We start from the raw sequence: 57671 nt of genomic DNA on the forward strand, positions 1-57671 counted from the left end.
GCAGGACAAGGCAAAGGTGATCGAATGGTATACCAAAGCGGCTGAGGCAGGGAACGGAAAAGCGCAGTTCAACCTTGCGCTGATGTACGACGAAGGAGAGGGCGTGCCGCAGGACAAGGCAAAGGCGATCGAATGGTATACCAAAGCGGCTGAGGCAGGGAACGGAAAAGCGCAGTTCAACCTTGCGGTGATGTACGACGACGGCGAGGGCGTGCCGGAGGATAAGGCCCAAGCGGTTAAGTGGTACACCGCAGCGGCCGAAAGCGGGCTCTTTTCGGCTCAGTATAACTTGGCGATCATGCACAAAAACGGCGAGGGAACGGACAAAGACCTCGCCAAAGCGTACTACTGGGCTTGCCGGGCCGTGTTGGCGAGCAGAGATGACGGCGAAAAGAACGGCAAGGCGGAGGAACTCAAAAAGGACTTAGCGAAAGACTTGGACGCTGAAAAGGCCAGCGAGCAGGAAGAGCAGGCCGCGGCAGATCACGATAAAGCACAGGAGAAGTAGGTAAGTACTGACTTAGGGGCCGAAAGAGAGCGGAACGGCGACTCCTTTCGGCCCATTTTTAAGGCGTGTAAGGGTTGAATATTCCAACAAAGGAGAGCTCATCGTGAAAAAAAACTGGGGTCCTGTGCGGTCTCGTTTGGGCGGCCTTTTCCGCTGCCTCTTGGGCGGCTGATTTGCCCGACTGGTTTAAGGGAAAAGAAAACGATTCCGCGAGCCAGTACCGGTTGGCTCAAGCGTATGACGAAGGCAAAGATGGGGTCGCTGAAGACAAGGCCCAAGCGGCCAAATGGTTCACCAAATCTGCCGAAGGCGGTTATACTAACGCCCAGTTCAGCCTCGCCCGCATGTACCATACCGGCAACGGCGTGCCGGTGGACTTGGCTAAAGCGGTCAAGTGGTACACGAAAGCGGCCCAAGCTGGCGACGAGGTCGCGCAGAACAACCTCGCGGTCATGTACGACACCGGCGAAGGGGTTCCGATCGACAAGACAAAGGCGTTCGAGTGGTACACCAAAGCGGCCCAAGCCGGCTACGCCCCGGCGCAGCATAATCTTGCGCTCATGCACTACAGCAGCCGAAGTTCAGCGGCCGATCAGGCGAAAGCAATCGAGTGGTGCACAAAGGCCGCCGAAGCCGGCGAGACCGAAGCCCAGTACAATCTCGCTCTCACGTACGTCTCCGGCGAGGGAGTCCCCCAAGACGTTGTCAAGGCGGCCGAATGGTTCACGAAAGCTGCTGAAAGCGGTCACGCGGACGCTCAGTTGAATTTAGCGCTGCTGAATTGGAACGGCGTCGGCGTGGAACGCGACAAAGTAAGAGCGTACTACTGGGCCTGCCGGGCGGACCTCGCCGGAGCGGACAAGGCGGTCGGACTGAGAAGCGAAATTGTGGGAAGCTTAGATAAAGAAACGAAACGGGCGCAGGAAGAGCGAGCGCGGGCCCATGACGCTAAAGTGCGGCGGAAATAGCGCTTTTTGCCTGAGGCTCGCAGAGGAACAGCAGACGACGTGCCGGGGGCAGCGCGGGCTGTCTCCGGCACCTTTTTTGCCTGATCAGGGACGTTAACGCAAAGCGCCGCGCCTTTGTCCAGAAAACGGTCCCAACTTTCGGCCGCGCGGGGGAAACTTTAGAGTATGATAGGTTGGTGTTGAGTTTGTCGTTTTGTGGCGCCTCGTTGTTTATGGAAATCTGCGCGGCGAATAATTGGAGGAGATGACGGCGTGAGACGTTTTTTGTCAGTGGCTTGTGCGTGGTTCGTTCTGTCCTGTAATGCCTTCGGCGCGGAACCGGCGTGGTTTGCCGGTCACGAGACCGACCCGGCGGCTCAGGGGCGTCTCGGCTGGGCCTATATGATCGGCGACGGCGTGGAGAAGGACCAGCAGAAAGGGCTGACGTGGCTGAACCGGGCTTCGGCTGCCGGAGACCCGGAGGCTCAGTTCATGCTGGGGTGTTGTTATCATTTCGGCATGGCCGTGCCGATTGACCGCGCGAAGGCGCAGGAGCTGTACCGTTCGGCCGCCGGCAGCGGACACGCCGGCGCGGCGTTCAACTTGGGCAACATGTACTATTTCGGCGACGGGGTGGCGGAAAACCGCGCTGAGGCGGTCAAGTGGTTTGAGGAGGCCGCGTCCCGCGGCCATGCCCGGGCGATGTTCAGCTTGGCGCTGTGCTGCGCGTCCGGCGACGGCGTGGCGCCGGACAAGGCGAAGGCCGCCGAGTGGTACGCCAAAGCGGCGGAAGCCGGCGATCCCAGAGCGCAGTTTCACCTCGGCTCGGCCTATGAGACCGGCGACGGAGTTCCCCGCGACCGGGTGAAGGCGCTGAGCTGGTATAAAGCGGCCGCCGAGGGCGGCGACCCTCGGGCGCAGGAGACGCTGGCCCGGCTTTTTGTGGAAACGCAGGACGGGACGGCTGATCCGCAGCAGGCGTATTATTGGGCCTGTCGGTGCCTTTTGAACGGGGTAAAAGACTCCGAGCGGACGATGGAAAAAATACGGCGGGAAAACGGAATAGCCCCGTCAGACGCGAAGCGGCTGGAGGCGAACGCCGCAGCCGATACGGCGGCACTCCTTCAGAAAAAAAGAAGCCAGCCGATGAAATAAACAAACGGCGCCCAGCTTTCAAAAGAAAGCTGGGCGCCGTTCTTGTTAAAAGTCTATCGGTTCGTGTCGCCTCGGCGGTAGCAGATTTCGCCGCCGATCATGGTGAAGTCAACGGAAGACAGGCTGTCCAGCGGGTCGCCGTTCCACAGGACGAGGTCGGCGTCCTTGCCTTCGGTGATGGAGCCGAGTCGATCTTGTAAATCCAAGTGCTCGGCGCCCGAAAGAGTGACGGCTCGGAGGGCTTCCGCCTTGGTGAGCCCGGCGTTGGCGGCCAGCGACGCGTTAAGGATCAGCGAGTAGAGTGGAATCACCGGGTGGTCGGTGATAATGCAGAAGTGCACGCCCGCGTCCCGAAGGACCGACATGTTCCTCCACGTCTGGTTGTCCAGCTCCGGCTTGGTTCGGGTGCTGAGCGCCGGACCGCAGGCGGCCTTCACGCCGCAGGCGGCCAAGTAGGGCGCGATCATGTGGCCCTCGGTGCAGTGCTCGATCGTCAGCTTCAGGTCGAACTCTTTGGCAATCCGCACCGCGGTGCAGATGTCGTCGGCCCGGTGAGCGTGGACGGAGAAATTAATCCGCCGCTCGAGGACGAGCGCCAGCTCTTCCATGTCCAGCTTGACTTCCCAAGCGTCCCGGTCGCTCTCTTCCTTGGCGGCGTTGCGCTTTTTGCCGTCCATGTAGTTTTTGGCGTCTTGAAGGGCTGTTCTCATGACCGCCGCGTTCCCCATGCGGGTGCTGGGTATGGCGTGACGCTCTTTGTACACGCCGATCGGGTTTTCGCCCAAGGCGGCTTTCATGCAGCTTTCAGCCTTGACGGCCATCTGGTCGACGACCGTGCCGACCGTCTTGAGCACCGCGCCGCGGCCGCCGATGACGTTGCCGCTGCCCGGCAGAGTCTGCACGGTGGTCACGCCGCCGCTGCGGGCCTCGACGAACGCCCGGTCGAACGGGTAGACCGAGTCAATAATGCGGACCTGCGGTGTGACCGGCGACGTCATCTCGTTCTCGTCAGTCATCGAGTAGTGCATTCCCTCCGGGCAGGAGCCAATGTGAGTGTGGGCGTCGACCAGCCCGGGCGTGAGTATGCCGCCGTGACCGTCGATTCGCTCCGTTCCTTCCGGCGCTGAGACGTTTTGCCCCACGCTTAAAATTTTCCCGTCCCGGACGAGCACCATGCCGTCCTTGATCGTCGGCCTGTCCACCGGTTCCACTGTGACGTTATAAATCAGTTTAAGCATCGTTTCCCCTCCTCCAAGATCCGACGGGACGAACCGTCGGGTTGTTCCCCTGTCCTTTGATGAACTCTTTCAGGCCTCTGATGCTGTTGCGCATGAAAAAGCGCTCCCTGCCTTGGACGTCCGGCTTCAGGTCGCCCCATGTGCCCAGCTCGCCGTCGGCGGCTAACAGCCGGTCGACCGTCTCATCGTCGTCCCAGCCTTCCCGAACGACCTGATCGGCGAAAGCGCCCCACAGGCGGAGTTGGGCCAACGCCCGGTCGGGCAGCCGCCTGTCCCGCGACGCGGCGAAGTGGGCGGCGCAGTACAGGGACCAGCGGGCGTTTTTTACCGAGCCGATCGACGCGGCAGTGACCGAAGGCTTTTGTTTCGGCGGGGTGGCCGGCCTCAGCCAAGGAAGTGGCGCCGAGTCGATAAACCACGACGGGTGCCCCAGCGTCCCGAGCGCTTCGCCGCCAAAACACGCCCGCTCGCCCTCCGGCAGGTCGCAGAAAAACGACAGGTGATGAAACGCGTGTCCCGGCGTCCGCAAGGCTTCCCAGCCCGGCGGCAACATCTCCGGGCCGAAAAGCTGGCCCGGCCGGACGGGCGTCATCGGTCCATAAGCGTTGGCCAGCTCCGACCCCAGCGCCGCGCGGGTGTCCTCAGTCAGCTTCTCCGGGGCGGCTAAGTGGGCGAGGGCCTTTTCATGGGCGACTACCTTGAGGCGAGGCCAGCGGCGGGCCAGTTCCCCCGCGCCGCCGGCGTGGTCCATGTGAATGTGGGTGAGCAGCAAATACTCAGGCGTCAGGCCCAGCCCTTCCAGCTGGGCAATCAACGCGCCGGCTGTGCTGGGAGCGCCGCAGTCCACGAGAGTTGTCGGTTCCCCCGTGACGACCCAGCAGGAGAGAAACGTCTCAAAGCCCGCCGGCCCCAGAGGCAGAGGCAGCAGCCGCAGTCCGAGGCGCAGAAGTTCGGTGTCGGTCATGGCGTCTCCTTTCGGCGTTGAAGCTCGCTCAGGCGGTTGATACAATACTGTTACCGCCGGATAGCTGAACTCTATTCTAAACCGTCTCGGCGGTTTTGTGCCGGGAATTTTCAGGTCAAACGCTGTCGGCCGAGAGGAGCGGGGAACGTGAGCGTATCGGGAATTTGCCGAATCGAAACGACGCTCAGTCTTGGCGGGGAAGAAGTACCCGGCCGACTGTACCTGCTGTCCTGCGACTGCGGGGACCTGCTCGACGTGACCTACCTGTTCGAGCGGGACGAAAACCCGCTTAAACCTCGGCGCGGGGTGATCTGTTGGATGCAGACGGCGTTCGTCTTCGTTCACCCCGTCCAGCCGCTTCAAAGGCTTTTTCGCCTCAGATGGCCCAAACGGGGATGGCGTGAACTGGTTCGTCGCGTCCTCGCCGCCCTCGACTTCCTGCCTGGGGTGGTCGCGCGGGCAGCCTTTCTGGCGTGTCGGCGGCCGATGAAAGCCGAGCTCGTCACGCTTTTTTCGCCGCCGGCGGCCGAGCTGGCCGTGGCGGCTCTGCGCCGAATGAAGCTGAACCCGCTCTGTCGGGTCGACGCTGATGGCTCGGTGACCCTGTGCGAGATGGCTCTGCCTTCTGTGCGACTGCCCGCTTGGCGGGCTTTTGAGTGGGGCATGACAGGCTTCGTCCGAGTGCCAGCAGAGCTTTTGGGGTACGCCGACGGATCTTCGTCGATCTGCATGAATTAATACCTAGAGAACGAGCGGCCGCAAAGTGCGGCCGCTCGTTTTTTTGAATGCCTAGCCGATGGTTCGGGCCAAGAAGGACATCAGGTTCTCCCCGAGGACGCCTTGAAGCTCGCCGTCGGTGAAGCCTTCGTCGATGAGACAGACGGTGAACTCAGGCGTCGCCGTGTGGCCGCCCAGCGCGTCATGTCCCTGACCAGCGGGGGCGAACCGGTCGCAGAAGTCGAAGCCAAAGCACAGGTGCTCCGAGCCGATCAGCTCCTTCACGTGTCTGGCGTGGAGCGCCAGCTCGTGCGGCGTCGCGTTTCGCCAGTCCGGATCTGTCGGCCGGCGGAGCCGATCCGGCGACGGAATGACAAAGCCTGAAGAGCAGTTTGTCCCCATCACGCCGCCTGCCGACGCCAGACGGGTCATCTGCGCGTCCGTCAGGTTGCGCATGGTAAACGTCAGGGCCCGGCAGTTGGAGTGGGACGCGAGGAACGGAACGCCCAAGGCGGCCAAATCGTCGAAGCCTTCGTCGTTCAGGTGGCTGACGTCCAAGTACATGCCCAGACGCTGAGTTTCCTTCACCAGCTGAACGCCCCAATCGGTCAGGCCGCCCTTTTTTCCTTCCGGACGGGGAGCGAAAAACGCCCCGTCGGCGGCGGCGTTGCGGCGGCTCCACACCAGCCCGACGCCGCGGACGCCCAGCTCGTAAAAGACCCGGAGCAGGTTCAAATCCGTTCCCAGCGGGTCGACCCCTTCAAAGGACAGCAGGACAGCGACCTGGCCGGCCGCACGGGCCCGGCGAATCTCATCGGTCGAACGGCACAGCGCGACCGAGCCGCCGCACTCGTCTAGCTCCTCGTGAAAGCAGGCGATCTGATCTAAGGCGTGACGCAGAGCCATCTCGGGAATGTAACGGTTTTCGACGAAAATCGACGACACAATCAGGTCGACGCCGCCGGCACGGAACTCCGGCAGAAAATCGTCCCGTAGGACGTGAGAGCGGCCTTTCTCGAGCCGTTCTATCGCCAACAGGGCGAGCAGGTCAAAATGAGCGTCAGCCACAAGAAACTCCCGGTGAAGCGACCGGGCTCGGTCGAGAGAAGAAGTCAATTAAACGTCCTTTCTTGCCTGCACGGCAGGCCAGCGCAATTCAAACCGCTCCACAACGGCGGTCATATCCTTTGGAAGAGAAGCTAGGACCGGAAGGGCCAAAGAAGACGGAACGGGAAAGCGGGCCTCGGCCAGAGCCCCGGCCATCGCGTCGATCGTGTCCGCGTCGCCGCCAAAACGGCAGGCTCGAAGCAGCGCGTCCTCAAAGCTCGCTGCGCCGAAAAAGGCGGAAAACGCCAGCGGCAGGGTGCCGGCGCAGGACGCGTCCCAGCCCCGGTTGGCCAGAGAAATATCCCACTCGGGAACGGCCCAGCCGAACGTATCGGTGAACCAGCGCTTTATTTCCCCGTCGCTTTGGCCGTGTCGGGCGAGAAAAACGCCGCCGGCTACAGCCTGAGCGCCTCGAATCCCGTCCGGGTGGCCGTGAGTGACCGAGGCGGACTCGTTGGCGAGGGCTAAGCACTCGGAGAGGGAAGACGCCACCCAGCCGATCGGCCCAGCGCGCATCCCGCTCCCGTTCCCCCAACTGGCGCGCCGTTGCGTCGGATCTCCGACCGCCAGCCAGCCAGCGAAACCCGGGCCGTACCCAGCCAGCGGATAACGATTTCCCCAGCTCATATAGTACTCGGCAAAGCCGGCCGCGTCTGTCCGTCCGTCGAGCAGGGCTTCTGCCGTGGCAACCGACAGAACCGTATCGTCGGACCAGCGGCAGGCCGGCGACAGAAGTTGAGTTAAGTTTTTCGGTGCCGGCCGCCCCTCGTAGGGCGAGCCGCAAAAGTCGCCGATGATTGGCCCAATCATAACGTTCCTCCTTCAGCCGTCAGGAGGGCGGCGGAAATCGTCTCAGGCTCCCTATTATATGACGCCATGACGGGAACGAAGAACCGCGAAAGACGCAAAGCCGGCCTGCTGTTCAAAAACGGACAGCAGGCCGGCTCGACGTGGAACAGGTGCAACACGCGCGGGTAAGGGCTTGAAATTGTCGCGCCCGTGAAGGCGCGACTCTACCTTGGAAGTATCAAACTCGACGGATTGATTGTTTCAATTCACGCGCCCGTGTAGGGCGCGACAGCTGTCGGATGTCTTTGCTGCTCGGAAGGTACGGGTTTCAATTTGCGCGCCCGTGTAGGGCGCGACCCCCCAAGAGGTCGTTGGTCGTTGGTAAACTATCTGTTTCAATTCGCGCGCCCGTGTAGGGCGCGACCCCCAAGAGGTCGTTGGTCGTTGGTAAACTATCTGTTTCAATTCGCGCGCCCGTGTAGGGCGCGACAGACGTGGATCGATAGGCAAGGTGTATGCCCCTTGTTTCAATTCGCGCGCCCGTGTAGGGCGCGACCGGTCACCAGCCACGGCGCGGGACCTGTGAGCGAGTTTCAATTCACGCGCCCGTGTAGGGCGCGACCGCCGGGCATAACTGGAGCATGAGCGGGTACGTTGTTTCAATTCGCGCGCCCGTGTAGGGCGCGACCATAGGTTTAAAACGCCCTGAGCGAAGGTCGCCAGTTTCAATTCGCGCGCCCGTGTAGGGCGCGACGACCGCCGCTCGACAGCCCGCCGATCATGGTCAAAAAAGGCGTCTGGTAGTTGCCCACAAGAAAAAGTTCGCCCACATAGTTGGGAAGATTAAAAGTAGTTGCTGCTCCGTTTACGTTAGGCATGGTGTTTTAACCTCCTATTTTTTCAAAAAGTTGTTTTTTGTAGATCATTGCTTCTTCGATATTCCCGCTTTTCAGCGCGTTCGCGTACAACATCTGCAGGTCGTCGGACGCTTTCGCGCCTGCCGCGGGAGTTCCCGCACCGCCGGCACTCTTTGCCGGGATGATTTTTTTCAAGGCCTCGATATCGGCCTTGATGGCTTCCTCGTCCTCACCGCGAACGCGGTCCGCCAGCTCGGACGGCAAGCCTGCCGCCGCCGCAAGGCGAGCTTTTAGCGCCGAGAGCTCCATAGCCTTGATCTTAGCCTCGAGCTCCGTCACCTTCGCCTGCGCCGCGCCAAGGCCCTGCTTCGCTTTGTCATGCTCGCTCATCTGTCCTTCTTTGAGCTTGTCGAGCTCGGCTTTTGCGGCTTTCAGCGCGTCATAATCCGCGTACTTCTTCCGTTCGCGCTCGAGGCGATCCGCGACCACGCGGTCGACGTCCGCCTGCGTGAACGTCTTTTCTCCGGCACTTGCCGCCGTATTGGTGGTGCTGATGTTCTGGTTCTGATTATTAGTGCTTTCTGCCATTGTCGTTTCCTCCTGATTTTTCCGTCTCAGTGACGTAATTTAAGGTACGAAAAAAGCCGCCCTCCTGCGAGGTGCGGCTTCTGTGTTGCCTTTATTGTTTGGGGCGCTTGTCCGGGTGGTGCTTGTAGTACAGATCGTCTTCGTTGTGATCCCAATTAGGGCTATCAGGAGTGAGGGGCGTCGTTATCCCAGTAGCCGTATCAAGCATAAACTGTTCGCCGGTCTTGCCGTCCGTGCGGAAAAAAATATGATCCTGCGCCCAGCGAGTTGCCAATGACATAAACCTCACTCCCTTCATTGTTTTTCTTGTTTATATCTTACCACAAAAACCAAAGATTTTCCCTTGTCTTCCTTAAAAATCCGTCGTTCTTCTTTGCGTACAATTTCGAAAACAGCGTTTTTGTTCACCAACACCTCATACTCATCGATATTTTCCGAGCAGCCTCGAATAGATGCGCCGTAAGGAAGTCCGCCTTGGATAACAACCACTACAGAACGTTCGTTTGCCTTTTGTTTCGAGAACTCGTTTGCGACGTGCAACTTGCTTGAAGCGCTGGATAACGCGCCTTCTTGATAATTATCGCCCACTTGGAGCTGATTCATGATTTTATAAGCCGCGTCCCCGGAGACGCCTCTATACAGATCCTTGTGCGGAGGATAGACAGGGGCGACATGCAGCCACTCTTCAATGCGTTCGCCTTTCTGGTAGTAGGGCGATTTTGTGTCGTCCAGCTGTTGCGCGGCACGGATTTTGCCGTACCCCCCGCCCTCAGTCGTGTAGTCGTAGATATCCTGGCGTATCTGCTTGGCTTCGGCGTCGCTGATCGTCTGACCAGCGCGTTTGAAGTCGGCTTTGATGATGTCTGCCGTCAGCTCGCCCGGCTCCAGATGACCGCGCGCTTTGTCGGCCGCGCCGCCGCGCATCCACTCCGGCAGCGCTTGCTCCTTGGAATCTACCCCCTCGAGGAAAAGAGAACTTGCGTGCCGGCAGTTCGGGTGAAACAGCCCCGCTCCTTCCGCCTCTGTCAGCGTCGGATAGCCCGGAGTCTTGCCCGTCAGGCTCAGCACTTTGCCGTTCCACGGCGCGCACATCTCGCAGGTCGGCGTATGGTAGCTGATCTGGATCAGATCTTCGCCGTGTTCGGCAAACTCGTTCCACGTGGCGGCGTTGTGCACCTGCATCAGCGTCGTTCGGCTCAGCATCTCCGCATAGCTGCCCATGTTCCAACTGCGTCCGGCGCTGTCGGTTTCAATTCGCGCGCCCGTGTAGGGCGCGACACGATAGAGACGTAACGGCTGCAGGTGAACCGAAGTTTCAATTCGCGCGCCCGTGTAGGGCGCGACGCAACGGCTACAGTCAGGTCGCGCCGGACGGGCTGTTTCAATTCGCGCGCCCGTGTAGGGCGCGACAGCTGTCGGATGTCTTTGCTGCTCGGAAGGTACGGGTTTCAATTTGCGCGCCCGTGTAGGGCGCGACTTCAGGTGGTTCTTTGCGCTGGACGCAGTCCCAGTTTCAATTCACGCGCCGGTCGAGCAGGGGGTCGCCTGTGGCAACTGAGGGAGCGTCGGAGCAGCGGGTTGGCGGCAGAGTCGCGCGAAGTTTTTAGAGCGCCGACCGTCCCTCGGGGGACGAGCCGCAAAAGTCGCCAATGATCAGGCTAACCGTGACCGCTTTCCTTCAAACGCTGGCGTTTTTCTAATTATAAGACGTCGACCGAGAACTGAGAACTGTGGAAAAGCAAAGTCGGCCTGCTGTTCAAAAACGGACAGCAGGCCGGCTCAACGTGGAACAGGTGCAGTACGCGCGGCTGGGTAAAGACTTGAAATTCACGCGCCCGTGAGGGCGCGACGTAATAGTTTAATAAACTAAATAATATGGTTTCAATTCACACGTCAAACTGCAGAAGAGGACGGAACGCTAGGTCTGTTTGTGATAGACGTTTTTACCGCGCGTTGCAAAGAGTATAGCATGACAGTGTTCGGTTATTGTACAAGTGCACGAAGATGAGGCATGGCTATCGGCGCCAGAGTGGCGATACACAGCGTTAGTATGGGCATAAATGAAAGAAGATCATAAGTTGCTAGGTCGAATAACTTCGTCGTGATGAATTGATCACTTGACAAAGATAAAGAAAAGACGGATACTCATTACAATGAAATTTTAAAATAAATTATATGGAACATTTCATATGTTGGGGCCAAAGGAGGTCGCAAACCTTGAAAGCAATCGCTCACACTCGACGCGAGGAAGACCATCTTATCGAACAGACAGTAGAAGAGCACGTTCGCGGCACTGCCGCGCTGGCGGAGTCTTTTGCTAATCAATGGGGAGATGGTTTTTGGGGGCGGCTCGCTGGGATGTACCATGATTTAGGTAAAAGTACGTGTCAGTGGCAAGAATACTTGCGCGTTCAAGACTATGACGAGAGCGCTTCCTCAGAAAGTTCCGAAGATGAAGACAAGGACGACGACAAGAAGAAAAATCCTATTCATAAAGTATCACACAGCGAAGCCGGAGCGGCCGCCGTACTGGAAGGCTTTTGGGACAACTGGGACGAGCCGAACGTTTCAGGACCTTTGACTGGGTTGGCCTACGCCATTGCCGGCCATCACGCTGGGCTGGCTGATTGGCGCACGGGCGGCCGCGGGGCGCTCATCAACCGGCTGGCGACGAAAAACGGCGATCTGGACGTCAGCCGCCTTCTGAATCCCCTTCGGCAGGCGCTCGGGACAGGTGCGCGGCAGGTGGACTACCCGGCCGAGCTGACGCGTCTCGATTCAGTAGCGTTGAACTTGAATGAGGAAATCCGCCAGTGGCTTGAAAAATGGTTTGCCGATGACGGTTCGGAGGATGTCCCGAGAGAATATCTCAATCTATGGGTTCGAATGCTTTACTCGGCTCTGGTTGACGCGGACTCGCTAGACACCGAACGATTCTGCCGCCCCGACCAGGCCGCACAACGGTCCCGCCAGTTCGACATGCAGGACCTGAAGCACCGGTTCGACTCTTATATGGACGAAAAGGAACGGCTGGCGGAAAAAAGCCCGGTCAACGAAGTCAGATCGAAGGTACTCGGCTGGTGCCGACAGGCCGGTCACTGCGAGCCCGGCTTCTTTCAGCTGACCGTGCCGACCGGCGGCGGAAAAACGCTTGCGTCTCTGGCTTTTGCTTTGGAACACTGCTTGACAAATGGTAGGCGCCGAATCATCTATGCAATACCATATGTTTCGATAATCGAACAAACAGCGGACGTGCTGCGCGGCATCTTCGGTGACACTGGGGCAGTTCTGGAGCACCACTCCAATATCCTGCCGGAGCGCGAAACGCTTCAGAACAAACTAGCGGCTGAAAACTGGGGTGCGCCGATTGTGGTCACCACAAACGTTCAGCTTTTCGAGTCCCTGCTGTCCGACCGTCGAGTGCTCTGCCGAAAGATACATAATATTTCCCGCAGCGTCATCATTCTCGACGAGGCCCAGATGCTCCCGCTGCAGCATATGCGCGGCGTGCTGTCCGTCCTGAAAGGACTGGTTAAGCATTTCGGCGTGACCGTCCTTCTGTGCACCGCAACCCAACCGGCTTTAACGCGGACTTTTAGCGACGGTCAGAACGTTTCGTTTCCCGGTCTGCCGGAGCCTCGCCAAATTGTTCCGGCGGGCGCGGACCTTTATCAAAAGCTGTTGCGGGCCGAATGGGTACGGGATTACAACCCGACCCAGCCGCGAACGTGGGACGAGCTGGCCGACGACTTGCTGAAACACCAGCGAGTCCTCGCCGTCGTCAACCGGCGGGGCGACTGTCGGGAGCTGTACGAAGTGATAAAAAGCCGCTCCGGCGAGAATTTATTCCACCTGTCGGCGGACATGTGCCCTCAGCACCGGAGCGATCGAATCGGCGAGATAAAAGCACTCCTGAAAGACGAGAGCAGGACCGTTCGCGTGATCAGCACCCAGCTCATTGAAGCGGGAGTCGATATCGATTTTCCGGTGGTCTTTCGGGCGCTCTGCGGGCTTGACTCGGCGGTTCAGGCCGCTGGCCGGGCGAACCGGGAAGGGCAACTGAACAAGCTGGGCAAATTGGGGCAGCTGTACCTTTTCTCGCCGATGAAGCCGTCTCCCGTGGGACTGCTGCTCAAAGGCGAGCAGACCTTCAAGGCCATGCTGGGCCAAAAGACGGAGTTTGATTTGTTTTGCCCGTCAGTCATAAAGGAATACTTCAACAGGCTGTATCGGGACGTCGGGACGTTTGACCAGTCAAAATACTACGAACTGCTTGTGGAAAACGCTGAGTGTTTTGAATTTCAGTTCCGCACGTTTGGAAGAGATTTTCACATGATTGACGACGAAGGACGTCAGAGCGTTTTTGTGGCCTACGGGGCCGGAGCAGAACTGATTGGGGAGCTCAAACGCAATGGGGCGAATCCCCAGCTGCTGCGGGCGCTTCAGCGGTATTCGGTGAGCATTCCGGAAAGCAAACTGAAAGAACTCCGGTATTCTGGAGCTGTTGACGAGACGGATGAAGGATATTTTGTCCAGTCCGAGGCGTTCGTGTACGACTTGGAAACCGGAGCCATCGGCCAACCGTCAGTAGGATTTTTTATCCGATAAAAATTTCAACGTGAAAGGAGGGAAGCAAATGGATTTTTTTAACAAAAGTTTTTGTCTGGAGGTGGCGGGAGACTTCGCGTGTTTCACCCGGCCGGAAATGAAGGTTGAGCGGGTGAGCTACGACGTCATCACGCCGTCGGCGGCACGGGGAATTTTTACGGCCATCTTCTGGAAACCGGCGATTCGGTGGATTATCAGAGAAATTCACGTGCTTGAGCCGATTCGCTGGCTGTCGTTCAGGCGGAACGAAGTTGGCGCCCTGATGAAGCTCAGTTCCGGCGGGCTGTGCATCGAAGACCACAGGCAGCAGAAAGCGTCGATTCTCCTTCGGGACGTGCGGTACCGATTGGTCGCCGAGCTGGAGTACATCCCGCCTCACAAGCGTCCGAGGACATTCTTGCAGGTGCCGGACTGCTTGGGGGACGAGAACGAGCGGGAAATTATTCGGTCAGGGGAAAACCCCGGAAAGTACTACGGGATTTTTGAGCGCCGAGCCCGAAAGGGGCAGCACTTTATGGCGCCATATTTGGGGTGCAGAGAATTTTCCTGCAGCGAGGTGCGGTTGATAGACCACCCGGAAACGGAGAAACGCCAGCCGATCGACGAAACGAGAGACTTGGGAATTATGCTGTACGACCTTGATTTTTCGCGGCCGGAGGACCCGCAGCCGGCGTTTTTCAGGGCCAAGATGGACCGGGGAATTATTAAAGTCCCCGACTGGGAAAGCGAGGCGGTATTGCGATGATTCTGCAGGCGCTGTACGAATACGAGCAACGCCGCCAGAAAGTGGGAACAGGCATTCCCACCGGCTGCGGCGACGTGGAGTTCAAGTTTTTGGTGGAAATTGATTCAACCGGCCGATTTCACCAGTTTTATGACATGCAGGAAGAGCAAGTCGGGCCGAAAGGGAAATCGTTCCTCAAAGGCAAACGGTATTTTGTGCCGGATACGGTCAGTCGCACGAGCGGAGTGAAGGCAAAAGTTCTGTGGGACAACGCCAAATACCTGTTGGGTGCGGAAATCGACAAGGAGAAAAAAATCCACACGGCGCAGGACGATCAAGGCCTTCGCCAGCGGCTGGACGCGTTTATTCAAGAAACGAAGGACTGCCTAAAACGGTCGAAAGACCGGACCCTTTCTAAGGAAATTCAGGCGATCATCAATTTTTACGAAAATCCAGAGGGCTTAGACGCCGCCCTAAAAGACCTAACGCTGGGAAACGTCCTTGAAGCGGGCGGGAACTTGACGTTCCGTTTAATTGACGGTGACCTGCCCGTTCCGGCCCAAGAGGCGGCCAGAAATCTGGCAGCCTTTGAGCCCAGCGAGGAAGGCGTCTGCCTGATTACTGGCCAAAGGGCGCCGCTGGCCCGAATTCACTCGGACTTCTTGATTCGCGGGGGAAAACAAACCGGCGCGTCGTTGGTGAGCTGCCAGAAAGACTCGGGATACGACTCATATTACAAAGAACAGGGCTACAACGCGCCGGTTTCCCAAGCAGCGGCTTTCGATTACGCCTCAGGGCTAAAACAGCTCCTCGCCTCGGAGAAGAACAAGGCCATCATCGGAAAAGACACCTATGTGTTTTGGTCGGTTCCGAAGGACGCGCCGATCGGCGGCGAAAATCCGGCGTCAGAAGGGAACTTTCGGGCCGTGTTGCAGGGAGACCCGGACAAGCAGGTCGGCCGATTAAAAGTCGTTTTTGACCATATCCGTCAGGGAACCGATCTGGTCGTCGAAAAAGGGCGCTTCTGCCTCTTGGGACTGACCGCAAACTCGGCAAGAATTGCCGTCAGGCTTTGGCGGGTGGACAGCACGGAACACTTTGCGGCGAACCTGCGCCGTCACTTGGAGGATACGGCCATCGACGCCTACGGCGGCCAAGTCGTGAACTTCCCGCTGGACCGAATCCTCTGGGCAATGGCGTTGGACGGAAAAATCGAATCGCTGCCGCCCAACATTCCCAGCGGATTATTGTCCAGCGTGGTGGACGGCGTGCCGTACCCGTTGGCTGGCTTCCAGCGGGCAATCGTACGGATTCGGGCAGAACAGGAAGTGAGGCCGGAACTGGCATCACTCCTTCGAGGGACGCTGAACCGGTGGCGAACTTCAGCGGGCGAACAAAAGGAGGTCTTTGGCGTGAAACTGGACGACGCGAGTCAAGATCCCAGTTACGTTCTGGGCAGGGTATTTTCTATCTTAGAGTCAATTCAACGGATCGCTCAGGGGGAATTGAACAAGAGCATTACAAGTCGGTTTTTGGGCGCTGCGGCGTCCACGCCCGGAATCGTGTTCCCAAAGCTTTTTAAGTTATCAGTTCACCATCTGCAGAAAATATCGCAAGATCGTCTTCCACGCGCCGTATGGTGGAAAAATAAGCTCGCCAGCGTTATGGAAGGGGTCGGCGAATTTCCCAGACAGCTAAACCTCTACGAGCAGGGGAAATTTTTCCTCGGCTACTATCACCAGAATCAGGACGTGTCAGCAAAAAAAGAGGATCTTCAGCTGAATAACGATGAAGAAAGGAAGGAACAGCAGAGATGACGACTTTAACGAACCGATACGACTTCGCGTTTTATTTTGACGTGCAGGACGGCAACCCGAACGGCGACCCCGACATGGACAACCAGCCGCGGATCGATTTGGAGACAGGTCACGGTCTTGTCAGCGACGTGTGCTTGAAACGAAAAGTCCGCAACTACATCATGATGGCCTGCCGGACGCCGGAAGGCCAGCCCAAAGAGGGATACGAGGTTTTCATCAAGGAGAAGGCCGTCCTGAACACCATGATCGGCCAAGCGTGGGACGACGCGGAGAAAAAATCTTCCGGCGAGAACAAGAAAGATGGAAAGAAAGATAAGAACCCGCAGGTTGAAATGGCCGCTCAGCAGCTGATGTGCGCGCGTTTTTACGACGTCCGCGCCTTTGGAGCGGTGATGTCAACCGGCAGCAGCGACAGCGGCGGGAAAAAGACCGCCGGGCAGGTTCGCGGTCCGATTCAGCTGACCTTCGCCCGCTCGCAGCTGCCGATCGTCGTCGCGGAACACTGCATCACTCGCATGGCCGTCACCAACGAAAAGAACGCGGAAAAAGAACGGACCATGGGCAGAAAATTCACGGTTCCGTACGCCCTGTACTGCGCTCATGGCTTCGTCTCTCCGTTTTTGGCCCAGCAGACCGGGTTCTCCGAAGAGGACATGGAAATTTTCTGGGACGCGCTACTGAACATGTTCGAAATTGACCGGTCAGCCGCCAGAGGCTTGATGACCGCCCGTCGGCTCGTCATCTTCAAGCACTCGTCCGCGCTAGGTTCCGCCCCGGCGGCCGACTTGTTTGAAAAGATCGCCGTTGCAGTGAGCGACGGCGTCACGCCTCGGTCGTTCGGCGATTATCGGCTGACGTTGGACGGGCAGGAGCTGACTGAGCGGAAAAAAATCGTCCTGATATAGAGAAGGATGTTTCCGGGGCAGAGCCCCGACTGCTGGACGGAGAAAGCGAGATTTTCCTCTCGGAACTTCAGCATTTGCTTTTCTGTGAGCGCCAGTGGGCGCTCATTCACATGGAAGGCGAATGGGAAGAAAATTACCTGACGGCGACGGGGACAGACGTACATCAGCGCGTTCACAGCAACGAAAAGGAGTTTCGTGACGGCGTACTTTCGGTTCGGGGACTTCCGCTTCGGTGTGTTCGACTCGGTCTCTACGGGGTAAGCGACGCGGTGGAGTTTTACCAGTCAAGCGACGGCGTCCGTCTCCCGCAGCGGCGTGGGCGCTGGACGCCGCTCCCAGTGGAATACAAACGGGGACGCGGTGCCGGCGGCATGGCAGACAAAGTGCAGCTTTGCGGCCAAGCGCTCTGTCTTGAAGAAATGCTGCAAGTTTCCGTTCCCGTCGGTGTGCTGTTTTACGCCCAAACGCGCCGGCGAACTGAAGTGACGTTGACGAAAGACCTCAGGGATCTGGTGGAGAGACTCTGCTGCAGAGCGCGCTCGCTTCTGCAGAGCGGAGTTCTCCCGCCGCCTGAGGCGGATAAAAAGTGCAAAAGCTGTTCAATGAAGGACTTGTGCGGTCCGGAGCTTCGAGGTAGAGGTCAAACAAGGCAATATGTGTTGAATACCGTAGAGGCGATCATCCATGAAACAGCTTAAAAACACGCTCTACCTGAGCTATGACGAAGGGCAAATCTCATGCAGCGGACGAGCGCTGGTAATTCGCGCGAAAGATCAGGCGCCCCAGCAGTTTCCTGTCCATATTTTGGAGCAAATTGTCTGTTTCGGATCAGTCATGCTCACTCCCGACGCGATGAACCTGTGTCTTGCTAACAACGTCACGATCAACTATCTATCGGTATATGGGCGCTTTCGGGGACGAATCAGCGGACCAGTCAGAGGCAACGTCCTGCTCCGACGGATGCAGTTTCGGCGTGCCGATGACCCGGTTCAAACGGCTGAACTGGCAACTGCTTTCCTACTGAGCAAAATATCCAACGCCCGGACCGTCCTGCTTCGCCATGCTCGAGAAAGAGAAACAAATGTATTTGATGAAGCTGTCAGGGACATGGCTGGGCTGCTTGTCAAGCTCAAGGGTTTCACAATAACCGACCTCAATGAGCTGAGAGGCCTCGAAGGCGACGCGGCCAACATCTATTTTCGCTGTTTCGACTCTATGATTTTAAAGAACCGGGAGACCTTTTCATTTCACGGCCGTTCTCGACGGCCGCCGTCGGATCCCATCAACGCGCTTCTGTCGCTGGGGTACTCGCTGCTCGCCGCGGAAATAACCGGCGTATTGGAAAGCGTCGGACTTGACCCTTCTGTGGGATTCCTTCATAAAGACCGCCCCGGACGTCCCAGCTTAGCGCTTGACTTGATGGAAGAATTTCGCGCCGTCGTCGTCGATCGGTTTGTCCTCGCGTTAGTAAACCGCGAACAGCTTCAGGCAAACGATTTTGAGACGGACGAAGCTGGCGGAGTTGCCTTAACAGAAAAAGCGCGCAAGGAAATTTTTCTTAACGAGTGGGAAAATCGAAAGAGGACGGAAATAATTCACCCAGTTTTAGGCGAAAAAATATCCTTCGGCTTGCTGCCTCACGTTCAGGCGATGTTGTTGGCGCGATTCCTGCGCGGGGACCTTGATTTTTACCCGCCGTTTTTCCTGAAGTAGGAGCGCGGCCATGCTCGTATTGATTACCTATGACGTCAACGTGTGCGGAGAAGGAGGAACGCGTCGGCTGAACCACGTTGCAAAACTTTGCGAAAGCTGGGGCCAGCGCGTGCAATTCTCGGTCTTTGAATGCCTGCTCGAACCAGCTCAGTGGGTTCAGCTCAGAAGGGATCTGCTCAATGAAATTGACATGGAACACGACAGCCTAAGGTTTTACATGCTGGGAGCCAACTGGCAGAGACGGGTAGAAGTTATCGGGGCAAAAAAGAGCTACAACCCGCAGGGAAACCTGATTTTATAGCGCGAACCCTAAGCGGTCAGATCGCCGCGGGAGAATAAAATGCCCGCAGGACTGGCGGTTCTAGGGAGAGTGAAGGGATAAAGAGAAAACAGGGCCGCGCTGTCCTGTCTGCCTGCAAACACAAGCAAAAGACCTCCCCGCAGAATGCCAAAAAGGGCAAAAGAAAAGACGGTCGCGGAAAAGAGGCCGGGAAGTAAGCAACGAAGAGGAACGAAGAAATGCGTGTCGCGCCCTACACGGGCGCGCGAATTGAAACCTGTTTCTCCGGTTGGTCGAGATGACAGAGATACGTCGCGCCCTACACGGGCGCGCGAATTGAAACAGGGCGCACTTACGGACAGGCAGAGCCTGTCCTAGTCGCGCCCTACACGGGCGCGCGAATTGAAACCTGGCTACGCTGACAAAATTAACGGAGCCACCGGGTCGCGCCCTACACGGGCGCGCGAATTGAAACGTTGAAACCAAAGTCAACCCCGAAAGAAGGGTCAGTCGCGCCCTACACGGGCGCGCGAATTGAAACTGTCCTTTTTACCCCCGTCCTGGCAAAAAACAGGGTCGCGCCCTACACGGGCGCGCGAATTGAAACACGTACTCGGTTGACCGTTTCTTTGCTCGGCGACGTCGCGCCCTACACGGGCGCGCGAATTGAAACCCCCCCTTGGCAAGCTAGCGGAATGTCTGTGTAGGTCGCGCCCTACACGGGCGCGCGAATTGAAACTTCGTCTGGCTCATGCAACGGGCTTATAAATCCTGTCGCGCCCTACACGGGCGCGCGAATTGAAACATCTTGGGCGACAGGCGCGCGGCGATTTGCATATGTCGCGCCCTACACGGGCGCGCGAATTGAAACTAAAGAGGCTCAAAGCGGCTTAAATTTGTCGGGAGTCGCGCCCTACACGGGCGCGCGAATTGAAACCGTGTCCCGTCCGGCATGACGTCTCTGTCGTGCGTCGCGCCCTACACGGGCGCGCGAATTGAAACCTCGTCCGACCTGCCCTTTTTGCGTCCGCTCTTGGTCGCGCCCTACACGGGCGCGCGAATTGAAACTCGCGCACGATAGGACAGGCTCTGCCTGTCCGTAGTCGCGCCCTACACGGGCGCGCGAATTGAAACCCACCGATAGATGCTTTGCGTTGTCCGACCAATGTCGCGCCCTACACGGGCGCGCGAATTGAAACTTTTACTTTACTTTTACTAGGAGCAGAACCTCGAGTCGCGCCCTACACGGGCGCGCGAATTGAAACATGATTCACCAAGGGAGCTTTGCAAGCATTATACGTCGCGCCCTACACGGGCGCGCGAATTGAAACGTCGTCGCGTCCGACGCCGGGCACAAATAGCTTTTGTCGCGCCCTACACGGGCGCGCGAATTGAAACCTTTTGACGCAACCAGCGGGCGTGAAGCGTACAAGTCGCGCCCTACACGGGCGCGCGAATTGAAACTCTTTGGTCTGACCGGTCATTTTGTCTTTGTATCGTCGCGCCCTACACGGGCGCGCGAATTGAAACAATTTTTGTGGTGAGGGCCGGGAATCCGGCCCCCGTCGCGCCCTACACGGGCGCGCGAATTGAAACTTGTTTTCTTGGCGACGTTTTCGCCCGGTGTAAAGTCGCGCCCTACACGGGCGCGCGAATTGAAACCCGTCTTTCCCGATTCGTCGGTTCGCAATCAGGATGTCGCGCCCTACACGGGCGCGCGAATTGAAACTTGAGCGACTGCCGTCGCCTTTGCGACTTCCATCGTCGCGCCCTACACGGGCGCGCGAATTGAAACGTCAAGTGTCGCGAAGGCCGATAAATACTGACTTGTCGCGCCCTACACGGGCGCGCGAATTGAAACACCTCCAAAGAGATATAGAACAGGCCCTCGCCGAGTCGCGCCCTACACGGGCGCGCGAATTGAAACACTGCAACGCTGACAGCGCAAACAAACTCAAGACGTCGCGCCCTACACGGGCGCGCGAATTGAAACTTCGTCTATGCCCCTGAGCGTCGCAAGGATATGGGGTCGCGCCCTACACGGGCGCGCGAATTGAAACCATCCAAGAAGAAATCCCCGCAAAAGAGCTTGTTGTCGCGCCCTACACGGGCGCGCGAATTGAAACTGTATCTGAAAGACGCGATGACAGATTGCAAAATGTCGCGCCCTACACGGGCGCGCGAATTGAAACCACGTCTGGTATGATTATGTTACCGGCGTGGCTTGTCGCGCCCTACACGGGCGCGCGAATTGAAACATTTTTGCCCTGGTTTCATCGTCAACTTTAGGCAGTCGCGCCCTACACGGGCGCGCGAATTGAAACCTCCTCTGTCTTCGTCTTTGCTTGGCGCGACAAGTCGCGCCCTACACGGGCGCGCGAATTGAAACAGCCTCTATTTCCGCTGGGGTACCTCGCAAAAAATGTCGCGCCCTACACGGGCGCGCGAATTGAAACTTCATCTCGCTTTTTTGACTCCAAAAGCTCTTCTGTCGCGCCCTACACGGGCGCGCGAATTGAAACCTCGTAATACGTAATTATACTCACGACCCGTTTTTGTCCCCACGGCGTTATGTGTTCGGACTATCTAAGGTCTTTTCGGCTTTCGCCCCGTGTTACTCCGGATATAGGTTTCGGCCCAAAGCCGCGGGATTAGCCACAGCGGGCGGGAGCCGGTGCGAACTGCGCGGACACCTGGCACTTGTCCTCTCTCTATCTTTTTGCGGACGCCCCAGACGGATAGGCCGGTAATGCTGGCCGCGTCTGAAACGCTGATGTAGTCATCGTCCATGTGATCGCTCCTTTGATGTGCCGCCTTACATCAACGCGCTGTAAGGCGTCGCGCCCTACACGGGCGCGCGAATTGAAACCTCGTAATACGTAATTATACTCACGACCCGTTTTGTCGCGCCCTACACGGGCGCGCGAATTGAAACAGTTCTACAAAGCGTTTCGCGGCCAGCGTTGCGCGTCGCGCCCTACACGGGCGCGCGAATTGAAACATGCCCTTTTTGCCTTCAAATCGTAAGAGGACATGTCGCGCCCTACACGGGCGCGCGAATTGAAACATCTTGATGGTATAACTCAGTATACCATCTTTCGGTCGCGCCCTACACGGGCGCGCGAATTGAAACTGGTCTGTGAGCGTTAAGACTTGCTGTTGTCTATGTCGCGCCCTACACGGGCGCGCGAATTGAAACCATAATCCGAGCCACATTACAGAGTACTTTGACCGTCGCGCCCTACACGGGCGCGCGAATTGAAACTACAAAACAGCGGTTACTAGCTCGGCGAAACGTCGGTCGCGCCCTACACGGGCGCGCGAATTGAAACTCCTCTGCTTGACGCGACAAGAAATATGTAAAAGGTCGCGCCCTACACGGGCGCGCGAATTGAAACTTAGGGGAGCTGTTTTTTTGCATTTTTGCGTGGCGTCGCGCCCTACACGGGCGCGCGAATTGAAACAGTTTAACCTCCGCGCAAGTGGAGATGTCCCGTGTCGCGCCCTACACGGGCGCGCGAATTGAAACGAGCGTCGGGACTAATAGCGTCGGTATCCAGTTGGTCGCGCCCTACACGGGCGCGCGAATTGAAACTTTGCTGGGTCGGAACGGCTGAGGAGCGGCGTCAAGTCGCGCCCTACACGGGCGCGCGAATTGAAACACATCGGCCAACGTCGCTGTGGAGACGCCTGACAGTCGCGCCCTACACGGGCGCGCGAATTGAAACACAGCGCGAGAAGGTATCAATTGCGGGGCAAGCAGTCGCGCCCTACACGGGCGCGCGAATTGAAACAGTCGTTGTCGCATAGATACGATTATCGGCTAAGGGTCGCGCCCTACACGGGCGCGCGAATTGAAACCTAGGCGGACGTATTTACGCTATGGTGGCCCTAGGACGTGTCTGAATTGAAACGATTCATCAAAATTTACGTTGTGCTGTCACTGGCATACAAAGAGAAGAGCCCGGGAAGCATTTGCTTCCCGGGCTCTTCGTTTTTCTTTGATTAGCTACTTGATGACGAGTTTGTCCGCTTTGCCCAGATACCCGATGCCGGGGTTGGCAGGGGATTCGACGGACAGAGGCGGAATGATGAACGTTCCGCGGAAGACTGCCCGGCAGGGGAAGTTCCATCCAAATTCGCCTGTTGCGTTGACGGCGTTCAGGATGACCCGATCAAGCCGTTTGTCAATTCGCAGCGATCCAACGTTCCCCGTTGTTCCTTCGCCCGCCTCGGTCAGTTCAAGTCCGGCGGGAAGGAGCACGCTGGTCCTCAGGTTCGCGCTGTTGCTGTTCGCTTTGACGGTCACGCGGAGAATGACTTCCTGTCCGAGTTTGACGTCTTGGGCGTTGATCTTCTCCCCGTTTTTGTCCGTCAGGGTCAGAGAAGCTTTAATTCCCTTGGCGAACGGAGCAGGCTGGTTCAAGGGTACGCCATGGACCGACCAGCTGTACCAGAGCGTCCCACCTTGGGCCTTGACGGTCAGGGGGCCGTCCACCGGTCCGGTCCAAGTGACCGGTGAGCCGTTAAAGGTTGCCAGCTCTTTGCCGGTTGAGTCAACGAGCGTTCCGGATGAGGCGGATTCACCGGCGTGTTCCGCAAACGAGGACAGCGCGGCGATCAGCAGGCCGCTGGTCGAGCTGTCAATCCAATACAGCGAGTCTTTTGCCAGAGCGGCGGCGATTGCTTCGGCGTCGTTGCGGGCGTCAGCTCCGCCGGGGGCGATGGCTTCGTGAGCGATCAGCCGAAGGGCTAGGCTCTGAAGCGCAGGCGACCAGCTTTTGTTCGGCTTGTCGACCAGCGAAGGCGCCTTGCCTCCCAAAATGGTTTCGGCTTTGCTCCGGTCGCCGGCCACTGCCCATGCTGCCGACAGGAGAGCTGAGCCATCAGCCGGCAGGGTCTTCTGGTCAATCAGCCAGTTCATCCAACCGAGCGGCGCGTCGCCGCACAGGGCAAGAGCGTAGCAAGCGTAGGCGCGGCCAACGAGGTCAAGCTTTTGAGCCGCGTTGTCTGCCGGAACTTCGTCCGACAGGCTCTGACGAAGGTACCGGGTGCCTTGGGAGATCATGCTCTCGTCGACAGGTACGCCGTGTTCTTTCATGGCGGAAAGCAGGTGGAGGACTTGGGCGGTGGTGTAGATGTCGCCGGAATCATCGCCGCGCCAGTAGCTCCAAGAGCCGTCGTAGTTCTGAAGCGCCTTGAGGAACGTGATCGACGTGTAGAGTTTCCGTGCCAACTCTTCTTCGTTAGTCAGGCTTTCGTCGCCAAGGGCCTGGGGCAGTCCGATGCTGATCCAGCCGAGGGCGATGACTTGCTGAATCCGGGATCCCCAGCCGTCGGTAGCTTCAAGGAGCTTGGTTACGTCAGAGACGGGGCTCCCGCACAGGGTGACGGAAGCGGTGCCGGTTCCGGGGAACCACTCCTGAGGCATCGAGATGTTCGATTCTCCGTCGGTCTTCCCGCCGCCCGAGAGGACGACGTGCGGCCACGCGGGACGCAGCATCGAGGAGACGGTCTGAGAGGCCGACAGGTCGCCCTGGCTGAGTTGAACGGTCAGCTTGGCCGTGCCGGACGACTTCTGCGCGGTGAGTGCAGGCAACTGGACGGTAGCCTGTCCCTTGACGACCTTAACGGTTTGGGCAGGATCGCCGGACGCGTCGAGCAGGGCTTCCGGCTTGACGGTCAGCTGCACAGGGCCGTCTTCCTTGGCGAAGATCTGGTCGGAGATGGTGAACTGGTCCCCAGCGGCGAGGTATCGGGGCAGGGAAACGCTGTTCATCAGAGGACGGGCGACGTTGATCCGTTCGGTCTGACGTCCGACGCCGTCCAAGGCGGCGACGAAGGCTTCAAGTCTGACGCTGCCTTGGAATTCGGGGATGTCAAGCTGAACGTCCGCTTTGCCGTCCTTCATTGGCAGGTCAACTTCCCAGATCGACGTGGGCACGTAGTCTTCAGCTTTGATGGGCGAGTAGACGTCGCCTTCGCACATGGCCATTCGGCAGGATTCTGCATCGCCGCCCGCAGGATGAAGGGCCGGCACGCCCAAGTCGAGTTTGCTCATCAGCTGGTCGTACGTGTCGCAGGTGGAGCCGTCCAGCCGACGCAGCCGGGTGAACCACTTCCAAGGATCTGAGTTGTCGGTGTTGGACATTCCCAAGATGCCCCGGTCAACCAGCGCAATTGTGACGGTCCCGTTGACTGGCTTGCCGTCGGCGCTCTGAGCTTCGATGACGGCGTTGAACGATCCGGGTTCGGTCTCTTCGGGGGCGTTAACTGTGACTTTGAGCAGGGAACTGGTCAAGTCTTTCTTAATTGCGATCGCTCCGAGGGCTCGGTAGGGGCGCTTGCTTCCTTCCGGACGAACGAGAGAGGCGACGCACCAGCCGTTGGGAATTAACCCGTCGGTGGGAACGTCGACGGTCGTCTGAGTGTCGGCCATGTCGAGCGATTTGATAAACAGCGGCTTGTCGGTGCCGGAGCAGAGGATCAGCCGTCCGGCAAAGGGACTCTTGACGGTCAGATGAGCCGATTCGCCGTCCTTGTAGCTTTCCTTGTCGGTTGACAAGGTGAGGTTCTCCGGGCCAGTGAGGGCCGCCGGCTGGGCGCCTTTCCACGCGCAAAGGCGGATCGTCGTTCGGCTTTTGCCACAGGAGAATTCAAGCTGCCATTCGCCCTCGTCGTCGGGGGTGTAGTTGATGGAGCCTTTGCCGTCGACCGATACGGAGGTCGCTTCGGTCTCAACGAGGTTTTCCTGCCACACGCAGCGGCTTCTGCCGTCTTCTGTGACCATGACCCACTCGGAGTCAACGCGCGAGACCTTGACGTCCACTTTGCCTGATGCGGGCTCGCCCTGAGCGTCAACGAGAGCCAGAGGAATGTCGACCGCTACGCCGGGACGAAGATCCGATTCTGGGACAAGCACGCCAACCATGTATTTGTCAGGAAGCAGCGGGACGGATAAGGTTTTGCCGGACCAGCGCCCGCCTTTTTCCTGAACGGACAGGATGAGGTTCAGCTTCATAGGAGCGGCTTCGGGCGACGAGAACGGGGGATCTTCAGGCCACGTCCAAGATCCCTTCCCGTCTTCGTCAAGCGTGTCCTCGGCGAGCCTGTCGGCTTCCGAGGCGATCTTGCGGTAGTTCCACGGTCCGAAGTGATATCCCGGGAGCTGAGGAACGGTCCATTCCATCGGCACGGCGCGGTAGCTCAGCTCCCATTGAAGGTCGGAGCCCGGGGCGCCGAACAGGTAGTCGGACTGGAAGTTGATCGGGGTCTCTTCTCCGGCGACGAGAATGTCGGGAGCGTCAACGAACTTGACCTCAATCTGGGGCGGCCGGAACTCTTCTACTTGGATGGTGCGAACGGTGATGGGCGATTTCGCGCCCGGCGTCTCGAGAACGAGCGAGTACTGTCCCGAGGCCATCGCGTCGGGCAGAGCCGTCTCAAGGGAGGCCGTCCCAAGCTTCGACAGGGTGAACGAGCCGCTGCTCAGTTCGCCGTTAGGGCCCTTCAGGCTCCAGCGAAGCGGGACTTCGGGGACGGGCAGGGCCTGAGCGTTTCTGACAAGGGCCTGGGCCTGCAGCGTCTCGCCCGGCTGCCAGATGTTGCGGGGCAGGATCCAAGTGCCGTCCAGGCTGTCGGTCCATGGAACGCCGTCGGTGTTTATGCCCCGGTCGCTGAGCAGGTCGCCGTCCAAGGGAACGAGCGTGACGTCGTCGTCCTTCTGCAGGACGGCGAGCGACGGCTGGGTATCGTTCGTCCAAGGTTCTTCTGGGACGATGGTGACGAGGCCGTCAGCGTCGGTCGTGCCGGTGCCGACGATCAAGTTTTTGCTCGAGTACACGGTAACCGTTCCGTTCGCCACCGGTTTGGTGTCGGAAATGTGGCTGGCCCACAGGTGGAGTCCCTGACGGTACACTCGGGCGGAAAGGGTCATGTCGCTGATGCACACGAGCTGCCAGACGGTGGAGGAGTAGCTGTCCTCGTCGTTGTTTTCTGCTTTGAGCAGGTACAACCCGTGCGGGTTTTCGTCGAACCATTTCAGGTTCACGGCTCGCGTGACGGGTTTGTTCAGTTCGCCGTTGGTGGAGAACGTTTTGGTGGTCAAAAGCTTGGCCCACTGAACGGCGTCAGAGATGCCCCAGTCGCCTGACCGGGCGGACTGAATGCTGGACAGGACCAGAGGAAGGTTTCTGTCATAAACGCGGTAAGCGGAAATGCTCACGTCTTGAACGTTCGTCGTCTGGATTGGAATACGGGGCTCCTGAGATGGCGAGAGGAAAATGCCCGTGCCGGTGAACTCAATATCTGCGGACAGATCAGGGAAGACAAACGATTTAACGTAGTCCTGCGTCAGGCCTGATTCGCCCCCAAGACCTTTTTTCAGCGTCACGGTGAATCTTGAGCGGGGGACAAACGAGTCGCTTTCCACGTAGAGATAGCCGTACGAGTTGGAAACTCGGAACGGGACGTTCGGCTTAACTTTGATAAAGTTCTTAATGCCGTCGACGTCCACGCGCGTTGTCAGGGAGAAGACGATTCTTCCGCTGTTGGTGTAGGAGTTGTCAATTTCCAGTTGTCTGGTGATTTTGACGTTGTACTCCTCGGTATTGGCCAGTCCAAGGCTGCCGGAGTCCGGCCGGAGACCGGCGGCAAGCGAACAGGTTAAGGCGCTTGCGTCGTCAACGGACTGAGTCGTGACGATCAGATTTTTCTGAGGCTGCTTCGTATCGACGGTGTAGGAAATTTGATTTCCTTCTGAATCCTTAATGGACAAAAAACCGTACAGCCGCTGGGGTGAAATCGGCGCCGAAAAGACGAATTCCAGCGTGCACCGGTTGTCTGATATGCCGATTTGGCTGACTTTTTCGAGTTTTAAAGCCGGAGTGTTGAAAGAAAAGTTCTGCTGGCCGGCGAGAAGCTGTCCCTTGGCGTCCTTAATGCCGCCGGGACCGAAGTCGGCGAAAAACTCGGTTGCTGCTGGGAACTCGGTTTGAGGCGTGAACTGCAGTTTGTTGACGTCCTTCCAGACAGCGTAGCCGTCCACCGTCGGACGAATCCGAAGCGGCGAGGCCATCAGCGGGAACTTCTTCCCGACAGCTAAAGGTGCCACCATTGGATCGGAAAAGACGACGGTGATGGGACGTTTCGGATCGGTGAGTTCTCCCTGAGGGGAGAACGACTTGACCGTCGTCGCGGCCCACCCGACGGCGCCGGCGAGCGTGACTGTCGCCAAGGCTGCCGAGATGGTGTGAATGAATCTGGAGCGTTGAGCCATAATGGACCTCCTTTGTTGATCGATAGGCGCAAAACTTGCTAGGCGCTCAGCTAAAAAAATATTGCAAGCGGCGTGAAACTCGCCGCTAAAGCCGCCAAGGCACAGGCAAAAAGCATGACTTGCGGGTACGAGCGGATAAAGGCGCTTTTCCACCACAGACAGGCCGCGAGCAGCGTCAGCGGCCACAGAACCGGCCGGCCGGCTACCGGACGGGCGATGCTCCACAACGAGGCTACCAGCATGGCCGCGACGACAGGTCTCATAGCCATGCGGACTCGGTCGACCCACAGGGCCGCTTTTCCGGACGCGGTCCGAATGACCCACATGAGGGCTCCGACGACGAGGAGCGGAGCGGCCACGACGCCGGCGGAGCAGGCTATCGAGCCCCACATGCCGCCGAACCGCCAGCCGAGCATGGTCGCCGCGTTGAGGACGATCGGGCCGGGGGTCATCTGGGCCAACGCGGTCACCTCGGCGAACGCGCCGGCGGTCATCCAGCCGTTTTCCAGGACGAACGTCTGGTAGAGAAATGGCAGCGACGCCAGCCCGCCGCCGTAGGTCAGCAGGCCGATGCGGGCGAAGATAAAAAAGAGCCGGATCATTTCTGCGCCCTCCGACGATCCCACTCGTGAAGGACGAGGCTGAGAACCGTTCCTCCGAACAGCGCGTGAATCGGCGGCAGCCCCGCGATCATGGCGGCAGACAGCCCGACGCAGACGAACCAGTTGATTTTCGACCGGGCGACGCTCTTTTTCAGGATGTCAAAAACGATTGACCCCATGAGAATGACGAGTCCGGCCGCCGCGCCGCCGAAAAACGCCGACGTGTGTCCCATTCCCATGTGGGTGAGCAGCCAGCTGGCCAGTACGAGAATGGTGATAAACGGCGGGAGCGCCATGCCGATCACAGCGGCTGCGGCTCCCGCCGCGCCAGCCAGTTCCCAGCCGACCTGAAACGACATGCTGTTGGCCATAGGGCCGGGAGACGAGAGGGACAGGGTGATCATGTCGGTGAGTTTCTCGTCGCTGATTAGCCCCTGGCGGAGCATTTCCTGCTTGATGACGCCGATCATCACGGCGCCGCCGCCGAGGGTTGTGGCGCTGATGCGGAAAATTGTGCGGAAAATTCCCCACGGGCTCAGGGAATTTGTCCGGTCAGATAGTACGTTGCTGGGCATACCGTAACCCCTTTCGTGCCGCAAGCTGCTGGCATACGCCAAATATTCGTCAGTCAGCTCGTTATCTTTCATTATAATACAGATATAATAGGACAAAAGCGAACGTACGGGTGGTTTTACAGCTCAGACCGAAGGAAAGGAGAGTGGGGACGATGTGGGGGGATACCATCGCTGCGATTGCGACGCCATGGGGAGACGGCGGCGTTGCCATCGTTCGCCTGTCGGGGCCTGATTCATGGAGGATTGCCCATGCCCGAGTCATTCTGCCATGCGGGGAAATGACGCCTCGGTACGCTCACAACGGCCAGCTGACCGACGAGTGGGGACAGACGATTGATCACGTGCTGGTCTTGCCCTTCAAGGCCCCTCGAAGCTATACCGGCGAGGACGTGGTTGAAATTCACTGCCACGGCGGCAGCCTCCTTGCCCAGCGGTGTCTGGAGCTGGTCATTTCCGCCGGAGCCAGACAAGCCCTGCCGGGCGAGTTTACCCGCCGGGCGTTTGAAAACGGCCGGCTTGACTTGAGCCAAGCTGAAGCGGTCGCCGCGCTGATTCACGCCCGCAGCAACGAGGCCCTCCGGGCGGCGAACCGAACCCTGTCGGGCGAACTGACCGAACAGGTGAAGGACCTGCGGGACGGCTTGATCTCGCTCGCCGCAGAGGTCGAAGTTGGCCTCGACTTTCCCGATGAGGACGTCCCGCTGGTCGATGACGGGACGCTGGCCGAGCGGATGGAAGTGCTTCGGTCCCTGCTGGCCGATTTAAAGGACCGCTGTGCGTCCGGCGTGATTCTGCGCGAAGGCGTCAGGGTCGCGCTGGTCGGCCGTCCGAACGCCGGCAAGTCGTCGCTGCTCAACGCGCTTCTTAAGGAGTCCCGATCAATCGTCACGTCCGTGCCGGGGACAACCCGGGACATCGTCGAAGCTGTCCTGACGTATCGGGGCGTCCCGCTGCGGCTGGTTGACACCGCCGGCATGGGAGAGCCGAGCCATGACGAGGTGGAGCTTCTCGGCGTCGAGCGGGCGAAAAAGGCCATGAAGAGCGCGGACGTTCGCGTCTGGATTATCGACGGATCCAGGCCGGCTGACGACCTTGACATGAAGCTGATCGCCGACGCCGCGGCCGGTTCCCACGTGCTCGTCATTTCTAAATCCGACTTGGAGCGGAAGTTCGACGAGAAGGAGCTGGCCGAGCAGTTTCCCGACAGTCCGCTAGTCGTCCTGTCGGCGAAAAAAGGCGCGGGGCTCGACGAGCTCAAAGAGGCGATCGTGTCGCTGGCCTACGGCAATAAGTCGGTAGACGACAGCTTAAACGCCAGCGTTCGCCAGGTCGGCGAGCTGAAGGCCGCGTCGGAGAGCCTAGAGGACGGTCGATTGGCGCTTGAGTCCGGGCTGGGACAAGGGGCGGTCGCCTCCTGTCTGGCCGACGCGAAGCGCGCGTTGGACCGCCTGTTAGGGCTGGAAAACGACCAATCCCTGCTGGATGAGATCTTCAGCCGATTCTGTGTCGGCAAGTGACCGGCCGGAAATCTGAAACATCATGTTATAATGTTAGAAGACAGAAAAAAGGTGAGGTGGTCTCTCTTGGAGAAGAAGGCTCGTACCAGCTACCCGATTAACGACCTCATCGCCAGACGTTGGAGTCCCCGAGCGTTTGATCCGACGAAAGCGCCGGGCAAGGAGTTTATCCTTTCGCTCCTTGAGGCGAGCCGTTGGGCTCCGTCGGCTTATAACGCCCAGCCGTGGCGGTTCATCGTGGCGTCTCGGGCGCACCCTGATGAGTTCCAGCGGCTGTTGGACTGTCTCGTCCCGCAGAACGCCGCTTGGGCGAAGGACGCCAGCCTGCTGTTGGTTGCTCTGGCGGACACGGTGTTTGAGCATAACGGCAAGCCAAACCCGACGGCCCAGTTTGACTTGGGGCTCGCGGTTCAGAACCTCCTGCTGGAGACGACGTCGAAGGGCATGTTTGGGCACGTCATGTCCGGCTTTGATCATCAGCGGGTCATCGACACCTTCAAGGTGCCTGAGACCGTCATCCCGGTGGCCATGATCGCGCTGGGCTTCCCCGGCAAGGTGGACGCCCTGCCGAAGGAGCTTCAGGAAGCCGAAGCGTCCCTTCGGGAGCGCAAGCAGGTGTACGAGTTTACCTGCCGGAATACCTGGGGAGACAACCGGGGCATCTGAATAAACAGCGTCGGGCCGGCGGCACATTTCGGTGGCCCGTATCACGAGGGTTTTCGGCAGGACATGCCGGAAACCCTCGCGTCGTTTCAAGGCGCGCTTCGAGGGGACACGGTTATCCCGTCATGATAAAATAAAACGATACATTCAGCTGCTCGGACGAAAAGAAGGTGATCGGCGTGAAAAGCTACGGAATTGGCTTAGGGCTGACCGCTGTTTTGGCGGCGATTTTCGCGGTTCAGAACCCGGACATGATCTCGGTTCGGTGGCTGGCGTGGGAATTTGCCCTGCCGCAGGGGCTGTGGGAGGTCCTCATGTTTGGCCTCGGTGTCCTGCTGATGGGCGTTTTCGCCGTTGTCGCCGGTTGGGAAAATAGATATCGGGTCGCCCGGGAGCTCTCTCGGAGCAAGCTGCGGATCGCCGCCCTCGAGAAGGAGCGGGAAGCCCTGCTCTCGGCGGCTCAGGCGGCCGGGACGACCGAAGAAGAGATCAACTTCATCGAAGGCGGCCTGAAGGTTTAACTGGGACAAAGACTTTCGCTTAAACTGGCAGCAGACGTGCCGAAATAGAAAAGGGGAAAATCATTGATCGCCACCTGTACGATTGAAGAATTAGACCTGTTCAGACCCGAGCCGGGCGGGGAAACCCGAGCCCGCGGGCTCGGGTGTTCGCCCCTCTGCGTGGCGGTCCTTGAGAGCCGGGGCGTGGCGGCAGATCAGATCCCGCAGTTTTTACGCCAACAGCCGTTGGTGGATCAGCTGGGCTCGCTCAACTTGGGATCCGGCGCGGCTCGGGCGGCGTCAAAGTGGTCCGACGCCCTTCGCGGCAAGTCGGTGCTGGTATACGGCGACTACGACGTGGACGGCGTGTCGTCAACCGTCTTGGCCATGGCTCTGGCTCAGATGAGCGGCGCGGCTCGGACGTACTACTACATTCCCCGCCGGTCAACTGAAGGCTACGGCCTTCACTGCGAGGGCATCCGCATGGCGGCGCAGTCCGGAATCCAGACGGTGATCGTGACCGACTGCGGTTCCCGCGACCGCAGCGAGGTCGCTCTTGCCAAGGAATCCGGGATGGACGTGCTGATATTCGACCACCATCTGGTGGACGGAGAGCTCGCCGAGGCAGACGCGCTCGTGAACCCCCAGATTGACGGCGACGGAGAGGCTCGGACGCTTTGCGCAACCGGCGTTTTATGGTGTTGGGCCGCCCAATCCGGGCTGTTTCCGAAAGAATCGCTGCTCGAACTGGTTCAGCTGGCCGGTCTGGCAACCATCGCCGACTGCATGCCGTTGGAATTTCTTAACCGAGAGCTGATCCGTCAGGGGCTCGATTCAATGCGCCGCCGCCCGTTTGGAGGTCTCGGGCGGCTCATCTCGGCGCTGCGGCTCGAGGGAGCGTCGCTGGACGAGCGGGATCTGGCCATGAGGCTGATTCCCAGCCTAAACGCCGCCGGGCGTCTCGGCGCGGCTGATTTGGCGGTCAACGTGGTCGCCCAACTGGGCGACGCGGAACAGAACGTCGACAGCCTCATGAAGGTCAACCAGCGCCGCCGGGACCTGTCGAGCCAGATAGCCGACAGCCTGTCAAAACAGCTGGATACCGACTGTTCGACGCAGGTCTTCTTCAACCCGTCGTGGCCTGTAGGCATCTTAAGCGGCATCGCCAGCCGGCTCTGTCACGAACGGCGGCAGGGGTTTGCCCTAGCGGCGTCGACGCAGCGGGGCGTCAGGGGCACGCTGCGCGTGCCCGAAGGGGCTAACGCGGTCGAGTTGTTAAAACAGCTTTCCGATAAGTTGGACGATTGGGGCGGCCATCAGTACGCGGCCGGTTTTTCCGTCTCAGCGGCCCAGTGGCCGAAAGTGGCCTTGGGGTTGAACAAACTGCTGTCTCAGGTCCAGCCGGTAGCCGAGCGGCACGAGGCCATCCTGTATGACCCGCTTCGCATCGAGATGGACGACTTGGGCGACTTGGCCAAACTCGGCCCGTTCGGGAACGGCAATCCGGCGCCGTCGTTTTTTGTGCCGAGCTGTGCCGACGAGGTGTATGAGCCTCTCGGCAAGGACGGGCGTCACCTGACGGTGAACTGTCGGGGGGCTCGGCTTCTGGCGTTCGGCGGCGCCCGACAGATTGACGACGCGCCGGGAATCGCCGGCTGGATTTACCAGCCGAGGATCAACGTCTGGCGGGGACGTCGGAACGTCCAGTTCGTGGTGGATAAGATCGTTTTGGGCCGCGGCGCCTGATCGGCCCAAAGACGGGAAGGGGGCGTGAGTGATGACGGTGACGCAGGAAACGACCGGAACACCAGTTCCTCAGGAGATGACCGCCGCGGGCAAAAGAGAGCTGAACAGCCTGCGGGACAGCTACATCGGGCGGCTGCCGGCCACTCAGAGCTCCGCCACCGTCACGTATGCTTGGCGGGAGCTGTGGTCGAAAATATCCCGCTACCTGAATCGGGACGAGCTGAAAGGCGTCGGCGAGGCGTTTGTCTTCGCCGCGGGGGCTCACGGCGAGCAGATGCGTATGGGCGGCGAGCCGTACATCATTCACCCCGTCTTTGCCGCGTCAATACTCGCCGACATGAAGCTGGACGTGGCTACGCTGCAGGCAGCCCTGCTTCACGACGTGCTGGAGGACACCGAGTGCACCGCTGAACAAATGCGGGAACGCTTCGGCGAAGTTGTCACCACGCTGGTCGACGGGGTAACCAAGCTCGGCAAGCTCCCGTTCAAGACGTTTGAGGATTATCAGGCGGAAAACCTTCGGAAGATGTTCCTGGTCATGGCCAAGGACATTCGGGTCGTGCTCATCAAGCTGGCCGACCGAACTCACAACATGCGCAGTCTCGGCGCGATGCGCCGGGACAAGCAGATAAGGACCGCCAAGGAAACTCTTGAGATCTACGCGCCACTGGCGCACCGTCTGGGTATTTACCAGATGAAGCGGACGCTTGAGGACCTGGCGTTCAAGTACTACGACCCCGAGATGTACTACGAGATCAAGAGCAAGGTTAAAAAGCGGCTTCCCGAGCGGGAAGCGGTCGTCGAGCAGGCGTTGGAGATCCTTCAGGCCCGGCTGGACGAGATGGGAATTAAGAATTCCATCAAGGGGCGGGCCAAGCACTTTTACAGCATTTACGAGAAGATGAACCGCAAGAAGCTCTCCATTGACCAGCTATACGACCTGCTGGCTCTGCGGGTCATCGTGGAGGACGTGGCGCAGTGCTACTCCGTCCTGGGCGTAGTTCATACCATTTGGAAGCCTATCCCAGGCCAGTTCGACGACTACATCGCCAACCCGAAGAACAACATGTATCAGTCGCTTCACACCACCGTTCTGGGGCCATCGGGCGAGCCTCTTGAGGTCCAGATTCGGACGTGGGCCATGCACTGGCGGGCTGAGTACGGCGTCGCCGCCCACTGGCGGTACAAAGAGGGCGACAGCCACGTCGATGACTTGGACAGCAAGCTGGAGTGGATTCGCCGGGCTTTGGAAGGCAGCGACGAGACCAACTCCGAAGAGTTCATGGAGCGGCTGAAGGACGACGTCCTCACCAGCGACGTGTTCGTTTTTACGCCGGAAGGGGACGTGAAAAATCTCCCCCGAGGCTCGACGGTCGTCGACTTCGCGTTCTCGGTTCACACTCAGGTAGGAGAGCAATACGTTGGGGCGATGGTCAACAACCGCATCGTGCCGGCCGACTACGAGCTTCACAACGGCGACATCGTCAAAATCATGACGTCGTCCAGCGCCAAGCCGTCCCGCGACTGGCTGCGGTTCGTCAAAAGCAGCAAGGCCAAGAGCAAAATTCGGGCGTACTTCAAACGGTTGGACAGCTTAGCCAGAGAAGACGACGTCTCGCGCGGCAAAGAGCTTCTGGAAAGGGAACTGCGGGCCCGGTTGGGAGACGCCTTCACGTCGCTGGAGGCCCTCTCGACGTCGATGAACCGGGTTGCCCGAGACCTAGGGCTGTCCAATTACGACGACCTGTACTTCGCTCTCGGCTCCGGAAAGCTGAACACATCTCAGACTGCCGGGCGAATTGCCGAGGCGGCCAATCACAGTGAGGCTGAAGAGCAGCCCTCGGCTACTGAGGGGCCTCACAAACTTCGCAACAAGTCGGACAGCGACATCGTTGTCGGGGGAACAGGGGGAATACAGATCTCCTTGGCCCAGTGTTGCTGTCCTGTGCCAGGGGACGATATCGTCGGGTTCGTGACGAAGATCCGCGGAATCATGGTTCACCGCTCGGACTGCGAGCGCATCGCCGATGTTGTTGACGAACGCCGGGTTCGGGTTGCTTGGGGTGACACGTCCCGAAAACAGTATCAGGCTCAGATCGTCATCGACGCTGTCGACCGGTCGGGGCTTTTCGCCGATGTAGCGCGGGTCTGCGCCAACAGCGAGGCGAACATCAACTCAGTCCGCGCCACTCAGATTGGCGTCGCCGCAGGGCACGCCAGAATGAAAATGGAAGTTATGGTCAGGGACGTGGAGCACCTTTACTCGCTCATCGCAAAACTTGGCGGGGTGCGGAACGTCATTGACGTGAAAAGGGGATAAATATGAGAGCTGTCGTTCAGAGGGTAAAAAGCTGTTCGGTCAGTTCAGAAGGAACCCTCTGCGGGCGCATTGGCCCGGGGCTGTGCGTCCTTCTGGGAGTTAAAGACGGCGATGGGCCGGAGGACGTCCAGTGGCTGGCCGATAAGGTAGCAGACCTTCGGATTTTTGAGGACGAGGACGGCAAAATGAACCGGTCCCTTCTTGATCTCGGCGGCCAGATGCTCGTCGTCTCGCAGTTCACGCTGTACGGCGACTGCCGAAAAGGGCGCCGTCCGTCTTTTGTCAAGGCTGCGCCGCCCGACGAGGCCGACAAACTGTACGAAGGGTTTGTGGCCCGCCTGAGGGGAAAGGGTATTCAGGTCGAAACCGGCGTGTTCAGGACGCACATGGTTGTAGCGATAGAAAACGACGGGCCGGTGACTTTAATAGTCGACTCGCCGTCAAAGGCTGAGGCGCCGGCTTAAACCGGTTCGGGACAAACGGCAATAAGAGATGCGCGAAGGAGAGAAAACAGCGGTGTTCGACTACAAGCGAATTCCTCTCGGCCCACTGTGGACGAATAGCTATACTTTTGACGACGGCAACGGGACGGCGTTTTGCGTTGACCCGGGCGGAGATCCGGCTGACGTGGTGGAGTTTTTGCAGAACCGACGGCTGAAGCTCGGCGCTATCCTGCTCACCCACGGGCATATGGACCACTGTTTGGGGGTAGCTGATCTGGTGGAGGCGACAGGGGCGCCAGTTTACATGGCCCGCGGCGACTTGAACATGACAAAGGACAACTGGGCCAATCTGGCGGTCGAGTTTGGCAGAGAAGTGCCGCCGTACGAGCCGTCCAAGCTCCTTGACGAGGGCGACACGTTCAGCGTGGGGCGCTTTTCCTTGACCGTGCTGCTCACGCCTGGCCACACGCCCGGCAGCTGCTGCTACATCGTCGAGAAGGACGGCGAAAAACTGCTGATCTCGGGCGACACCCTGTTCGCCCGAAGCATCGGCCGGTCGGACCTGCGGGGCGGCGACAGCGAGGCGCTCGCGAGGTCGTTGGCGCGGCTCAAAGAGCTGAAAGGGGACCTTCCTGTTTTGCCGGGGCACGGGCCGGAAACGAGCTTGGACAGAGAGCGCCAGCTCAACCCGTTTCTCCAGTGACGGCAGGAGGCGTGAAACTCAAGCAGCTTCCCCAGTCTTCTCGACCGCGGGAGCGGCTCTGCCGTCTCGGGGCGTCCGGCCTGTCCGACGTGGAGCTGCTGGCCGTGCTGCTTCGGACCGGAACGGCCGCTCAGGGAGTTCTTGAACTGGCCGGCTCGCTGCTGGCTGAGTTTGGAGGGCTTCGGGCAATGGCGCAGGCCAGCCCGTCGGAGCTCGTCCAGTCTATCGGCGGCATGGGCGAGGCCAAAGCGGCCGCTTTGTTGGCTGCTTTTGAGCTGGGACGTCGGTCGTCGAACGAACAGGAAGGCCTTCCCCCGCTGAAAGCGTGGCTCGCCGATTGGGCGTGCCAGCTGAGGCCGGAAGCCCGTGAGTTCGTGGTGGCCGGTTTCTTTGACGACCAAGACCGCCTGTTGGGAGACGAGAGGCTTTCTTACGGCGGCCCGGACGGCGCGGCCCTCGACATGCCGTACTTGCTTCGCCGGGCGGTTCGCCTTGACTGTAGGGGCGTGGCTCTGCTTCATAATCACCCGGACGGGGTGTCTGAGCCAAGCATGGAAGACCGGAAACTGACAGACTATTTAGCCTGCCGGTTGGAACTGTTAAACATTCGGTTTATAGGACATTTTCTCATCGTCGGTGGTCGTGTGAGCGTTGTATCAGGAAGCTCGCGGCGCGATGAGCGATAAGGAGGCGGCGTGACGTGGGTTTTCTGAAAAAGAGCATCGGCCAAGGAATAGGGATTGACCTAGGAACGTCGAATATCGTGGTGTATCAGAGCGACCAGGGGATCGTCTTCGACGAGCCGTCGGCGGTGGCCGTCCGCAAGATGCCTCAGGGCGGCAGGGAAATTATCGCCTACGGCCACGAGGCCAAGGCGATGGAAGGCAAGACGCCTCAGGGCGTTACGGTCATTCGGCCCCTTCGGGACGGCGTGATCGCCAACTACGACATGACCGAAGCGGTCCTCAAACACTATTTGAGCAAAATAACAAGCGAGAGCCGTTTTTCCCGCCCGCTGGTTGTCGTCTCGGTGCCGGCCAAGGTGACCGAGGTGGAGCGCCGGGCCGTCCTCGACGCGGCGATTGGCGCCGGGGCAAAAGAGTCGTACATCATCGACGAGCCGATCGCGGCCGCTTTGGGGGCCGGTCTGCCGATTGCCGCGCCGCAGGGCAACATGGTGCTTGATATCGGTGGCGGCACCAGTGAGGTGGCTGTCATTTCCTTGGACGGCATCGTGGTGACCAACTCGCTTCGCTCGGCCGGCAAGGAGATGGACGAGGCGATCGTGAGCATGTTCCGCCAGAAGCGGGCTCTGCTCATCGGCGAAGGAACGGCCGAGACGATTAAGGAGACGATTGGCTCCGCGGTGACCCTCGACGAAGAGCTGACGATGGAAGTGAAGGGCCGGGATTTGGCCGACGGGCTTCCAAAGGCCGAAATCGTCACGTCGCTGGAAATCAGAGAGGTCCTTCTGCCGCTCATCAGCCGGATAGAGGACATGGTCAAGGTGGCCTTGGAACAGACGCCGCCGGAGCTGGCTAAGGACATTGTCGATCACGGCATCGTGCTGGTCGGCGGCGCTTCCCAGCTGCGCGGCCTGCCGGAACGGCTGACTAAGTCGCTGAACGCGCCGGTATTTTTGGCGGAAAACGCGATTCACGCGGTCGCGCTGGGCATTGGCAGGGCGCTGGAAGACATGGACCGGATGAGACATCTGCTCACGACGGTTCAGAAGCGAAACCGCTAAGGACTTCGGCGTGATCTCCGGAGACAGAAGACGGGAAATGACCTGTGCCCTGAGCCTTGCGGCTGCAGGGCTTGTGTTGTTGTTTTCCCTCATTCGGACGCCGGAGTTGAAATTTGCCATGGCTTGGACGGCCAGAATGCTGGCGCCGGCCGAGTGGCCTGCTCGGATGATTTCTCGTGGCTTTCGGGCTGGATTCGAGTGGGCAGCGGATCGGCAGGAGCTTTTGGCGGCCATTGAGGATTTAAAGGCCAGGGAACGGCGTCTCTCCGCTGACTTGGCGCTGAGCAAAGAGCTGGACGTTCGGCAGGCCGTGAGCGACCGCGGCGAGTTTGTCATCGACTTTCGCGACCCTCAGGCGTGGTGGGACGAAGTCCGCCTCGACATGGCGGGACAACCCTCGCCGCAGAAAGGGAGCCCGGCGGTTAAGGACGCCGGACTGGTCGGGCTGGTGACGGATTCGGCGCAGGGGCGGACTTGGGTGCGGCTCATCACGAGCGCCGACTCGTACGTTCCTGTGGTCGCGGAAGAGGCCCGGGACGTCGGGGTGGCAGTCGGAGACGGAAACGGTCGAGTGTGGCTCCGCTACGTCGCCCCGTCAGTAACGCTTCAAAAGGGCGAGCGGATTGTCACGTCGATTGGCGCTGGCGGACTGATGCCCGGAGTGCTCGTTGGGGTTCTGACGGGAAACGTCGAGCGGCCCTCGCCTGACCTGATCGACTACGAGATCGCTCCGGCAGCGCCGCTGTCGCGCCTTCAAAGCCTCGGCTTTTTGGAGAAAGGGCAGAAATGACTCTGGTTCTTCTTGTTGGAACATGGTACCTGCAGGATCTGATACAGGTGCTCGTCGGAGCAGGCCTGCTCGCGCCTGAGCTGTTTTTTATGGCGCTGAACGGCGTTGGGACAAAGCGGTTCGACGTCCCTTGCGTTTGGTACCTGCTGCCGGCCCTTGGCGGTCTTCTGCTTGACTTTCGCTGGAGCGGGATGCCTGGGCTGACCGCTGCCGTTTTTGTGATGGCCCATTGGGCGTTTCGGCTGTTCTGGTTTGATCTGCCCCGGGACGGACGGACCGGCGGCGCGTTCGTCGTAAGCAACTGGGTTCTCATGTCGATAATCAGCTGTATTCGGCTCGTGCTGCTGCCGCGGTCTTTAGGGGCGCTGAACTGGCTGGCCGTGTACCTGTTTCAGATGGTTCTGACCGTTCCGGCCTTTTTGGCCGCGTGGTCGTACAGAACTTGGAACGATGAAGACCTCTAGATCTGAAATTCGTCCCCGGGTTGACTCCCGAGTGTTGGTGATCCGCTGGCTGATCGTCTGCAGTATCTTGTTTCTGGTAGGCGGGCTGTTCTTTTTTCAGATACGGAACGCGGATCGATACGTTCAGCTGGCGATGAACAACCGGCTTCGAGTCATCCGCATTCCTCGGGTACGGGGACAAATTTTCGACCGACAGGGCCGGCCTTTAGCCGTCAACGTGACGGTATTCGACGTGATGGCCTACCCGGTTGACCTGACCGAAGAGTCTAAGGCGCGGTTCCTCGAGGCGGTTAACCGTCAGGGGATCCCGCTTTCCTCAGAAGAGCTTTCCGCCGGGATCAGCCGGCGATTCTGGGCGCCCTACCGGGCCGTCGCGGTCGTCTCCGGCCTGACGATGACCCAAATGACGTCCCTGCTCAACGACCCGTCGTTTCCATCCGGATTTTTCCCGCTGCCTCGACAGAGGCGCGATTACCCGGCAGGGCCGCTGACGGCCCACGTTGTGGGGCAGGTTGGCGAGATTTCTGAAGGAGAGCTGGCCTCATCCGGCGGCGAGTACGCTGGCGGCGACGTGATCGGCAAGACCGGCGTGGAAAAATACTACGAGACTCTTCTGCGCGGGGATCCGGGAGAGAGGGCGCTTCAGGTTGACGCCCGCGGACGGCCGCGGGGCGATTTAGACAAAAAAGATCCTGTCAGGGGGGGAGATATCCACCTGACTATTGACTTGGCGATTCAGAAAAAGGCCGCGGCTTTAATGGGAGACTTCCGCGGCGCTGCGATTGCCTTGGACGTCAAAACTGGGGAAGTCTTGGCGATATACTCTTCGCCGTCATACGACCCGAACCCGTTGGCTTGGGGGATCTCTTCGGCCGAGTGGGGGCCTCTTCAGGAAGACCCGCGGCACCCGATGATCAACCGAGCCGTTTCGGCTCAGTACTCGCCCGGTTCCTGCTGGAAGGCGTTTACCGGGTATGCGGCGCTCGAGTGCGGCGCTGTGACGACGAAGACGCAAATAACCTGCACGGGCAGCTACAAGTTGAGCAACCAAACGTTTCGGTGCTGGCGCCGGTGGGGACACGGGCAGGAGGATATTATTCGCGCGCTGCGCGACTCCTGCGACGTGTTTTTCTACACCACGAGCCAGCTGGTGGGCATCGACCGGTATCTGTCGTTAGGCCGGCGTCTCGGGTTGGACGGCCCGCTGGGGATCGACCTGCCGGGGGAGAGCCGGGGCAATCTGGCCGGTCCGGAGTGGAAAAAAGGGAAAGGGCTGGGGGCGTGGTTCAAAGGTGACACAGTGAACTACTCTATCGGCCAAGGGTATCTGCTCCTGACGCCGCTCCAGATGGTCAACCTTTTTGCCACGATCGCCAACGGAGGAACCGTTATTCAGCCTCACGTGAATAAGGATTTAAAGCCTCTGCGCCGGGATCCTCACCTGAACGGGAACTGCCTGTCGATCATCAGAAAAGGGCTCAAGGCAGTCGTCGCTCCCGGCGGAACCGGGTGGCGCGCCGGGACGTGGGGCGTTTCGGTGGCTGGGAAGACCGGCACGGTTCAGAACTCCCACGGCGACGACCACGCGGTTTTTATCGGGTACGCTCCGGCTGACGCTCCTCGGTACGCGGTCATTTATTATTTGGAAGCGGGCAAGGGCGGCGGCAAGGAGGCTGCGCCGATGGTCGGACAGCTGTTGGCATTTTTGCTGGAACAGGACGAAGGGACGAAGGAAAATGACAGAGCAAAAAACTGACGTAATGCTCAGAGGGCGGGGCGCCATACTGCAGGTTTCGTTCCCGTCCGGACTGCCGACCGTATCGGACGTAGGCAAGAGCCTGAAAGACGCCGGCCAAACTGCCCGAGGCATTCCGCTGGTTTTCGATTTTGGGGATTTGGAAGTGAGCCGTCACTGGATTCTCCACCTCCTGACGGACGTGGTGGAAATTCAGGATCTGATTGTCAAGGGCTGGGAGTCGTCCAACGACGTGACCCGTCAGGTGCTGTCCAACTTGGGATTGGCGGACGAGGCATCACATCGGCCCATGGTGACCGACAGCACGACGGCCATTCTCTCCCATCCGCTTCGGTCCGGCCAATCGTTTCAGCACGACGGCGACGTCATTCTGGTGGGGAACCTGCACGACGGGGCGGAAATTCAGGCGACCGGCTCGGTCTGCATCCTAGGAACGCTGAAAGGGCTTGTGCATGCCGGCTACGGCGGAGATAATGAGGCTACGGTCATCGCGATGAGCTACATGGCCAACCACATTCGGATCGGCACGACCGTCAGCGTGACAAAAGACCCGGCCGACTGCCCGTGGTGGGGTCGGCCCGTGTCCATAGCGCTGAGAAACGGCGTGTTCGTCGCCAAGGAACTGAGGATCGACACCAACAACGCGTAAAACGAACAGCCCGCGGGAGCTGTCTATCGGTCAAAAAACCGCGCAATAGCGGACAGACGACAGGAGGAACACCATGTCAGCACGAGTGATCGTCGTTACTTCGGGGAAAGGCGGCGTGGGCAAGACCACGACGACCGCCAACGTTTCCATGGCTTTGGCTCGAAAGGGCAAAAAAGTCGTCGTGGTGGACGGGGACATCGGACTTCGCAACCTCGACGTGATTTTGGGGCTGGAAAATCGGATCGTCTACAATCTGGTGGACGTCATCGAGGGCAACTGCAGCCTCAAAGCGGCGCTGATTCGGGATAAGCGCGTTGAAGGCCTGACGCTGCTGCCGGCGGCTCAGACCCGCACGAAGGACTGCGTGACCGCCGACCAGATGAAAGACCTGTGCGAGCAGCTCAAGCCCGATTTTGACTTCATCATTCTCGACAGCCCGGCTGGCATCGAGTCAGGGTTCCGCAACGCGTCTGCCGGAGCTGATGAGGCTCTGGTTGTGACCACGCCCGACGTGTCGGCGGTTCGAGACGCGGATCGGATCATCGGCATGCTGGAGTCTCAGGGCAAGAGTTCTATTCGGCTGGTGGTCAACCGCCTGCGGCCCGGCATGGTTCAAAGCGGCGAGATGCTCAGCGTGGACGACGTGCTGGACATCCTGTCGGTCAAGCTGATCGGCATCGTCCCCGAAGACGACTCGGTCGTCGTGTCCTCCAACCGGGGCGAGCCTCTGACCCTTTCCCCGTCGTCGTACGCCGGCATGGCGTTCGACAATATCGCCCGCCGGATCCTCGGCGAGGAAGTTCCCTTCATCGACGTGAACAGCCTGCACAAGGGCGGTTTCCTGTCGTCGCTGCTGAAGTTCTTCAAGCGTTCGTAGGAGGTTGAAGGATGCGTCTCGGATTTTTAGAGTGCCTTTTTGGAAAGAAAACGCCGTCAAGCCAAGCCGCCAAAAAGCGCCTTCAGCTTGTTTTAATTCACGATAGGACGGACATCACACCCGAGCTGATGAACGCGCTGCGGGCTGACTTGATCGAAGTGATCACCCGGTATATGGATGTGGACGAGAAGAACATCGAGCTGGGCATGGACAGAGACGATTCGGCCGGGCAGGTGGCTCTTGAGGCGAGCATTCCCGTTCTGCGGCTCAAGCGGGGCAGTCAAGTTTCAGGTGTCCGCGCTTCCAAACAGTAGGAATGTTTGAGCGTCGGACGCTGGGAGAGCTGTTCAGGGCTTCCGACAAAACGCTGTTCGTCGTCTTGGCGGCGCTCTTCTCGGCGGGGCTTCTGTCCATCTACAGCGCCGGCAATGGAGCGTCGGGCAATGGGTTCCACTACGCGCTTCGTCAGCTGACGTGGGGGGCTGTCGCTCTGGCGGCGGCCTTGGCTGTCTGGAAGCTGGACATGCCGGCTCTCCTGCACTATAGCTATGTCATTTACGCGGCCGGCTGTTTCCTGCTGGTCGCGGTTCTCTTCGTGGGAAGCCGAACCAAGGGGTCTCAGGCGTGGTTCGGCTTCTCCGGCGTGTCGATTCAGCCGTCCGAGTTCGTCAAAATAGCCCTTGCCCTCGTGTTGGCGCAGCAGTGCCGCTTGTTCTGTCCTGATACGTTTCCCCGCTTCCTCGGAGCGCTCGCGCTCGCGGGGGTGGCGGGGATTTTGGTGTTAGTTCAGCCCGACTTGGGTAGCGCGTTGGTCTACGGGACAATAACGTTTTTCGCTCTCGTGGCGGCCGGCGCTCCAGGCAAATATCTGGGTGGTCTGGCTGGCTGTGTTCTGGCCGTTCTTCCTGGAGCGTGGTTCTTCCTCAAAGAGTATCAACGAAACCGGCTTTTGGTGTTCATTGAGCCGGCGCTCGACCCCCTTGGGGCCGGCTATAACGTCATCCAGTCCCGAATCGCCGTAGGCTCCGGGCGGCTGTTGGGAAAGGGATTTATGCACGGCACCCAGAGCAAGCTGCGCTTTCTCCCCGAACCGCACACTGACTTTGTGTTCAGCGTGTTCGCGGAGGAATTTGGCTTTGTGGGCAGCTGTCTTTTGCTGGCGCTGTACGGCGTGCTGCTTTGGCGGCTGACCGCCGTCGCCCGCCGAACCCGGGAGCTGGAAAACAAGATTTGGATCGTCGCTCTGATCGGCTGGCTGTGGTTCCAGTTCTTCGAGGCGATTGGCATGAGCATGGGCCTTCTGCCGATCACTGGTCTGCCCCTGCCGTTCATGTGCTACGGCGGCAGCTCTCTCGTGGCCGCCGTCCTGGCGGTAGCGCTTGTGGCAAAACAGGGCGCGCTGGACAAGCTGGAGCGGCTCGACTCGGCCGTACCTGACACGGTGGGGCTGAAGCTGGTTGACTCGCTGTCCGGCCGATCGGCAGGTTGGGGAGGACCAAACCGTGGCATATCGCTTCGCTGAGTTTGACGATCCCCAGTGGCCGTTGATCGCCGGGGCGAAGATGCCGACCCGCTACGCGGTCTGTGAGTGGGGAGCCCGTCCGCCCAAGCTGCAGGCAAAGCTTCGAATTTGCCTGTGCTTCCCCGACGTGTACGAGGTTGGCATGAGCTATCTGGGGTTTCAGCTCCTGTATGAGCTGATCAAAAACGGCACCGACTACGACTGCGAACGGGCGTACTGCCCTTGGACGGACATGGAAGGCCTGATGCGCCGCGCCGGACGTCCTCTCCAGTCGGTAGAAAGCGGCCGAACCTTGGCGGAGTTCGACGCGATAGGTTTTACGTTTCAGCACGAGATGAGCTTTACGAGTATGCTGACCATGCTCGACTTGGGACGCGTGCCCCTGCTTTCGTCTGACCGGGACGAACGCAGTCCAATAGTGATCGGCGGCGGCCCGGGGGCGATGACTCCCGAGCCGATGGCGTCGTTTGTGGATATTTTTTCGTTAGGCGACGGGGAGGCGCAGCTGCCCGCGCTGTTGGACTGCCTAGCCCGGACGAAAGGCCGGCCTCGGCGGCAGCGGCTTGAAGCGGCAAGTTCCGTCCCGGGGTGCTACGTTCCGTCTCTGGTGGACTGTGCCTATGATGGCGACGGCGTTCACTTCAGCGCCGCCTCACCTCTGCCCGTTGCCAAGCCGGTCTGGCACGATATGGATGCGATTGCGCCCCAGTCGATGATCGTGCCGGCGTCGTCGATCGTCCACGATCGGGCTGTGGTGGAGCTCTTCCGCGGCTGCTCCAGAGGCTGTCGGTTCTGTCAGGCCGGCATGACTTACCGACCGGTACGGGAGCGGAGCCTTCAGACCGTCGAGGAGTCGGTGACCCGGCTTTTAGATCGGACCGGGTGGGAGGAGTGTAGCCTCGTGTCGCTGGCCAGCTGCGACTACCCTCAGATCGACCGACTGTTGGCTGACTTAGCGCCGGAGATGGCCCGCCGGGGCACGAAAATCAGCCTGCCCAGCCTGCGGGTTGACGCGTTTTCTGTCGGTCTGGCCGAGGAACTTGCCACGCTGAAAAAGGGCGGCCTGACCTTGGCGCCGGAGGCCGGAACGCAGCGCCTGCGGGACGTCATCAACAAGGGCGTGACCGAAAAGGACCTGTACGGCGCCGTAGAGGCGGCGTTTTCCATGGGCTGGCAGAAGGTGAAGTTCTATTTCATGATGGGCCTGCCGACCGAAACTGAAGAGGATTTGGCTGGTATCCTGCGGCTGTGCGAGAACTCCGCTGAGATCGGCCGACGGCACACGAAAAGGGCGTCGATCAACGCCTCTGTGGCCGGTTTTGTCCCAAAGGGGCACACGCCGTTCCAGTGGGAGCCTCAGAACAGCTGGGAAGAGCTGGCCGCTAAAGGGCAATGGCTCAAGCGCAACCTGCGCAACCGGCACGTGAACCTGAAATACCACGAGTCCAGCCAGAGCTTTATCGAAGGCGTCTTGGCCCGCGGCGACCGGCGCGTGGGGCGGGCTGTTTTTCTGGCTTGGAAAAACGGCAGTCGCTTGGACAGCTGGAGCGACACGTTCTCGCTTGACGCGTGGATGAAAGGCTTTTCCGACGCCGGGATCGACCCGAGCTGGTACGCTCACCGGCCGCGCGGCAAGGATGAAGGGCTGCCGTGGGATCACATCGACTGCGGCGTGAGCCGGTCGTTTTTATGGCGGGAACGGCAGAAGGCCTACGCGGCTTCTGTCACGCCCGACTGTCGAACCGGCGGTTGTTCCGGGTGTGGCTGGCAGGGGCGGGGCTGTCATTGGTCGGGGGGACAGAAGTGAGTCGGAAGAGAATCCTTTTCGAGAAGCGCGGGTACTCGTGCTTTGTCCGGCACGTCGAACTTCCGCAGCTTTTCGGGCGAATCGCCCGCCGTGCTGGGTTCAGCTTGGAGCTGACCGAAGGTTTTTCCCCTCACGCAAAAATTGTCATGGGGCCGGCGCTGCCGGTCGGCGTGCCGTCGTTAGGCGAGCTGGCCGAGCTGTGGCCCCTTGAGGCGGTGACCGAGCGGGAATTTTTGGACCGGTTCAACGCCGCCGCCCCGACGGGCTTTCGTTTCTTGGCCTGTCGGGACGTTGACGGGCGGGTGTTGAATAAGGTCATCGACGCGGCTTCTTACTGGGTGTGCCCGAGAAACCGTCCCGTTTGGGAGGCAGTTGAGCCGGCGGCCCGGGACTGTTACGGCGACGGCCTGCTGAATCTCAGCCGGGACGAAACGGGGTTGGAACTGACCCTGTCCTCCCCGTCGGCGCTGGGGATCGGCATGCTGGTTCGAGCTCTGACCGAGCGCCAAGAGATCGCCGGCTGGCCGGAAATCTGCATCGCCCGGCTGGCACTCGGCACGTGGAACGGGGAGGCCGTCGTGCCGCTTCTGACGCCTGAAGGAGGCGAACGCGCGTGACGCAGGACGTGAAAATTTACGCCAACATGCTGGACGAAGAGGAGCGCCGCGTCGCGGTCGTCGAGGACGGAAGGCTGCGCGACTTGTACGTGGAGCACGGCCGTCCGGTGCAGCAAAGCGGGGACATCTACCTTGCCCGGGTCGAGTCCATTGTGAGCGGCATGAACGCGGCGTTTCTCAACCTTGGCGACGGGCGCAACGGCTTTTTGTACTTGGCCGACGCCAAGGGATTCAGCGTCCACGAGAACGGCGAGCTGATCGTTCAGGTGACGAAAACGCCGCGGCGCAGCAAGGGCGCTCGCGTAACGCCTCAGGTCTCATTGCCGGGGCGTTTTTTTGTGTATCTGCCGTTCGCCGGCAGCGTGGGCGTGTCGCGGAAAATCGGCTCGGCGAAGGACCGTCAGCGCCTGCGGGCATTGGTGGGGAGCGTTGAGCGCGGCGGGGTAATAATCCGCACAGCCGCTCAGGACGCGGCCGACGAGGACTTGGCAACGGATCTGGCCCAGCTTCAGGAGCAGTGGGAGAGAATAGAGCAGAGCGCCAAGCTTCGGATGTCGCCGGGCGTTTTGTGGCAGGAGGACGGCTTCCTGATTCGGGCCCTTCGGGACGAGTTGGCCCATCATATTTCCGAGGTGGTCACCGACAGCCGGGAGGCTTTTGACGCGGTCAAAGGGTTTGTCTCCGCGGCTGGGGCGGGCTGGAGCGGCCAGGTCAGCCTGCTGGAGAAGGGAATCGACCTGTTCGAGTACTGCGGACTGACCCAAGAAATCGAATCGCTCATTCGGCCGAAGGTTTGGCTGCCGTCAGGCGGGTATCTGGTCATCGACCAGACCGAGGCTCTGACCGCCATCGACGTGAACTCGGGAAAGTGCGTGGACGGCAGCTCATTGAGCGCCACTGTGAAAACGACCAATCTGGAAGCCGCGCGGGAAATTGCCCGGCAGATACGCCTTCGGGCCATCGGCGGCATCGTCATCGTCGACTTCATCGACATGGAGAGCGAGGCGGACCGAACGGCCGTGCTGGACGCGCTGAAAGACGCTTCGGCCGCCGACCCGAACAAGGTCCGAGTTTACGGCATGACGAGCCTCGGCCTAGCGGAAGTGACCCGCAAGCGGACACGGTTGGACCTGCGCTCTCAGATGACCCAGCCCTGCTCGTCCTGCTGCGAAGGCCGGACGTGGAAGGACGAAGCGCTGGCCGCGTCGGTCAAGCGCCGGCTGCGCAAGGCTTTCGCCGGGTCGTCGTCCGGCTGGGCTCTGGTGGCTATGAACGACGAGCTGGCCCAAATTGTGGCGCAGAAGTGGCTCAAAGGATGGGAAGAGACGTTCGGTCGGCGGATCGTGCTTCGGGGGCTACCCGGCGCGTCACGAACCGACTGGCGCATAGAGGCTCTCGGAGACAGCCGCAAAATTTTGACGCAGGCGCAGAGCCCATGGGAGCGGGAGGAGCCGTCACGTGTATATCGAACGACTGACTCTTAAAAACTTCAAAAGTTTCGGCGGCACTCACCAAATGCCCTTCGCCCCCGGTTTCACCGCTATCGTGGGGCCGAACGGGAGCGGCAAGAGCAACATCTTGGACGGCCTGCGCTGGGCGCTTGGGGAGAGCAGCGCGTCCAGACTGCGAATTGCCCGCCAGTCGGACCTGATTTTTCAGGGCTCGGCCGGCATGGTCGAGGCGAGCGAAGCCGAGGTGACCGTTCAGCTGTCCGACGGGGCGACTCACCCGACGCTGCGGCGAAGTCTTTCCCAGTCCGGGGCGGAAATTTGGGCTGACGGCGTGAAAATTCGCCTTGGTGACTTAGGGGCGTTCAAAGAAGGAGTCGGGTTGGGCGGGGAGCGGTTTGCGTTTATCGGTCAGGGAGAAGTGACCGAGGCGATCTCCCAGCGGCCCAAAGAGCGCCGCCTTCAGCTGGAAGAGCTGTTCGGCGTGGACAGGTACCGCCGCCGTCGGGACGACGCCGCGCTTGAGCTGAAAGAGGCTCAGGACGAGCTGCTGCGCCTTCAGACGCTGATCGGCGAGCTGACGGCCCGTCGGGATGAAATCGCCCCTCAGGCCGCCCTTGCCAAGCGGGCTCAGGAGCTTGAGGCACGTCTGGAAACGTTGAATGGCCGGCTGTACCACCTGCGGCGCTTTGAAGAAGAGCGGCGTCTTGCCGACGCGAAGGCTCGGGGCGAAAAACTGCAGGCCGGCTTCAGCAGGGCCACTTGGTGGAACGCCGGCTGGTCGAGCCAGCTCGATCGGCTTCGCCGCCGGGGCGACGAGTACCTCAAGCGCCGGGCTCAGCTTCAGGAGAGGCAGGACGAGCTGACGCCGATGCTCGAAAACGCCCGGCAGGCAGAGACGGCCGCTCAGGGGACGATTCGGGAAAACGCCTTCGCGCTGAGTCGGTTGGACGAGGAAAAAGAGCGGCTCTGCGCGGGCCAAACGAAACTGGCCCAAGACCGCAAGAGCGCGTCGGCCCGGCTTTCCGAGTGTCAGACTCGGCTGGCCGAGCTGTCCGGCCGGATCGCCGAGCTGGAGGATCGTATTCGCCGGCAGAGCGACGCGACCGCGTCTCGGCAGAAAAAGTTGTCCGAGCTGACCGAGCGTCGGGCCTCGTATCAGGAGGCTCTGGCGGACGCGCGGGGGCGCCTGTCAGGGGCAGCCAGTTCAACCGCCGCGGCGGAGGCCTGGCAGGCCGAGCTGGAAGCCGAACACCGGCGGCTCACCGACTGCGTGGCCCGCGGGGACAGAGCCCTTGAGGCGCTGGAAGACCGAACCGAAGAGCTGGTCGAGGGAATGAGAAACGCCACGTCCCTCGCGCAGGACCTGTCCATGCGCCAGGCCGGCGCGCGGCGGACTGCCGCTTCCCTTGAAGGCGAGCTGGAGGCCGCCCGGTCGTCGGCCGCTGAAAGCGCGTATCCCCGTCCGGTTCAGATGGTCTTAGCTGCCATCTCATTGGGGAAACTCGACATCAAAGCCTGCCCAGCCGCCGAATCGTTCGAGTGCCCCGCCGAGCTGGCTGCGGCAATGGAAGCGTATCTCGGCGGGCGGCAGTATTGGCTTCTGGTGGAGGACACCGCGTCCGCCCAGAAGGGCATCGACCTGCTGAAAGGGCGTTCCGGCGGGCGGGCGACCTTCCTGCCGTTGGAGCGGTGCCAAGCGCGGCTTGGCGCTCTGCCGTCAGGAAAGGGCGTAATCGGCCGGGCGTCCGAATTAGTCAAGCCAGCGCCGGAGTGGAAAAAGGCCGTCGATCACCTGCTGGGAGGCGTGCTGGTTGTGGAAGACTACGCGACCGGCGCGGCGCTCAGCCGAGGCGCTCATTTCTCGGTCGTCACGCTCGAAGGCGAGGTCTTCTCGCCGTCCGGGGCCGTCAGCGGCGGAAAAAGTTCTCATGCTGGCGCCATCTCGGCGCGCCGTCAGGCCGCGGAGCTGGCCGCCCGCCTTGAGGAAGCTCAAGCGGCGTCGAGGCGACTGAGAGCCGAGCTGACTCAGGCCGAGGAAGCGGAGAAGACCGCACAGGAAGAGCTGAACCGTCACCGGGCCGTCACGTCCCGGGCAAAAGAAGAGTTGGAAGGACTTCAAAACAGTTTGCGTGCCGTTTCCGCCGAGTTGGCAGAGCTGGAAGAGCGCCGCGGTCGGTTCCAGCAGAAACAGGAAGAGTGGCAGCGTTACGCCTCGGAGACGGAAAGCCGTCTCAAAGAGCTGGAGCGTGAAATTGAATCGCTCGCCGCCTCGCCGGATGGGAACGACGCCGCTCCCGAGGACGCGCTGCCCCAGCTTCGGGGCGAAGAGCTTTTGGCGCAGGAGCGGACCGACCACACCAAGCAGGAACTTCAGCGCCTGCTCGGCGAAGAGATGGCCCTGTCGTCCCAGCTGGTACGGCTCGAAAACGACCGCCGAACCGCTCAGACGAGGCTTGACGGGGCGAAGGAGCAGGAGACCGAAGCGTTAACCCGGCGGCGGGCTCTGGAGGCTCAGATGTCAGACCTTCGGGGCCTGTTTGACGAGCTGGAGAGAAGCGGCGCTTCTGACGCCGCTCGGACGGAGCGGCTCATCCGCCGATCGGACGCGGCCTCGGCTCGGCTGGAAAAAATCCGTGCTGAACGCGCCGCCGTCGAAGCTGACGCCGAAAGAAGCAACGTCCGCTTGGAGGAAATGATCTCGGCCAGCGAAGCGCGGTGGCCGTACCCGGAGAGTTTTGCCCCGGGCGACGAGCGGCGCGAAGCGGTTGAATCGGCAGCCCGCTATGCGGAGCGGGCTCTGCGCGAGTTAGGTCCGGTCAACGTCGGCGCGTTGGACGAGCAGGCGTCCCTTGACGGGCGGCTGACGTACCTGAACGACCAGACGGCGGACGTCAAAAATGGCATCAGGTCGCTTCAGGACGTCATCGCGCAGGCGGACCGGCAGGCCGCCGAGCTCTTTTCAAAAGCGATGGATCAAATCGACGTCCGATTCAACAGCCTGTTCGGCCGGCTCTTCGGCGGCGGCGAAGCGCACCTGTCATGGCAGGGAGAGGCGGGGGCGTGGGACAGCGGCGTTGAAATCACCGCCCGCCCACCGGGAAAGAAAACGCTCCTGTTGGCGCAGCTTTCGGGCGGCGAACAGTCCCTCACGGCTCTGGCTCTTCTTTTTGCCGCCATGGAGACCGCCGGAGCACCGCTGGCCGTCCTCGACGAGGTGGACGCGGCGCTTGACGAGGTCAACCTGAGCCGGTTCGCCCAGTTGGCCGCCGAATACGCGACCCGGGTTCAGCTGATCGTCATGACCCATCGGCGTCAGACCATGGAGGGGGCCGACACCATGTTCGGCGTCACCATGAGCGAGCCGGGGCTTTCTCAGATCGTGAGCGTGAGGACAGACCAATGGGAGTAACCGTCGACGACTTGTTGGGCGGCCAGCTGACGATCCGTCAGCCCGTCAGAGGCCCGCGGGTCAACATGGACACCATTCTGCTGGCCGGATTCGTTCGGCTGAAGCGCCGGGAGCGGGCCCTCGAGCTGGGCTGCGCGACTGGCGGCGTCGCCATGCTGATGGCTTGGCGCAGCAGCGCTCACGTGACCGGGCTGGAAATAGACCAGCGGTTCGTCGAGCTGGCGCGGCAAAACGCCGAGTCCAACGGCCTGTCCGACCGGCTGTCATTCGTCTGCGGCGACCTGACCCAGCTTTGGGGCCGAGGACAAGGGGGAGAATACGACGTCGTGGCGGCCAACCCTCCGTATGAGGAAATAGGGCAGGGCCAGCCCTGCGCGTCGCCGGAAGACCGCACGGCCCGGCAGGGCTCGGCTTGCACTCTGTCCGACGTGTGCCGAGCCGCGTCGTGGAGCCTGAGGGACAAAGGTCGGCTGTACATGGTCATGCGGGCCCGCCGTCTGGCCGATACCGTGGCGTGTCTTCGCGCCGCCAGCCTCGAGCCGTCGGTCCTGCGGTTCGTTCACCCGAAGGCGGACCGTCCCGCGTCAGTTTTCCTCATGGAAGCCCGACGCTTCGGCGGCGTGGGCCTTCGGGTGCTCCGGCCGTTGGTCATGCACGCTCCGGACGGCTCCCTGACCGACGAGTTTTTGAAGTTTTACGAGAAGGAGGCCCCGTCATGCCCCTCGTCGTGATTCCTACGCCCATAGGCAACTTGGGCGACGTAACCCTGCGCGCGTTGGACGAGCTTCGCTCCGCCGGGCTGGTGCTGTGCGAGGACACTCGGCACAGCGGCCCGATTTTGGAGAAGTGGGGCGTGACTGCCCCGCGGATGAGCTATCAGAAGTTCAACGAACGGGCTCGGGTCGACGAAGTGCTTCGTCGGCTGGCCGACGGGCAGAAAATCGCCCTGATCAGCGACGCGGGCACGCCGGGCATATCCGACCCCGGGGCCGTCGTGATCCGCGCGGCCATTGAGAACGGCTTCCCGGTGGACGTCCTCCCGGGCGCGACGGCCTTCGTCCCAGCGCTTCTCCTTTCGGGCCTTGAACCGCAGCCGTTCGTCTTCGTCGGTTTTCTGCCCGACAAAGAGGGTGAGCGCGCCGAGGTTTTGAACCGCTGGCGGAACGTGGGCGTCACGACGGTCTTTTACCTGTCGCCTCACAAGGCGTTTCGCCACCTGAGCGATATGGCCCGCCTTTGGGGGCCCCGCCGGGCGGCTCTCGCGCGGGAGATTTCAAAAATCCATCAGGAAGTTCGCCGGGGGGATCTTCAGGCCCTCGCTGAGTCGGTGGCGGACGGGGTCAAAGGCGAACTGGTCCTGGTCGTCGAAGGCGTTCTGCCTGAACCGGACGCGCGTGACTGGCAGGAAGAGGCGCTGGCCTTGCGGCAAAACGGCCTATCGGTCAAGGAAATTTCGGCCCGGCTTGCTTCGGGCGCCGTGACGAAAAACGAAATTAAAGAGTGGCTCATCGCCGTCGAGCGGGACGGCGAATAGCGGGAAGCCCCGCGCCGAAAGATCTCGGCGCGGGGCTTCTTCGTCTTTTGAGCAGCCTTCTTTGCTAAAGCGTCCTTTTATGATATTATCAGCCAAAAGATGTATTGTTTTATCAAAAAACGGACTTGAAGGAGGAAGAACGAATGGGAATGTACCTGAAAAGGCTAGGGGCTGCTGCGCTTCTGACCTGCTGGGCCGGGGTTTGCTTTGCCGCCGATCCGGCGCCGTTCCACGTGGGGATCTGCACCGGCACGGTGTCACAGTCGGAGGACGACCTGCGCGGGGCTGAAGCCCTGATCGCCCGCTACGGCGACGTGGCGAACGGCGGTATGATCAAGCACGTGACCTACCCGGACAGCTTCATGACCGAACAGGAGACGACCATTTCACAGATTGCCGCGTTCGCCGACGATCCTCTGATGAAGGCCGTTGTGGTGAACCAGTCGGTTCCTGGAACGACCGAGGCGTTCCGGCGTATTCGGGAGAAACGGCCTGACATTCTGCTGTTCTCCGCCGAGCCTCATGAGGACCCGATGGTCATCACCACCGTCGCTGATCTGTCGGTGGCGACGGACGCCCTTTCCCGCGGCTACCTGAACGTCGCGCTGGCTCACAAGCTGGGCTGCGAAAACTACGTCCTCGTGTCGTTCCCCCGCCATCAGAGCTACGAGCTTCAGGCCAGAAAGCGCCGGATCATGGAAGAGGCGTGCAAGGACCTGGGCATGAAGTTCCACTTTGAGACCGCGCCCGACCCGACCAGCGACGTCGGCGTGGCCGGCGCCCAGCAGTTTATTCTGGAAAAAACTCCCGCATGGCTCGAAAAATACGGCCCGAAGACGGCGTTCTACTGCACCAACGACGCTCAGACCGAGCCGCTCATCAAGGTCATCGCCGCGAAGGGCGGCTACTTCCTCGAGGCCGACCTGCCGTCGCCTCTGATGGGGTATCCCGGCGCTTTGGGCATTGAACTGGCCGACGTGGCCGGTGACTTCAAGGCGATCCTGAAGAGAGTTGAAGACGCGGTCGTCAAGGCCGGAGGGGCCGGGCGCATGGGCGTTTGGGCCTACTCGTTCGGGTTCACCTGCTCGGAGGCCATGGGCGAGTTGGCGATCAGCTGCGTCAAAGAGGGCGTGACGCCCAAGACCCTGCGGCGCAAGGTCAACTTGGACCGTCTGGTGGCGGCGTTTGACAAAGAAACGCCGGGCGCCAAGTGGAACGGCAGCTACTATCGGGACGCTGGAACCGGCATGGAGCTGAAAAACTACATGCTGGTCTACCAAGAGACCTACCTGTTGGGGAAGGGATTCTCCGGCATGGGCTCCGTCAAGGTGCCAGAGAAGTACTACAAGATAAAATAAGCGATTAAAAGCTCGTTCGGCCGGGAGAGAAATCTCCCGGCCTTTTTGCTGACGATAAAAAGTAAAATTGGGCATTGATTCACTCGTCAAATGAAGGTTTCTGTTATATACTCGATTTATACAAAAAGTTATGTTCTTTTTTAGTCGTTTTTTATAGGAGGCTTGAAGAATGAACGCACAGTTTCTCGGACATTCGACGGTCAAGATCCAGAGTGATTATTGTTCGGTTCTGATCGACCCGTTTTTCACCGGCAACCCGATGGCCTGCAACACTGTTGACGATTTCATCGCGCTGGACGGCATGCTGCTCACTCATGCCTGCCACAAACGGCTGGCCGACGCGGTGACGATCGCCAAGGCGACCGAGTGTCAGGTGGTCTGCACCGAAGCCGCCGCCGAGTGGATGAAAGAGCAGGGCGTCGCTCCCAGTCAGCTGGTCGTTATGGCTTGGGGCGAGACCCGTCATTTCCCCTTTGGGACCGTGACGGTTGTTCCGGCAAAAAGCGGCACCGAGACGGCCGGCCCGATCTGCGGCTACGTGATTGAGGTCGAGAAGCACAAGGTTTACCACGCCGGAAACACCGTGCTTCTGCCGGAGATGAAGGACTTGTCCAAGATGGCCATCGACTTGGCGTTCCTGCCGATCGGCGGGGAGACGACGATGGACGTTCCCGCGGCCGTGCAGGCCTGCGAGCTCATCAAGGCTCGGGAGGTCTGCCCGGTTCACTACAACACGTTCCCGTCCATATCGGCTGATCCGGCAGCGTTCAAGAAGGCCGTCAAGGGATCCGAAGTGATCATTCTTCAGTCGAGCGAGAAGGAGACCCTGTAGTTTCAAAGAGCAGGAGGAGGGGCCCGTCGTGAAACTCACGTTTTTGGGACATTCGGCGTTCGTGCTGGAGAGCTCGGACGGCCGGATCATCGTTGATCCGTTTCTGTCCGGCAACCCGCTCTGTCCCGTCCCGATCGACCGGATTGGGAAGCTGGACACGATTCTGGTGACTCACGGTCACGGCGATCACTTAGGCGACACGGTGGCTCTGGCCCGACGCGACGGCGCAGCGGTCGTCTGCGTCCCTGAGATCGGCCACTGGCTGGCCGGTCAGGGCGTGTCCCGGCGAGTCGAGATGAACTTGGGCGGGACAGCCCGGTTCCCTTGGGGCAGCGCCAAGATGACGCCGGCGCTTCACAGCTCGTCAATCGCCACGCCTTCCGGGCTGGTGGACGGCGGGGTGTGCTGCGGCTTTTTAATCCGCATGGGCGGCGCGACGGTTTACCACGCTGGGGACACCTGCTTGACGAGCGATTTTGCCCTGTTGGCGAACCAGTCGGTTGACGTGGCCCTTCTGCCGGTCGGCGGGCACTACACCATGGACGAATGGGACGCCGCGCAGGCGATGAGCATGATTTGGCCGACCTGCGTCGTCCCGATGCACTATGACACGTTCCCGGCCATCGGCGCCGACATGAAGCGGCTGGAAAGCCTCGTGCCGCCGTCGGTGCAGTTCTGTCCGCTCAAGTCGGGAGAAAGTCTCGAGCTGTCGGCTTAAACAAAAAAGCCGTCCCGCCTTGAGGCGGGACGGCTTGAGGACGAATCAGTAGCGCAGGCCGAACACCGGGTGGTAAATCCGCTCATCGTGAAGGCAGGCGGCCTGTTCTTCCAGCGCCTTGCGGGCCCGGTCACCCATCTCGACCGACAGGGCCGATGTGAGCACGTGGATCAGGAAGACGGCGCCGATGAGCGAGCTGCCGAATGTGGGGCTGCTGTCGCTGACGAAAAACGACAGGTCGGCCATCTTGCAGATCGGCGCGGCAGGGCTGTCGGTGACGGTGATGATCTTCGCCCCGGCTTGTTTCGCTCGGGCGACCGACTCGGTAAGAAGCAGGGCGTAGCTGGGCAGGTCGAAGGCAATCAGCACGTCCCGACTGTCCAGACAGCGAACCTGTTCTATTAAGGTAAGGCAGCCCGGCTGGAGGGTAAAGCTCTTGAGGCCCAGTTCCCTCAGTCGGCTGAAGAGACACTCGGACGTCATGGCCGATATTCCCCAGCCGGCGCAGAAAATCGAGTCGGCGGCCAGAAGCATGGCGCTGAATTTCTTGATATTGGCTGGGTCAAGCCGGTTCCACGTGTCTTCCAAGTTGGCGTGTTCCATCTGGTGGATTCGGGCTGCCAGCGCGGACTCGTTTTCGGAAAGTGCCCGGTTCAGCATCGCCGCGGGGTTCACCTGTTCGAGCACGGTCTCCTGAATGGCGGCCTTGAGCTCTGAGTAGCCGCCGAACCCGAGCATACGGGCAACCCGAACGAGCTGGGCCTTGGAGACGTTCAGCTCGCCTGCCACGTCGCCGATGGTGAGAAAGGCCGCTTCTCTCATGTGGGACAGCAAGAACTCGACCACCCGGCGGGCCTTGGGCGGGGAGTTTTCCAGT

47 protein-coding genes, 1 pseudogene and 3 CRISPR repeat arrays (1 of these 51 running past the window's edge) are annotated in these 57671 nt (G+C 60.2%); of the genes and pseudogenes, 36 read left to right on the forward strand and 12 right to left on the reverse strand.

Features of this window, described 5'->3' with window-relative positions:
• The 3 genes from HMPREF1249_RS04910 to HMPREF1249_RS04920 all read left to right on the forward strand — a co-directional run.
• Nucleotides 1-508 (forward strand): tetratricopeptide repeat protein (locus tag HMPREF1249_RS04910; protein ID WP_021775930.1); only part of this gene is annotated, 508 nt, incomplete at its 5' end.
• A gap of 173 nt (nt 509-681) precedes the next feature.
• The gene (locus HMPREF1249_RS04915; RefSeq protein WP_008523307.1) at nt 682-1476 is read left to right on the forward strand and encodes a tetratricopeptide repeat protein; all 795 of its coding nucleotides are present in this window, start codon (nt 682-684) and stop codon (nt 1474-1476) included.
• 252 nt (nt 1477-1728) lie between these two features.
• Nucleotides 1729-2610, forward strand: a complete 882-nt coding sequence (locus HMPREF1249_RS04920) for a tetratricopeptide repeat protein (RefSeq protein ID WP_021775939.1) — start codon at nt 1729-1731, stop codon at nt 2608-2610.
• Between the two features lie 53 nt (nt 2611-2663).
• Here the strand turns inward: HMPREF1249_RS04920 and HMPREF1249_RS04925 are convergent, their stop codons facing one another.
• Nucleotides 2664-3848, reverse strand: coding sequence for an amidohydrolase (locus HMPREF1249_RS04925; protein ID WP_008519417.1), 1185 nt, complete (start codon nt 3846-3848; stop codon nt 2664-2666).
• Nucleotides 3841-4812, reverse strand: coding sequence for an MBL fold metallo-hydrolase (locus HMPREF1249_RS04930; protein WP_021775933.1), 972 nt, complete (start codon nt 4810-4812; stop codon nt 3841-3843). The genes HMPREF1249_RS04925 and HMPREF1249_RS04930 overlap by 8 nt, the downstream gene beginning before the upstream one ends.
• 147 nt (nt 4813-4959) lie before the next feature.
• Between HMPREF1249_RS04930 and HMPREF1249_RS04935 the strand changes: the two genes are divergently transcribed.
• The gene (locus HMPREF1249_RS04935; RefSeq protein WP_008519414.1) at nt 4960-5550 is read left to right on the forward strand and encodes a hypothetical protein; all 591 of its coding nucleotides are present in this window, start codon (nt 4960-4962) and stop codon (nt 5548-5550) included.
• A 51-nt stretch (nt 5551-5601) separates the two neighbouring features.
• On the opposite strand, the gene HMPREF1249_RS04940 is transcribed toward HMPREF1249_RS04935, so the two are convergent.
• The 6 genes and pseudogenes from HMPREF1249_RS04940 to HMPREF1249_RS07840 form a co-directional block, all read right to left on the reverse strand.
• Nucleotides 5602-6645 carry a dipeptidase gene (locus tag HMPREF1249_RS04940; RefSeq protein WP_008519412.1) on the reverse strand — a complete coding sequence of 348 codons (1044 nt, stop codon included), beginning with the start codon at nt 6643-6645 and terminating at the stop codon, nt 5602-5604.
• Nucleotides 6646-7446, reverse strand: a complete 801-nt coding sequence (locus tag HMPREF1249_RS04945; RefSeq protein ID WP_008519410.1) for an ADP-ribosylglycohydrolase family protein — start codon at nt 7444-7446, stop codon at nt 6646-6648.
• 237 nt (nt 7447-7683) lie between these two features.
• A CRISPR array of direct repeats spans nt 7684-8179; the repeat unit is 32 nt; unit sequence GTTTCAATTCGCGCGCCCGTGTAGGGCGCGAC.
• Nucleotides 8180-8201: 22 nt separating this feature from the next.
• A pseudogene (locus tag HMPREF1249_RS08225) lies at nt 8202-8303 on the reverse strand (SU10 major capsid protein); the annotation flags it as partial.
• 6 nt (nt 8304-8309) lie between these two features.
• Entirely contained in the window at nt 8310-8870 is a 561-nt protein-coding gene (locus tag HMPREF1249_RS07795; RefSeq protein ID WP_021775938.1) for a capsid assembly scaffolding protein Gp46 family protein, read from the reverse strand.
• A 91-nt stretch (nt 8871-8961) separates the two neighbouring features.
• A complete protein-coding gene (locus tag HMPREF1249_RS04955; RefSeq protein ID WP_021775925.1) occupies nt 8962-9150 on the reverse strand; it encodes a hypothetical protein in 189 nt (62 codons plus the stop codon).
• 14 nt (nt 9151-9164) lie between these two features.
• Nucleotides 9165-10322, reverse strand: coding sequence for a phage minor capsid protein (locus tag HMPREF1249_RS07840; RefSeq protein WP_446718519.1), 1158 nt, complete (start codon nt 10320-10322; stop codon nt 9165-9167).
• Between the two features lie 765 nt (nt 10323-11087).
• On the opposite strand from HMPREF1249_RS07840, the gene HMPREF1249_RS04965 reads away from it, so the two are divergent.
• From HMPREF1249_RS04965 to cas2, 7 genes are read left to right on the forward strand one after another with little or no spacing between them, the layout of a single operon-like run.
• Complete coding sequence (locus tag HMPREF1249_RS04965; protein WP_021775932.1) at nt 11088-13478, forward strand: CRISPR-associated helicase/endonuclease Cas3; 2391 nt, start codon at nt 11088-11090, stop codon at nt 13476-13478.
• 28 nt (nt 13479-13506) lie between these two features.
• Nucleotides 13507-14223 (forward strand): type I-C CRISPR-associated protein Cas5c, encoded by a 717-nt coding sequence (gene cas5c, locus HMPREF1249_RS04970; RefSeq protein WP_008519404.1) that lies wholly within the window; start codon nt 13507-13509, stop codon nt 14221-14223.
• Nucleotides 14220-16019: a type I-C CRISPR-associated protein Cas8c/Csd1 gene (cas8c, locus tag HMPREF1249_RS04975; protein WP_008523302.1), complete on the forward strand. Its 1800-nt coding sequence runs from the start codon at nt 14220-14222 to the stop codon at nt 16017-16019. Before cas5c ends, cas8c begins: the two co-directional genes overlap by 4 nt.
• Complete coding sequence (cas7c, locus tag HMPREF1249_RS04980) at nt 16016-16924, forward strand: type I-C CRISPR-associated protein Cas7/Csd2 (protein WP_008519400.1); 909 nt, start codon at nt 16016-16018, stop codon at nt 16922-16924. Before cas8c ends, cas7c begins: the two co-directional genes overlap by 4 nt.
• 50 nt (nt 16925-16974) lie before the next feature.
• Nucleotides 16975-17622: a CRISPR-associated protein Cas4 gene (gene cas4 / locus HMPREF1249_RS04985; protein WP_255348311.1), complete on the forward strand. Its 648-nt coding sequence runs from the start codon at nt 16975-16977 to the stop codon at nt 17620-17622.
• Nucleotides 17609-18637: a type I-C CRISPR-associated endonuclease Cas1c gene (gene cas1c / locus HMPREF1249_RS04990; protein ID WP_008519397.1), complete on the forward strand. Its 1029-nt coding sequence runs from the start codon at nt 17609-17611 to the stop codon at nt 18635-18637. Before cas4 ends, cas1c begins: the two co-directional genes overlap by 14 nt.
• Before the next feature lie 10 nt (nt 18638-18647).
• On the forward strand, nt 18648-18938 hold the full coding sequence (gene cas2, locus HMPREF1249_RS04995; protein ID WP_008519395.1) for a CRISPR-associated endonuclease Cas2: 291 nt from the start codon (nt 18648-18650) through the stop codon (nt 18936-18938).
• Nucleotides 18939-19162: 224 nt separating this feature from the next.
• A CRISPR array of direct repeats spans nt 19163-21440; the repeat unit is 32 nt; unit sequence GTCGCGCCCTACACGGGCGCGCGAATTGAAAC.
• Nucleotides 21441-21754: 314 nt separating this feature from the next.
• A CRISPR array of direct repeats spans nt 21755-22778; the repeat unit is 32 nt; unit sequence GTCGCGCCCTACACGGGCGCGCGAATTGAAAC.
• Between the two features lie 148 nt (nt 22779-22926).
• Here the strand turns inward: cas2 and HMPREF1249_RS05005 are convergent.
• The 3 genes from HMPREF1249_RS05005 to HMPREF1249_RS05015 are packed head-to-tail and all read right to left on the reverse strand — an operon-like array spanning nt 22927 to nt 29371.
• Nucleotides 22927-28194 carry an Ig-like domain-containing alpha-2-macroglobulin family protein gene (locus HMPREF1249_RS05005; RefSeq protein WP_008523299.1) on the reverse strand — a complete coding sequence of 1756 codons (5268 nt, stop codon included), beginning with the start codon at nt 28192-28194 and terminating at the stop codon, nt 22927-22929.
• 50 nt (nt 28195-28244) lie between these two features.
• Nucleotides 28245-28796: a chromate transporter gene (locus HMPREF1249_RS05010; protein ID WP_008521911.1), complete on the reverse strand. Its 552-nt coding sequence runs from the start codon at nt 28794-28796 to the stop codon at nt 28245-28247.
• Nucleotides 28793-29371 (reverse strand): chromate transporter, encoded by a 579-nt coding sequence (locus HMPREF1249_RS05015; RefSeq protein ID WP_231286755.1) that lies wholly within the window; start codon nt 29369-29371, stop codon nt 28793-28795. Before HMPREF1249_RS05015 ends, HMPREF1249_RS05010 begins: the two co-directional genes overlap by 4 nt.
• A gap of 152 nt (nt 29372-29523) precedes the next feature.
• Here HMPREF1249_RS05015 and mnmE point away from each other — a divergent pair, with 152 nt between their 5' ends.
• The 25 genes from mnmE (at nt 29524) to HMPREF1249_RS05140 (ending at nt 56794) form a co-directional block, all read left to right on the forward strand.
• Nucleotides 29524-30888 (forward strand): tRNA uridine-5-carboxymethylaminomethyl(34) synthesis GTPase MnmE, encoded by a 1365-nt coding sequence (gene mnmE / locus HMPREF1249_RS05020; RefSeq protein ID WP_008521909.1) that lies wholly within the window; start codon nt 29524-29526, stop codon nt 30886-30888.
• A gap of 66 nt (nt 30889-30954) precedes the next feature.
• Nucleotides 30955-31554: a nitroreductase family protein gene (locus HMPREF1249_RS05025; protein WP_008523298.1), complete on the forward strand. Its 600-nt coding sequence runs from the start codon at nt 30955-30957 to the stop codon at nt 31552-31554.
• A gap of 176 nt (nt 31555-31730) precedes the next feature.
• On the forward strand, nt 31731-32072 hold the full coding sequence (locus HMPREF1249_RS05030) for a LapA family protein (protein WP_008523297.1): 342 nt from the start codon (nt 31731-31733) through the stop codon (nt 32070-32072).
• A 63-nt stretch (nt 32073-32135) separates the two neighbouring features.
• Nucleotides 32136-33797 carry a single-stranded-DNA-specific exonuclease RecJ gene (locus HMPREF1249_RS05035; protein WP_008521905.1) on the forward strand — a complete coding sequence of 554 codons (1662 nt, stop codon included), beginning with the start codon at nt 32136-32138 and terminating at the stop codon, nt 33795-33797.
• Nucleotides 33798-33828: 31 nt separating this feature from the next.
• The gene (locus tag HMPREF1249_RS05040) at nt 33829-36117 is read left to right on the forward strand and encodes a RelA/SpoT family protein (RefSeq protein WP_008523296.1); all 2289 of its coding nucleotides are present in this window, start codon (nt 33829-33831) and stop codon (nt 36115-36117) included.
• Nucleotides 36118-36119: 2 nt separating this feature from the next.
• Entirely contained in the window at nt 36120-36581 is a 462-nt protein-coding gene (gene dtd / locus HMPREF1249_RS05045; RefSeq protein WP_008521901.1) for a D-aminoacyl-tRNA deacylase, read from the forward strand.
• Nucleotides 36582-36633: 52 nt separating this feature from the next.
• Entirely contained in the window at nt 36634-37263 is a 630-nt protein-coding gene (locus tag HMPREF1249_RS05050; protein ID WP_008523294.1) for an MBL fold metallo-hydrolase, read from the forward strand.
• 11 nt (nt 37264-37274) lie between these two features.
• Nucleotides 37275-37949 (forward strand): JAB domain-containing protein, encoded by a 675-nt coding sequence (locus HMPREF1249_RS05055; protein ID WP_021775927.1) that lies wholly within the window; start codon nt 37275-37277, stop codon nt 37947-37949.
• A gap of 14 nt (nt 37950-37963) precedes the next feature.
• Nucleotides 37964-39010 (forward strand): rod shape-determining protein, encoded by a 1047-nt coding sequence (gene mreB, locus HMPREF1249_RS05060; RefSeq protein WP_008521895.1) that lies wholly within the window; start codon nt 37964-37966, stop codon nt 39008-39010.
• Nucleotides 39011-39047: 37 nt separating this feature from the next.
• The gene (gene mreC, locus HMPREF1249_RS05065; protein WP_008521893.1) at nt 39048-39800 is read left to right on the forward strand and encodes a rod shape-determining protein MreC; all 753 of its coding nucleotides are present in this window, start codon (nt 39048-39050) and stop codon (nt 39798-39800) included.
• Nucleotides 39797-40264, forward strand: a complete 468-nt coding sequence (locus tag HMPREF1249_RS05070; protein WP_008521891.1) for a hypothetical protein — start codon at nt 39797-39799, stop codon at nt 40262-40264. Before mreC ends, HMPREF1249_RS05070 begins: the two co-directional genes overlap by 4 nt.
• On the forward strand, nt 40251-42020 hold the full coding sequence (gene mrdA, locus HMPREF1249_RS05075; protein WP_008523288.1) for a penicillin-binding protein 2: 1770 nt from the start codon (nt 40251-40253) through the stop codon (nt 42018-42020). The genes HMPREF1249_RS05070 and mrdA overlap by 14 nt, the downstream gene beginning before the upstream one ends.
• Complete coding sequence (locus HMPREF1249_RS05080; protein ID WP_008521888.1) at nt 42001-42669, forward strand: septum site-determining protein MinC; 669 nt, start codon at nt 42001-42003, stop codon at nt 42667-42669. Before mrdA ends, HMPREF1249_RS05080 begins: the two co-directional genes overlap by 20 nt.
• A gap of 73 nt (nt 42670-42742) precedes the next feature.
• Nucleotides 42743-43546, forward strand: a complete 804-nt coding sequence (minD, locus tag HMPREF1249_RS05085; protein WP_008521887.1) for a septum site-determining protein MinD — start codon at nt 42743-42745, stop codon at nt 43544-43546.
• 11 nt (nt 43547-43557) lie between these two features.
• Entirely contained in the window at nt 43558-43860 is a 303-nt protein-coding gene (gene minE, locus HMPREF1249_RS05090) for a cell division topological specificity factor MinE (RefSeq protein WP_008521886.1), read from the forward strand.
• A gap of 2 nt (nt 43861-43862) precedes the next feature.
• Nucleotides 43863-45068, forward strand: coding sequence for a rod shape-determining protein RodA (gene rodA / locus HMPREF1249_RS05095; protein WP_008523286.1), 1206 nt, complete (start codon nt 43863-43865; stop codon nt 45066-45068).
• Entirely contained in the window at nt 45049-46875 is a 1827-nt protein-coding gene (locus HMPREF1249_RS05100; protein ID WP_008523285.1) for a TIGR03960 family B12-binding radical SAM protein, read from the forward strand. The genes rodA and HMPREF1249_RS05100 overlap by 20 nt, the downstream gene beginning before the upstream one ends.
• Complete coding sequence (locus HMPREF1249_RS05105; RefSeq protein WP_008521883.1) at nt 46872-47492, forward strand: TIGR03936 family radical SAM-associated protein; 621 nt, start codon at nt 46872-46874, stop codon at nt 47490-47492. The genes HMPREF1249_RS05100 and HMPREF1249_RS05105 overlap by 4 nt, the downstream gene beginning before the upstream one ends.
• Complete coding sequence (locus HMPREF1249_RS05110) at nt 47489-48976, forward strand: Rne/Rng family ribonuclease (RefSeq protein ID WP_008523281.1); 1488 nt, start codon at nt 47489-47491, stop codon at nt 48974-48976. Before HMPREF1249_RS05105 ends, HMPREF1249_RS05110 begins: the two co-directional genes overlap by 4 nt.
• The gene (gene smc / locus HMPREF1249_RS05115) at nt 48951-52352 is read left to right on the forward strand and encodes a chromosome segregation protein SMC (RefSeq protein ID WP_021775936.1); all 3402 of its coding nucleotides are present in this window, start codon (nt 48951-48953) and stop codon (nt 52350-52352) included. Before HMPREF1249_RS05110 ends, smc begins: the two co-directional genes overlap by 26 nt.
• On the forward strand, nt 52343-53083 hold the full coding sequence (locus tag HMPREF1249_RS05120; RefSeq protein WP_008521880.1) for a tRNA1(Val) (adenine(37)-N6)-methyltransferase: 741 nt from the start codon (nt 52343-52345) through the stop codon (nt 53081-53083). Before smc ends, HMPREF1249_RS05120 begins: the two co-directional genes overlap by 10 nt.
• Nucleotides 53068-53886: a 16S rRNA (cytidine(1402)-2'-O)-methyltransferase gene (gene rsmI / locus HMPREF1249_RS05125; RefSeq protein ID WP_008521879.1), complete on the forward strand. Its 819-nt coding sequence runs from the start codon at nt 53068-53070 to the stop codon at nt 53884-53886. The genes HMPREF1249_RS05120 and rsmI overlap by 16 nt, the downstream gene beginning before the upstream one ends.
• Nucleotides 53887-54029: 143 nt before the next feature.
• A complete protein-coding gene (locus tag HMPREF1249_RS05130) occupies nt 54030-55244 on the forward strand; it encodes a DUF3798 domain-containing protein (protein ID WP_008523277.1) in 1215 nt (404 codons plus the stop codon).
• Between the two features lie 169 nt (nt 55245-55413).
• Entirely contained in the window at nt 55414-56076 is a 663-nt protein-coding gene (locus HMPREF1249_RS05135; protein WP_008523275.1) for a metal-dependent hydrolase, read from the forward strand.
• A 28-nt stretch (nt 56077-56104) separates the two neighbouring features.
• Nucleotides 56105-56794, forward strand: coding sequence for a metal-dependent hydrolase (locus HMPREF1249_RS05140; protein ID WP_008523273.1), 690 nt, complete (start codon nt 56105-56107; stop codon nt 56792-56794).
• Nucleotides 56795-56839: 45 nt separating this feature from the next.
• On the opposite strand, the gene HMPREF1249_RS05145 is transcribed toward HMPREF1249_RS05140, so the two are convergent.
• On the reverse strand, nt 56840-57671 hold the 3' portion of the coding sequence (locus HMPREF1249_RS05145; RefSeq protein WP_008521872.1) for a MurR/RpiR family transcriptional regulator. Its footprint extends 38 nt past the window's final position; the window shows 832 of its 870 coding nt (coding positions 39-870); its start codon lies off the right edge, out of view — the gene reads right to left on this strand; its stop codon occupies nt 56840-56842.

The organism is Jonquetella sp. BV3C21 (genome assembly GCF_000468895.1).
GTDB lineage: Bacteria > Synergistota > Synergistia > Synergistales > Dethiosulfovibrionaceae > Jonquetella > Jonquetella anthropi.

What these genes read in the sequence shown, in the direction of transcription:
- minE (WP_008521886.1), top strand. Translation starts at nt 43,558, where the DNA reads ATGCGTCTCGGATTTTTAGAGTGCCTTTTTGGAAAGAAAACGCCGTCA.
- rodA (WP_008523286.1), top strand. Translation starts at nt 43,863, where the DNA reads ATGTTTGAGCGTCGGACGCTGGGAGAGCTGTTCAGGGCTTCCGACAAA.
- cas1c (WP_008519397.1), top strand. Translation starts at nt 17,609, where the DNA reads ATGAAACAGCTTAAAAACACGCTCTACCTGAGCTATGACGAAGGGCAA.
- HMPREF1249_RS04955 (WP_021775925.1), bottom strand. Translation starts at nt 9,150, where the DNA reads ATGTCATTGGCAACTCGCTGGGCGCAGGATCATATTTTTTTCCGCACG.
- HMPREF1249_RS05080 (WP_008521888.1), top strand. Translation starts at nt 42,001, where the DNA reads ATGACAGAGCAAAAAACTGACGTAATGCTCAGAGGGCGGGGCGCCATA.
- HMPREF1249_RS05015 (WP_231286755.1), bottom strand. Translation starts at nt 29,371, where the DNA reads ATGCCCAGCAACGTACTATCTGACCGGACAAATTCCCTGAGCCCGTGG.
- HMPREF1249_RS04945 (WP_008519410.1), bottom strand. Translation starts at nt 7,446, where the DNA reads ATGATTGGGCCAATCATCGGCGACTTTTGCGGCTCGCCCTACGAGGGG.
- mreC (WP_008521893.1), top strand. Translation starts at nt 39,048, where the DNA reads ATGACCTGTGCCCTGAGCCTTGCGGCTGCAGGGCTTGTGTTGTTGTTT.
- HMPREF1249_RS05130 (WP_008523277.1), top strand. Translation starts at nt 54,030, where the DNA reads ATGGGAATGTACCTGAAAAGGCTAGGGGCTGCTGCGCTTCTGACCTGC.
- mnmE (WP_008521909.1), top strand. Translation starts at nt 29,524, where the DNA reads ATGTGGGGGGATACCATCGCTGCGATTGCGACGCCATGGGGAGACGGC.
- HMPREF1249_RS05135 (WP_008523275.1), top strand. Translation starts at nt 55,414, where the DNA reads ATGAACGCACAGTTTCTCGGACATTCGACGGTCAAGATCCAGAGTGAT.
- HMPREF1249_RS04930 (WP_021775933.1), bottom strand. Translation starts at nt 4,812, where the DNA reads ATGACCGACACCGAACTTCTGCGCCTCGGACTGCGGCTGCTGCCTCTG.
- mrdA (WP_008523288.1), top strand. Translation starts at nt 40,251, where the DNA reads ATGAAGACCTCTAGATCTGAAATTCGTCCCCGGGTTGACTCCCGAGTG.
- HMPREF1249_RS05040 (WP_008523296.1), top strand. Translation starts at nt 33,829, where the DNA reads ATGACGGTGACGCAGGAAACGACCGGAACACCAGTTCCTCAGGAGATG.
- cas7c (WP_008519400.1), top strand. Translation starts at nt 16,016, where the DNA reads ATGACGACTTTAACGAACCGATACGACTTCGCGTTTTATTTTGACGTG.
- cas8c (WP_008523302.1), top strand. Translation starts at nt 14,220, where the DNA reads ATGATTCTGCAGGCGCTGTACGAATACGAGCAACGCCGCCAGAAAGTG.
- HMPREF1249_RS05070 (WP_008521891.1), top strand. Translation starts at nt 39,797, where the DNA reads ATGACTCTGGTTCTTCTTGTTGGAACATGGTACCTGCAGGATCTGATA.
- cas5c (WP_008519404.1), top strand. Translation starts at nt 13,507, where the DNA reads ATGGATTTTTTTAACAAAAGTTTTTGTCTGGAGGTGGCGGGAGACTTC.
- HMPREF1249_RS07795 (WP_021775938.1), bottom strand. Translation starts at nt 8,870, where the DNA reads ATGGCAGAAAGCACTAATAATCAGAACCAGAACATCAGCACCACCAAT.
- minD (WP_008521887.1), top strand. Translation starts at nt 42,743, where the DNA reads ATGTCAGCACGAGTGATCGTCGTTACTTCGGGGAAAGGCGGCGTGGGC.
- HMPREF1249_RS05120 (WP_008521880.1), top strand. Translation starts at nt 52,343, where the DNA reads ATGGGAGTAACCGTCGACGACTTGTTGGGCGGCCAGCTGACGATCCGT.
- rsmI (WP_008521879.1), top strand. Translation starts at nt 53,068, where the DNA reads ATGCCCCTCGTCGTGATTCCTACGCCCATAGGCAACTTGGGCGACGTA.
- dtd (WP_008521901.1), top strand. Translation starts at nt 36,120, where the DNA reads ATGAGAGCTGTCGTTCAGAGGGTAAAAAGCTGTTCGGTCAGTTCAGAA.
- HMPREF1249_RS05005 (WP_008523299.1), bottom strand. Translation starts at nt 28,194, where the DNA reads ATGGCTCAACGCTCCAGATTCATTCACACCATCTCGGCAGCCTTGGCG.
- cas2 (WP_008519395.1), top strand. Translation starts at nt 18,648, where the DNA reads ATGCTCGTATTGATTACCTATGACGTCAACGTGTGCGGAGAAGGAGGA.
- HMPREF1249_RS04925 (WP_008519417.1), bottom strand. Translation starts at nt 3,848, where the DNA reads ATGCTTAAACTGATTTATAACGTCACAGTGGAACCGGTGGACAGGCCG.
- HMPREF1249_RS05010 (WP_008521911.1), bottom strand. Translation starts at nt 28,796, where the DNA reads ATGATCCGGCTCTTTTTTATCTTCGCCCGCATCGGCCTGCTGACCTAC.